Source organism: Marinobacter sp. R17, assembly GCF_003789045.1.
GTDB classification, from domain to species: Bacteria; Pseudomonadota; Gammaproteobacteria; order Pseudomonadales; family Oleiphilaceae; genus Marinobacter_A; species Marinobacter_A mangrovi.
In genome coordinates, this window is sequence record NZ_RHGZ01000007.1 from 56096 (window position 1) to 113277 (window position 57182).

Consider the following 57182-nt stretch of genomic DNA (forward strand, 5'->3'; position numbering starts at 1 on the left):
CTGTTGCGGGCCTGCGAGAAAATCGCCGAGCACTACGCGCACTCACATCAGCGTCCGGTTTAGGGAGCGCATGGGAGGCGTCTGGAGCCGTTCGGAACTCATCTGCATTTGTCTATTTATGTAACCGCCGCTTGCCGTGCTGAATGGGGATAATTAGAATCCCGATCAGTTCGTTGCAGTACTGTCATGTGTTGGTCACATTTCAACCATGACCATGCCTCAGCAGTTCGAACCGGAAAAGGGACAAGGAGTTGATTTGAAAGCCCTCATCCAGCGGGTGACTCACGCCAACGTGGACGTCGACGGCCAGACGGTCGGACGCATCGACGACGGCATCCTCCTGTTTCTCGGTGTTGAGCATGCAGACACTGACGAAACCGCCCGGCATCTCTGCCAGCGTGTCCTCAACTATCGCATCTTTTCCGACGACGCCGGTCGTATGAATCTCAGCCTCCAGGACCGCGGAGGCAGCCTTCTCGTTGTCCCCCAGTTCACCCTCGCCGCGGATACCCGTAAAGGCCAGCGCCCCAGTTTTTCGTCTGCGGCGCCACCGGAGCAGGGCGATGCACTGTTCAGTGCTTTTGTCTCAAGTGCGAAGGAACTCGTTGGAGAGGCTCGGCTGGCAACGGGAAAATTCGGCGCCGATATGGCGGTGTCGCTGGTCAATGACGGGCCCGTTACGTTCCTGCTGGAGGCGTGAGGCCAAGGTGATCCAGGCAATGGGCGGGAAGAGTTGTCACAAAACCGTCATGACGGCCATGATTCAATGCCGCCCGATGGTGGCCAAAAGTATCACTTGATTGACTGAATAGTTGTGCTACTTTCCGATGCTTCGGTGTCAGGTTCGATTACAGTGCAGTCAATCGTCGGTTGCTTCATCTTGGCGCAGCCTGAAACAGAACGACAAGGCGCCGAGTAGCATAACTGCATAAAAAGTTTAATGTTTTTCGAGTTGGCCTGAAAATTGTTGGTTGGATTCGGAAATCGGCGGAGCTAAACGCTTAAAAAATCGCCAAAAAAATTTGCAAAATAAGGTTGTCTGTATTAAAACCATGTCATCATGCAGCGCTTTAAGAAGTGACTGTAAGTGACTGACCTTGAAGGTGTAGCTGGGTCGAGACCGGCAGGAGCTGAGACGATTCAGGGCGCCCAAAAGGAAACGTATCACGCATGTCCCTGTTGTCGCTCAGGATTTTCTCCGAGGCGTAACAATAATGACATGTTTGATTCACATAATGGGCCCGTCAAAAGGCCCAACACTAAAAACGGGTAAAAACCCGCGGCTAAAACCTGAGTTAACTCAAGAAGGAAGACGCAACATGAAAAAGACTCTGATCGCATCAGCTGTAGCGGCGGCTACTTTTTCCGGCGCGGCGCTGGCGCAAGAAGCCAACCTGCCGACCGTATATGGCAACATCCAGCTGACCACCGTTTACACTGACTACGACGGCGCTGGCAACGAATTCAGCGGTATCGCTGACAACGGTTCCACTCTGGGCGTTAAGCACAGCCACGAAATCGCACCGGGCATCGAAGGCTTCTTCAAGGCCGAGCTTGAATTTGACGCAGACGACAAAGCCAGCAACGGTGGTCTGAACTCTTTCGACGAAGCCTACATCGGTGTTAAAGGCGACAGCTTCGGCCAGGTTTGGGTCGGCTCTGACGACTCTACTTTCGAGTCTGCTATCGACGAAATTGCTAACTACTACGAGTATGCTGGCCAGAACCTGGGTGGTGGTTACGACACCGGCGAAGGTGACCTGATCCAGTACAAGACTCCTTCTTTCAGCGGCCTGACTTTCGGCGGTGCTGTACAGGTTAACGGCGACAGCGATACAGGTGGCAAGTCTTACCCGTACCAGCTGGCTGCCATGTACGAGATGGGTGGCCTGGAGTTGGCCGTCGCTATGGATTCCAACGACGGTGGTCGTGCTTACAGCAGCGACTCTGCTAGCCTTGACAACGAAAACACCTACGGTGCTCGTGCCAGCTACAGCATGGACAACCTGCGTGTAACCGGTCTGGTCAAGACTCGTAAGGACGTTGGCGACATCTACGGCCTGTTCGGTTCTTACGCACTGGGCTCCAACACCTTCGCGGCTTCCTGGGAACACGGTTCTCCGGATGAAGGCGACGACGTTGATGTATTCTCCCTGCAGGCGCTGCACAACCTGTCTGACCACATGTACGTTTATGTTGAAGGCTACCTGGGCCAGTACGCGGATGACGCTTTCGGTCCTAACGCCAGCGATCAAACCGATCTGGCTATCGGTGGTACCTACTACTTCTGATTCAGCGCTTAGCTGACTCGAAGCAGTAACCCAAGAAACCGGCCCTTTTCAGGGCCGGTTTTTTTGTGCCTGAAGGATTGGCAACTTATCCTGATGCTCTCGAAGACAACCCGGGTGGAAAATGGCTGAAGAACTGGAAATCAAACTGACGCTGGGTAAAGGCGGCACCGACGCGGCGCGAGCCTGGCTGGATGAGAGGGCGTCTGAGGAAACAACGCAGAAGCATCTGGTCAATCGCTATTTCGATACGCCGGATCAGGCCCTCAACCACGAGCGGGCGGCCCTGAGGGTGCGGCAGGCAAATACCCACTACATTCAGACGCTCAAGACGCAGGGCGAGTTTGTGGATGGCGCGCACAAGCGGCAGGAGTGGGAATGGCCGCTGCCTGGTGCGGATCTGAATCTGGGGCTGCTGGCGGACACGCCGATTGCCGAAAACGTCAACCTTGCCGAGCTGGCGGTGATCTTCGAAACCAACTTCGACCGGGAAGCCCGTTTGCTGAGCCACGAAGGCGCCATGGTCGAGTGTGCGCTGGACCGCGGGGTGGTCCTCGCCGGTGATCGTCGGCGAGAGCTGGCGGAGCTGGAGCTGGAGCTGAAATCCGGTCCGGGTTCAGCCCTCTTATCGCTGGCTTCCCAATTGGTGTGGCGTGTGCCGGCCTTCCTGAACCTGGTCAGCAAAGCGGAACAGGGCTACGACCTGGCCGGCCTTGGCCGACCGGAGAGCCGGGCAGCCGGGGATCCTCCAGTGACTGCCTGGTTGCGGGCCGTCTCGGTTCACTGGCTGACAGGGAAGGCGGAAACGGCCTGTCGGGAGACGTTGGCGGCCCTCGAAGACCGAGCCGTCGATGCCGGTCTTGAGGACGAATGGCACTGGGCCTCAAGTCAGGATTTCACGTCGGTGGATTGGCTGTTCGATGCCCGGATGCTGCGCCTGCAGCTGGGGTTGCTAGTGCACTAGAGGCCTGAATCGCCGCTACTCCGATTTTGCGGTATCGCCGTCGCTGGCCGCGTGCAGGTTGTGCCAGCGTTCCAGAAATGCGCGATAGCGATCCAGCGCATCGATCAACTCTTCCACCGGCGGCGTCTCACTGGATTTGACCAGCACAATGAGCGCTTTGCCTTCCACTTCCTGGTTGGGATCCGGATGACAGACCACGTCGTCGTTCTCGTCGATGTAGGCCAGGGCCGTCCCGATGCCATGTCGGATCAGGGCGCTCACAATATCCGCCCAGTTCAAGTCGTCGAGCGGTAGCTCATAGCGGTGCGGATGGTCCTGCTGGTAATTGAACAGATCTTCCAGCACTTTCTCTGAGCCGGGTGAGATCACCGCACGCACCATGATTTCCGGGTAGGTGCGGACCGGCCGGATAACCGTGCGGATGCCCAGGTCCCGATAGCGGGGCCGGTCCTCATCCCGCACGCATTCCAGTGTGACCCGATGCCCCAGCTGCAGATCACTGAGCCGGGAGGCGATACTGAACGTTATGCTGTCGGAATCCGGATCCGCTTCGTCCGGTGCCAGCACGATGATGTAGCGGGCGTCGATCACGTTGACGGCCCGCAGGGCCTGCGGGTCATTGCCGGAGCCGTGGTAATGCACCAGTCCGGCGTCGCGCAGCTCCGTCGGCAGTCCTTCCGGATACTGCTGGGTGACGATCTGGATGGGGATGGTTTCGTAACCCGGAACGGCCCGAATCTGGCTCGACAGGCGCAGGAAGTAGGCGCTACCGCCGTGCATGGGCGTGTTGATGATGACGATGTGGTTTTTCATGTTGTATCTCCAGCGGCCGGTGATGATGCGCTCGCGCCGGTAGAACCGGTATTCAATATAGTCGCTGACGATCAGGGTGAGTACGGTAATGGAGAGAATATACATCACCGCCACCGTAATCAGCCGCCCCATGGCGGTTGTGGGTGACAGGTCGCCGTAGCCGACGGTGGCGAGGGTGGTGAACGTCAGCCAGAAGGCGTCGAGGAACGACAACTTCTCGAACACCATCATCGCGACCACATGGAAAGCGACCAGACCGACCAGGATCAGCATCAACCGCTTGAGGCGTTGGCGGATGACCCCTGACATGGGAAGATGCGTGAAGTGGTGCTCGGCGGTGACGGCGCGTCTGTCTTTGTTGAGCATCTGTGGTGTTCCGGGTTTAGAGTCAGGTTGTCGTCGAGTTCCAGTCTAGACGGATTACCTGGCAAGCCCAAGGAAGTTGCTGAGCTATAAGGTGATTTTTAGGTTATGACCGCAGCCCCCCATGCTGGACCCGCCATTCCCGATCTGCTCCGTGAGGACGCCGACGCGGTGACGCGTCTGCTGGATGAACGGTCCCCATTGCCCCGGGACAAGACAGTCACGCAGGCCCACTGGCAGCGCGCGCTGTTGGGCAGCTTCTTCCTTAGGGAGGTGGTTGAGCGCCACCCCGAGTGGCTGTTCGAGTGCCTGAAGCGTGAACCCCTGTCACGTCCCCTGGATCACGCCTTTCTCACGCTTCGCTGGCAGGCCTATCTGGAAGACGTCGCCGACGAAACGTCGTTGCACCGCTCATTGCGCCTGTTTCGTCGTGAGGTCATGTTCCGCATTATCTTTCGTGATTTCGTGCGCCTCGCGGATCTCAACGAAACCATGGGCGCGGCCAGTGCCATGGCCGATGTGGCGATTGATGGTGCGCTGGACTGGCTCTATCAGGATGCCTGCGCCCAGATGGGAACCCCATGGGGCATCGATCCCGCCACGGGCGAGGAAGCTCCGCAGCGGCTGGTGGTCCTGGGCATGGGCAAGCTCGGTGGCCATGAGCTGAACGTGTCGTCCGACATTGACCTGATTTTCGGCTTCCCGTCCAACGGCGAGACCCGGGGCGGCGCGCGCGCCATGGACAACCAGCAGTTCTTTATCCGACTGGGGCAGCGTCTGATCCAGGCGCTCGATCAGTTGACTGCCGACGGCTTTGTTTTCCGGGTGGATATGCGCCTGCGTCCATATGGCCAGAGTGGGGCGCTGGCACTCAGTTTCGGCGCCCTGGAATCCTACTATCAGGACCAGGGTCGGGATTGGGAGCGCTACGCCATGGTCAAGGCCCGCGTGGTCGCTGGCGACAAGAAGGCGGGGGACGTGTTGATGGCCACGCTACGCCCGTTCGTCTACCGCAAGTACATCGATTTCAGTGCCTTTGAATCCCTGCGCAGCATGAAGTCCATGATCAGTCGGGAAGTGCGTCGCAAGGGCATGGAGAACAACATCAAGCTGGGCAATGGCGGGATTCGCGAGATCGAATTCGTGGTGCAGGCCTTCCAGCTGATCCGGGGCGGACGCGATCGCGAACTTCAGCAACGGGAGCTGCTGCTGATCCTGCCGGAACTGGTGAATCTCGAGTTGTTACCGCAGGCCGTTGCCGATGAGCTGGCTGACGCCTACGTCTTCCTGCGCAATCTTGAACACGCCTTGCAGGGCATCGCCGACCAGCAGACCCAAGAGCTACCGGAAACCCCGGCGGCTCAGGCCCGGGTGGCCATGATCATGGGCTTCGACAGCTGGGACGACTGCCTGGCGGAACTCAATGGCCATCGCCAGCGCGTGGCCCGGCACTTTGCCGACATCATCGCTTCCGATGACGATGAGACGGAAGAAGAAGAGGCCAGTGCCCGCTGGCAGGAAATCTGGCTGGCGGAGCTGGAGCCAGAGGCGGCGGTGAAGCGACTGTCCAAGGCCGGTTTCGAGGCTCCGGAACAGAGTCTGGAGCAGCTGGTGACTCTGCGCAGCAGCCGCACCGCGCAGATGATGCAGACCGAAGGCCGGCGTCGCCTGAACCGCTTTGTCCCGGTATTGCTGGAAGCGCTGAGTCAGGTGGAACAGCCATCGGAGACCCTGTCCCGGGTGCTCCAACTGGTCGAGTCTGTCCTGCGCCGGACGGCCTATCTGCTGCTGTTGCTGGAAAACCCCGGCGCTTTGCGCGAGCTGGTGCGGCTGTGTAGTGAAAGCCCCTGGATTGCAAGGCAGCTTGCGGAAACCCCGCTGCTGCTGGATGAGCTCCTCAATACCGAAAGCCTCTATCATCCGCCCAGTCGCGAACAGTTGCAGGACGACCTGCGCCAGCAGCTGTTGCGTATTCCGCTGGAAGATCTGGAGGAACAGATGGAGGTCCTGCGCCACTTCAAGAAGGCGCACGTCCTGCGCGTTGCCGCGTCGGAGCTGCGCGGAACGCTGCCCCTGATGAAAGTCAGCGATTACCTCACCTGGATCGCTGAAGTGGTGCTGGATCACGTGGTGGATGTGGCCTTCTCCAATCTGGTGAGCCGGCATGGCTATCCGCATCACGGCGACGGTTCCGCCTGCGACAGCGATTTCGCGATTGTCGGCTACGGGAAGCTGGGCGGCATCGAGCTGGGCTATACCTCGGACCTGGATCTGGTTTTCATTCATACTGCTGATCCCAATGGTTCCACCAACGGCGACAAACCCATCGACAACGCCGTGTTCTACACGCGGCTGGGCCAACGCATCGTCCATATCCTGAGCACCCAGACGCCGTCGGGGCAGTTGTACGAGGTGGATATGCGCCTGCGACCGTCCGGCAACTCCGGACTGTTGGTCAGCAGTCTGTCCGCCTTCGAAAAGTACCAGCGCGAGGACGCCTGGACCTGGGAGCATCAGGCGCTGGCCCGCGCCCGGGGGGTGGCCGGCAGTCGTGAGGCGCTGGAAGCGTTCGAAACGCTTCGGCATGACATCCTGTGCCAGTCCCGCGATCGTGATGCGCTGCGCCAGGACGTCATGAATATGCGAGAGAAGATGCGTGCGAGCCTGGGTACGCCCACCAAGGAGGGCGAAACCCCGGAAGCCTTCCACATCAAGCACGACCGGGGCGGCATCGTCGATATGGAGTTCATGGTGCAGTACCTGATGCTGGCGTATTCCAGCGAGCATCCGGAGCTGACCCAATGGTCGGACAACATCCGGCAGATGGAGGCGCTGGGCAAGGCGGGCGTCCTGCCAGAAGAAGATGCGGAACAATTGCGTGAGGCCTACATTGCATTGCGCTCGACGATACACCGCCGGGCGCTGCAGAACCTGAACAGTCGCGTTGAGGCGGACGCCTTTCCGGAAGAGCGGGCTTATATCTGGTCGGTCTGGAACCGGGTGATGGGCGCATCGGGCGCGCCAGAGCGGTAAGCCCCTACTGCGTCGGTCGCGGGTTTCCTGCTAGAATAGCGGCTTTTCCGGGCCCGCTGGCGGGCTCTCCACAGCTTTATCAGGAGCAAAATGATGTCGATGGCGGATCGTGACGGCCTCATCTGGCTGGACGGAGAAATGGTGCCCTGGCGCGAAACCAAGGTGCACGTCCTCACCCATACGCTGCACTACGGCATGGGCTGTTTCGAAGGTGTGCGCGCCTACAACACCGAGAAGGGCCCGGCGATTTTCCGTTTGCAGGAGCACACGGACCGTCTGTTCCGCTCTGCCCACATCCTCAACATGAAAATGCCGTTCACCAAAGAACAGGTGAATGAAGCCCAGCGCCGCGCTGTGCGCGAGAACAATCTCGACGAAGCCTACATCCGCCCGATGGCCTTTCTGGGTTCTGAAGGCATGGGTCTGCGCGCCGATAATCTCAAGGTGCATTTGATGGTCGCTGCCTGGCACTGGCCGTCCTATATGGCGCCGGAAGCCCGCGAGCTGGGGATCAAGGTGCGCACGTCGTCCTACACTCGCCACCATGTGAACATCACCATGTGTAAGGCCAAGGCGAACGGCAACTACATGAACTCCATGCTGGCGCTGAACGAAGCGATTGCCAGTGGCTGTGAAGAGGCGCTGCTGCTCGATAACGAAGGCTACGTTGCGGAAGGGTCCGGCGAGAACGTCTTCATCCTGCGCGATGGCGTCCTGCATACTCCGGAGCTGACCTCTTGCCTGGAGGGGATCACCCGTCAGACGATCCTGGATTTCTGCAAGGAGCTGAACGTACCGGTGCGCGAGCGCCGTATTACCCGGGACGAGGTCTATATCGCCGATGAAGCCTTCTTCACCGGGACAGCCGCCGAAGTCCTGCCGATCCGCGAGCTGGATGGTCGGGTGATTGGCGCCGGCAAGCGTGGCCCGTTGACCGAGAAGCTGCAAACCATGTACTTCGATGCGGTCAAGGGCAAGCGTCCCGAGAATGCCAGCTGGCTGACCCTCGTTAACGATTGATCCGTGATGGCCGGCGCTGCCGGCCATGAACCCGTAACGCTAACCCACGAGTCTGCGGAAGAACACTATGGCCGATGTCATCACTGTACCCGTCTCCTTTGGCGAGGTGCTCGACAAGATCACGATCCTCGAAATCAAATCCGAGCGTATCGAGGACGCCGATAAGGTGCGCAACGTGCGCCTGGAGCTCGATGAGCTGAGCAAGACCTGGAACGAAGCCGTTCCGGATCAGTCCGCGATTGGCGAATTGCGTCAGCAGCTCAAGGCCGTCAACGAAGCGCTCTGGGAAATCGAGGACGATATCCGCGACCAGGAAGCCGCTCAGGACTTCGGGCCACGTTTCATCGAACTGGCTCGCGCGGTCTATGTCACCAATGACAAGCGTGCTGCAATAAAGAAAGAGGTGAACCTCGCGCTGGGTTCCCGTTTCGTCGAAGAGAAGTCCTATAAGGACTACACCGCCGGCCAGAAGTGATCGGCCACGGACTTACCCTGCACCATCAAAAACGCCGGCCTGTTAGCCGGCGTTTTTGATTTCTGCCCTGATTTCTTCTTATTCGTACAGGCTAAAACCGTTAGCCCGGTACCAGCGCTTGTTTTTCTCGCAGCGCCAGAGCTTCTTCAGGCGAGAGATGGACGCGTAGGCCTGGAAATAGTCAGCCAGCGTCGGTTTCGGGCGGGGCGATTCGGCCAGTTGATCCGCATAGCGGTCATACTCACCGGCCAGCGGATGGAAGCGCACCTTGCGCCAGGGTTTGTCCCAGCCAATGTAATGAATGATGCCGGGGTTCAGATTGGCCTCGCGGACTTCCTCCGGATCGAAGCCGGCAATCTGCTCACTGTGTCGATACAGGCCAGTCTGGTGATTCCAGCGCAGCGGCAGGTGTTTCCAGCGGGTGTGCAGGATGCCGTTGAGGGCGCACTGGTCGTTGGTGCTGATCCGGTGCGGGTTTTCCTGCTTGAAGCGAAGAACCTCGTTGGAGATGTCGTCCCGGCGCCACAGTTCCAGATTCAACAGCAGTACGCCGGAGTTGAAATACTCGTCCTGTGGAATGCCCAGCTGCTTGTAGGTGTGGCCAGACAGGTTTTCTACCGCGGCGACGTGGTAGTCGGAAATATCCGTCGCGGCCAGTTCCAGTATGTCGCCGAGGACAATGACGTCGCAGTCCAGGTAAACCACCTTCTTCACCGATTCATCGAATATCTCGGGGATGGCGATGCGGTAGTAGGCCGACGAGGTGATGTGTTTGATGGTCGGCAGATGTTCGAACCGGGATTTGTCGAAAGTGACAAAGTCGATGCCTTTACCCCCGGCCTTTTTCACCTCTTCTTCCATCACTGTCTTGGTGCTATCCGCAATCCCACCGTCAATGCAGTAGAGATAGACCCGTGCTGGATCCGAGCAGTTACGAATCAGTGAGGTGAACATTACCGTCAAGTGCATGGCGTAGTTCTGGTCGGAGCTTGCAACGACGGCAACGGCATCGGCCGGTAGAGATCGGGGTTGCTGGTTACTCATGTTCGAATCATTTCCCCTGGTAGTGCGCCGGGAGATGTCTGCGGCGTTTCAGGAATTTCCAGTGGCTACGGAGCGCAAAGAAATAGCGGCGCCGGGTGGCTGTATCGTCACCGACAAGAGGCTGGCCGGCCCACGGCGTCTCATTGAGAACCTTGCGATAGTAAGTCTTGAAGGGGTGGAAGCAGTAACGCTTCCAGGGTTTCTTCTCGCCCGTGAAGTGAACGATGGCTGGATGCAGCATGGCGTCATTCATATCGCTCCGACTGTAGGTGCAGCCCTCATGGTATTTCCGGACTACCTTGTAAACATCGGACTGAACATTCCACTTCAGCGGCAGTCGGACCCAGTCATTCTGCAATACCGCGTTCAGGCTGCACTGATCCACGAACTGAAGGGAGCTGGCATGTTCGCGGGCGTACTCGGTAACCTGCCGGTGCAGCTGGCGTTCTCTCCAGGCGGCCAGGTCCATGACGAGCAGGCCTGAGTTGAAATACTCGGTACGATCGACTTCGATGTCCTTGCAGGCTTTGGGCGACAGGTTCTCAACAGCGGCGGTGGAATTCCCCTCAAGATCCAGATTCCAGAGCGCAATCAGGCTTTGCAGAACGATGGTGTCTGCATCGATGTAGATGATGCGCCCAACATCGGCGGGGATGTATTCGGGTAGATTAATGCGCTGGTAGACTGCCGAACCGTAACGATGCGTCGGTAGCCCCTCATAGAGTCGGTCATCCGGGCTGTAAGTGGTTAACGTGCTGCCCAGTGCCTCCAGCATGCCGCTCAATCGTTCCAGGCTGGCGCCGGAAATGCCGCAGTTGATGAGGTGGAAATGAATAGGCGCTTCCGGGGTTGCCTTGACGGCCGAGCGCATCATCACGGCCGCATAGGCAATGTAGTTCTCGTCGCAACAGGCGGCCACTGCAATGGCGTCAGACATGGGGTTGGGCATCTTCAAGTCGACGGCGGAAATGGAATGAGTAGACGAACCCGACAATCACGGCGTTCAGATACTGGCCAGTCGGGTAGAGTATATAGGATTCAAACATGTTGATCACAATCCAGAAGGCCAGGAAGCACCAGGCAAAGACAAACACATCCCAGGGCATGTCGCCTCCGCGGAAGGCTCGAACGGTGGCGATGCCGATCCAGACGATCAGGGCGACCAGGATTGCTGTGCCGAGGAGGCCCTGAGCGACCAGGGTTTCCATGAAGGTATTGTGGAGATGGCCAAAATTCTGCTTAAACGACGCACCAAAGTAATCCGAGTGCTGAATCATTTCTTTTGTTGAGCCCGCGCCCCATCCCAGCAACGGACGTTCGCCAACCCAGCCCATCGCCACGCGCCAGGAATAGAGCCGCACCCCACTGCTTGTCTTCGGATCGACGTTTTCACTGGGCGCCTCCAGGATTTTGTCGATCTGGATATCGGTCGTTGAGAAGCGCTTTTCCACCGTCTGGGAGGAGTTCAGGGTGAGGCTGATGGTCACTACAAACGCGCCAGCAACCAAAGCCAGTAGCAGGCTGAGTTTGGGCTTTTCTCCTTGGGACTCTCGACTCGTCAATAAGCGGCCGATCAACAGGATGACCGCAACGAGAGCGGCCTGGAGCAATCCCAGCCACACGGCACGGGTCTGTGAAGCCAGGGTCCCTTCAATCGCCAACAGGAGGGCGGCAAGCAGGAGTGGAAGGACGGCCATGGATACCAACCAGCCACGGTGACAGCTCCAACGAATGAGCCGTGGAGACAGGCAAAGCAGACACAGCAGGTAAGTGCCGAAGAACATGCCCGTGTGTTCGGCGTTGTGTATGCCAAAGTCGACCCTGTAGCCTTTGAGTGCCCGGATCCATTCAGATGCTCTGAATTCGAGTCCCAGATAAACGTAGAGTCCCGCCAAAGTCAGGAGCAGGACAGGCCACGCCCTTGCGGGTCGAAGCATACTGACTCCCGCCGCGACCAGTAAAACCATGAGCGGTTTGAGGTAATGTCGGGTGACCTTGGAACTGGGGTCTACGTATTCCGGCAGCGATACGTGATACCAGAGTTGCACGACCAACAGGTACGCGAGCAGGATCAAACAGATCCGAAATATGGGGTCGGTCAAAATGACTCGTTTCAATGGGCTGCTGCTGCGACCCAGAGCCAATATGCCGACCAGCAACACGACCAGCAGGGTTTCCGCCGTCCGATAAGTGGAAAACCAGGGCAGGAAGCAAAAGACATAGGCGGCCAGCACCGTGAGGTAAGTTTTCCTCAACCCGTTCAAAGAGGTGCCGGCGATTTTGGTCCAGAAACGGTTGGCGATACCCGGAGAAACCTGATTCATGCCGTGGCCCTGTTAGCGATCCACTCATCAAACCTATGGCAGACCTCGTCGGCGGTGATCAGTTCCATCGCGCCTTCAAATTCCGCTTTCATGCCCCAGCGGGCTGTATCCACGGTTTTTCCGGTGAATTTTTCCAGTGCTTCCGGATAACGATCGACACACCACTGCAGTGAGTTGTAGGGGCCCGAGCGATTCGGATTGCTGGCCGCAAACAGGCCCAACACATCGGTGCCCATGGCGCTGGCGATGTGCGCGGGGCCCGTGTCCGGCGCGATCAGCAGGTCCGCCCCGTCAAGCAGGGCCGTCAGCTGTTTGAGTGTGTCCTGACCGCACAGGTTGAGCGCCGGTTGGGTCATGATCGAAGCGATGCGTTCGCAATATTCTCGCTCATAGGGGGCCGGACTGCCGACCAGAATCAGGCGAGCACCGTGCTGTGCGACGATATGGTCTGCCACGGCTGCATATCGGTCCGCACTCCAGTTGCGTAACGTGTGGCTGGCGCAGGGACTGATCACGATATTGGGCCGGTCGTTTGCCAGATGCTCACTGGCGAACGCATGATCCGATTCGCTCAGGGGGATCGTCCAGCGTGGCGGGGCAGCTTCCAGCCCCAGGGGCACCAGAAAGCTGGCCAGGCAGTCGCGAACGTGTTGTTTGGGGGCTGCCGGGATCCGACGATTGATAAACAGGCTGTGGAGATCCTTGCTGCGAGCCCGGTCGTAGCCGACCTTGATTTTGGCCGGTATCACCGCGGCGGCCAGGTTGGCCCGGAAAGCCACCTGCATGTGAAGCAGCGCATCGAACTGGCGCCCACGGAGTTGCTGTCGCAAATCACGGTAGCCCTGCAAGCCGCTTTTCTTGTCGAAAACGATAAACTCGACGCCGGGCAGATCGCCAACCAGCTTGGCTTCGACCTTGCCGATAATCCAGGTGATCTTAACGTCCGGGAGTTGTACCTGAAGGCTGAGCACCACAGGTATGACATGCGTGACATCGCCGATGGCCGACAGGCGCATGATGCAGATTGACTTGATCAAGGAAACATCCGTTAGTGCTGACAACACGGGCTATCTGGAGCCGCGATGGTGTTCGTTGTTAAACTCGGCGTATTCTAGCGCACTTGGAACCGGGCGTCTTTGCTGTCCGCCGGGCTGCGGGTTCGAGTCATGTCATAGGGAGAAGCGGTCAGCACCGTCATGATCATGCAGAAAGAAAAGTATGTTCCGGGGCATGGTGCAGCGCTGCTGGTCAATCCGGATTACGCTGAGGTGACGCCAGACTGGTTTCTGCCCGCTTTCTGGGGCGCCCGGGCAGCATCCGTCAGCAGTGGCGGACGAGGGAGCGCCTGGTTTATCGACGGGCCCAGAGGCGAAATGGTGCTGCGCCACTACCTCCGCGGCGGTTACGTTGCCAAAGTGTCCCGTGCGGCCTATCTCTACACGGGGGAGGAGCGGACGCGTTCCTTTGCCGAATTTCGATTGCTGAGTCAGCTGCGGGATCTGGATTTACCGGTTCCAGAGCCCGTGGCAGCCCACTACAGGCGAGTTAACGGTCTTTTCTATGAGGCGGCCATTCTCATTGGGCGCATTGAAGATGTCACTCCGCTTGGGGATTGCGCCGGTGATCTCAGCGAGGATGGCTGGCGTCGACTCGGTCAATTGCTGCGTCAATTCCATGATGCCGGAGTCAATCATCCCGACCTGAACTGCTTCAACATTCTACTCCAGCATCAAGCTTTCTATGTGATCGATTTTGACAAGGGCCGAATCGAATCCAATCGCGAGCCAACGGCGTCTTGGCGGAAGCGGAATCTGGAACGCCTGTATCGCTCACTGGCTAAGCTCGACGTCGATTCGTTCGATCTGAGGGCGCGCTGGAAGGCGCTGGAAGTTGGCTATGCCCGGGTTCCGGTGACTCAGCAATGACGGAGGTTATTATTAGCCGGGAAGTGATCGACCTCGATTTTGATGTCATGAATACCCCTAGTGGGCAATGATCGCAGGTCTGGGATTGACGACCGTTCGATGGCTCTCCACGACCATGTAGCCGAAGACAATACGGCAGAGACAGCGGCCAGCTTCAGAGCAAGCGTTACGACATCCTCTATGTATACATCCAGCAGGCCTTTCGTTTTGCCTTATCACTTTTTCAGCATGTCCATGCTGCCGTAGTTCCGTGTCTATGGAATCAAAGGTAATATCCTGATGAAAATTCTCGTGACAGGTGGGGCCGGTTTTATCGGATCCGCGGTTATTCGATACATTCTGACCCACACTGATGACAGTGTGGTCAATCTCGATAAATTGACTTATGCCGGCAATCTGGAGTCGTTGGCCAGTGTGAGTCACCATCCGCGATACGCCTTCGAGCAAGCCGATATTTGCGACCGGGCTGCTCTGGAAGAGGTCTTCGTAACGCATCGGCCGGATGCGGTCATGCATCTCGCTGCCGAAAGTCATGTCGATCGTTCTATCGACGGCCCATTGGCGTTTATTCAAACGAACGTTGTGGGGACTTACACACTGCTCGAGGTATCCAGGTCCTACTGGCAGGGCCTTGGGGCCATCGAAAAGGATCAATTCCGTTTTCATCACGTCAGCACGGACGAGGTTTTTGGCGATCTCGGGCAGTCAGCGGATCTGTTCACTGAAAACACCTGTTATTCGCCCAGTTCACCCTATTCGGCGAGTAAAGCGAGTTCCGATCACCTGGTTCGTGCCTGGTATCGAACCTATGGTTTTCCGGTGCTTGTTACCAATTGCTCCAATAACTACGGCCCCTATCACTTCCCCGAGAAGCTGATTCCGTTGATGATCCTGAATGCGCTGGAAGGTCGATCACTTCCGGTCTATGGAGAAGGCAATCAGATACGCGACTGGTTGTACGTGGAAGATCATGCGCGCGCGCTGTATCGAGTCATTCGCAAGGGGCGTCTCGGAGAGACATATAACATTGGCGGATTTAACGAAAAGACGAACATGGAAGTCGTTCGTGGAATATGTGATCTCTTAATGGAGTTGTCGCCGGAAAAACCGAAAGACATCTGTCATTATCGGGACCTGATTGTCCACGTTCCTGACCGACCGGGGCACGACCTGCGCTATGCCATCGACGCGACCAAGATAAAGAACGAGTTGGGCTGGTTGCCGGATGAAACTTTTGAAACCGGTCTGCGTAAAACCGTTGAGTGGTATTTGAACCATCTTGAGTGGTGTCGGCGGGTTCAGGATGGCAGCTATCGACGTGAGCGTCTTGGCATTGGCTGACATGACTCATACGTCGGTATTGTAGTGAGGGGGCTGCAATGGTTGGGACGAAGATTCGAAGAATTCAAGGATAACGAATGAAAGGCATCATACTGGCCGGGGGCACGGGCAGCCGGTTATTTCCGATCACACTGGGTATGTCCAAACAACTGCTTCCGATCTACGACAAGCCGATGATTTACTATCCGTTGTCGGTCTTGATGCTGGCAGGCATCCGTGACGTCTTAGTCATCACGACCCCCGAAGATCAAGCGGCTTTTCGTCGGTTGCTTGGAGACGGTAGCCAATTCGGTATCAGGCTGGAGTACGCCGTACAATCTCAGCCTGCGGGTTTGGCTGAAGCCTTCACCATTGGCGAATCGTTTATCGGCAACGATCCCGTCTGTTTGGTCTTGGGCGACAACATCTATTACGGGCAGGGATTTACTCCAAAACTCAAAGAAACGGTCAAGCGTGTGGAATCGGACGGAGGTGCGGTCGTATTCGGCTATCCAGTCAAGGATCCGCATCGGTTTGGGGTCGTTGAATTTGATGCCGACATGAAGGCTCTGTCTATTGAGGAGAAGCCTCAGGATCCCAAATCTCACTGGGCTGTCACCGGACTCTATTTCTACGATAATCGGGTCATCGATTTTGCCAAACAGACAAGGCCCTCGGCTCGAGGCGAGCTGGAGATTACGTCGATCAATCAGGATTATCTCTCGCTGGGCGAACTTCACGTTGAGATGCTGGGGCGAGGCTTTGCATGGTTGGACACCGGAACTCATGAAAGCCTGCTCGAAGCCGCCCAGTTTGTAGAAACGATTGAAAAGCGACAAGGCTACAAAGTGGCTTGCCTGGAAGAAATCGCCTGGCGCAACGAATGGCTGACGGATCAACAGATGCTGAAAGCCGCCGCTTACTATGAAAAAAGTGGTTATGGCCGATACATTGAGGATCTTGTTCGGGAGCAGTCCTTGATTAGATCGGGAGAGACGGGTGCGTAAGAAAGTTCTCCATATCTGCCGAATGGAGAAATTTATCCCTCCATTCATCCAGTTGGTGGAATCAGAATTTGGCTTGAGTGATCATCGCTTTGTCCTGTTCGGTGATCATGTTCGTTATCCGGTTGCCAGTCGAAACGGCATTGACAAGGTTGAAAGGAATCCACTGGCAAAGTTGGGTTCGCGTTTTCGCCTAATAATCGCGATGCATCAAGCCGACAAGATTATCCTGCATGGTCTATTTAACCGTTCCGTTACGCGGCTACTGTGGCTGATGCCATGGCTGCTCAAGAAATGTTACTGGGTGATGTGGGGCGATGACCTGTACCGCTATCAATCCATCGCCGCAAAAGGGAAATGGACGTTCAAAGAGTCCGTTCGATGTCGTGTTATCCGTCGCATGGGGCACCTCGTGACACACATCCCGGGGGACGTCGAGCTCGCGCGTCAATGGTATGGCGCGACCGGTCAGTTTCATCCCTGCCTGATGTATCCGAGTAACGTCTTCAGGGATGTTGATATGTCCCCAAGAGAGGATCGGCGAATCAATATACAGGTAGGTAATTCGGCCGATCCAGGCAACAATCACTTTGAGATACTGGATAAACTCGCACCTTACAAAAATGAAGAGATTGCGATCTACGTGCCGTTATCCTACGGAAGCTCCGAACATGCCAAAGCAGTAGTGGATTACGGTGAGAAACTCTTTGGGGACAAATTCAGGCCGATCCTGGATTTCCTGCCTTATGACAAATACCTGGAGTTTCTGTCCGATATTGACATTGCCATCTTTAATCATCGACGCCAGCAGGCCATGGGTAACACCATTAACTTATTGGGATTGGGGAAGAAGGTGTACATCCGGGATGACGTGACACCCTGGTCGGTCTTTCAATCGCTGGGGATCCGGATATTCGATGTGAATTCACTCAACCTTGGGCGTTTGGACGCTGAAGATGCTTCGTACAACCGAAAGGCAATCAAATCTGCATTTTCGGAAGAAACACTGGTAAACCAGTTACACGCCATTTTTGAGAGCTGACTATGGCCTATTACACCGATGAGCAATTGCGCCAAATGAATTTCAAGCGGCTCGGGCGCAACGTGAAAATCAGTGATAAAGCCAGTCTCTATGACACAGCCGAGATGGAGATCGGTGATTTTTCTCGGATTGATGATTATTGCATCGTGTCCGGCCGGATCATCATTGGAGCCTATTGCCACGTAACACCCATGTGCCTGTTGGCCGGTGGTGCTCCCGGCATTACATTGTCGGACTACAGCACATTGGCCTACGGCGTAAAAATCTTTGCGCAAAGCGATGACTACAGCGGCGCGACTATGGTGAACTCACTAATCCCCAAGAAGTTCAAAAACGAGTACATGGCCCCGGTTTTTCTCGGGCGGCATGTGATCGTTGGTACAAATGCGGTTGTGTTCCCGGGTGTCACGATTGAAGAGGGCTGTTCGATCGGCGCAATGACGCTGGTTAACAAAACGACCGATGCTTGGGGCATATACGTGGGCAGCCCGGCCAGGCGGATCAGAGAGAGAAAGCAGGACTTGCTGGCACTGGAAGCCCAATTCAGGGACGAGGTCCGCAATGATCCCCTTTAACAAGCCCCCCCATACCGGTCTCGAAGAGAAATACGTGCTTGAGGCTATGGGTAGCGAGAAAATTTCCGGCGACGGGCCCTTCAGCCGGCGCTGCCAGTCCTGGTTCGAGTCCTCCCTGGGGTGTCCGAAAACGCTGTTAACGCCTTCCTGTACCCATGCCCTGGAAATGGCGGCACTGCTGATCGATGTCCAGCCGGGAGACGAGATCATCATGCCCAGCTATACGTTTGTCAGCACGGCAAACGCCTTTGTTCTGAGGGGCGCCCGGATTGTGTTTGTCGATATCCGGCCCGACACCATGAACATCGACGAGCGGCAGGTGGAAGCCGCCATTACGCCTCGAACCCGAGCCATTGTGGTCGTACATTATGCCGGTGTTGCCTGCGAAATGGATACAATAATGGCGGTGGCCAGTCAGTACCAACTGGCGGTCATTGAAGATGCCGCTCAAGGTATGATGGCGACATACAAAGGGCGACCGCTCGGGACCATTGGCCATATTGGAACCTATAGCTTTCACGAAACCAAAAACTACACGAGCGGTGGCGAGGGCGGTCTCTTACTGATCAACGATACGCAGTACATCGCCCGATCGGAGATTATCCGGGAGAAAGGCACCAATCGCAGTCAGTTTTTCAGGGGCGTGGTCGACAAATACAGTTGGGTCGATTTGGGCAGCAGCTATTTGCCCAGCGAGATACAGGCGGCCTATCTTTGGGGGCAGCTGGAGTGCGCGCGCGAGATTCACGAGAATCGGCTGCAGAGTTGGCAGGCTTATTGGGAGGGATTGCGTTTTCTGGCGGATACCGGGCACCTGACGCTCCCGACGATTCCGTCAGGTTGCGAGCACAACGCTCATATGTTCTATCTCAAACTGTCCTCTGCGGATGAGCGTGACGCATTGTTGGCACATTTAAAGGCAGACGGCGTCATGGCGGTTTTCCATTACGTGCCTTTGCACAGTGCTGAGGCGGGTCGTCAGTTCAGCACTTTTCGGGGTGAAGACCATTATACGACGCAGGAAAGTGAACGCTTGATTCGCTTGCCCCTTTGGTATGGGCTTGAATCCCGGGATATTGCGCACATCATTCAATCTGTAAAACAGTTTTTCGACAACGCCTGAAGTGCATCGCTGACCCAGCGGCTCGATAAGTTGAGGGTTGAGTGAAGGTTTGGGCCTTGCACTGTCCAGAGGACGTTACTCTACTTGTAGGCTGTCTGTCTGACTGGCGGATGGCTTCAGCAGCTATTGATCATTAGAGGAGCATGCTGCAGCTTATGCGCGGCATGGCAGGGAATGGGGCGTTTTTGCGCGAGGGAGTCTTCGGGCAGACGCCCTTCGCCGGTCGTCTTTGGCCGGGCCAGCGGCTAAACTAGTGCCACTTCTGACTGATACCACTTTCACAAGGAAACCCGGTTTGACTGGAACCTCCGATGCCCCGCTTCGCGTCCTTTGCTTGACGGACTCCTGCGATCGCCCGGAATCTGAACTGTTCATCGGCCTGAAGGCGGCGGGCGTTGATGTTGACGTCATGTGCAATCCCAAAGGTCGAAACTATCAGCGGCTTGTGGAACAGGATCTGGTCGTCGCTCCCCTGGCGCTCCAGGGGCGGTTTGACAAGGAAGGCACGGCGGCCATCCGGCGTCAGCTCCAAAGCAAGCCGTATGATGTGATCCATGCCTACAATCCGCGCGCGCTGGCGTGCGGGTTGAGAGCGTCTAAGGGGATGGATGTCCGGGTTGTGGCCTATCGCGGCGTTATCGGCAATGTGGGGGCTATGCATCCCGAGTCCTGGATTACCTTCCTGCACCCGCGGGTCGACAAGATCGTCTGCGTCGCCGACGCCATTCGCGATCATCTTGAGGGGCTTGGCTTCCCCTGGTCGCGCCTGACGGCCGACCGGCTGCAGAGGATCTACAAGGGGCACGACCTTTCCTGGTATCAGGCGGAGCCGGCGGATTTGCGGCCGCTGGGTGTGCCGGAAGGCGCCTTCGTGGTGTGTTGTACGGGCAGGGGTGTGCCACGAAAAGGGTTCGATGACCTGGTGCGGACGGCCCTCTATTTGCCGGAGGACGTTGAGGTTCACTACTTGTTGGTCGGCGATGTGGATCGCAACGAGACCATCCGCAAGGAAGTGGCCGCCTTGCCGCATCCGGAACGCGTACACTTTGCCGGTTATCGCAACGACGCGCCCCAGCTTGCTGCAGCAAGTGACGTGATCGTGTTGCCCTCCAAAGAGCAGGAAGGTCTGCCCCGGGCGGTTATTGAAGCCATGGCCTATGCGATACCGGCCATTGTGACCCGGGTGGGGGGTATGCCCGAGCTGGTTGAGGATGGTGTGACGGGACTGGTGGTTCCGCCATGCGACGAAAAATCGTTGGCGGAAGCGATCGTCAAGCTCTACCGGCTCTCGCCGGAAGAGCGGCAGGCGATGGGAGCGGCGGGGCGCAAGCGGATCAAGGAGCATTTCCATACGTCCCAGACCGTCCGCGAAACCGCTGCGATGTACCAGTCCCTTGTCGACGGCAAACGTCGCTCACGCTGAATCTGAACTGACGAGTGTGGAATGCCTAAACGTTACCTGTTTTTTGTAAACCAGCCGTATTCATATTCGATTTTGCGGCCTCTCCAGGAAGAAATTCGACGTCGGGGCGACCAGGCAGCCTGGTTCGTCGCCGGATGTTCCACGGCTCCACTGAAAGAGGGGGAGCTCCATTTGAAAAGCGTTCGGGAGGTCATGGCGTATCAGGCGGATGCGACGTTCGTTCCGGGTGACTGGGTTCCCTACTTTTTCCCTGGCATCAAGGTGGAAGTCTTTCATGGGATGGCCAGGAACAAACGGGGACACAGCAGTGAAGACGAGAGTGACCATTACCGCATTCGGGGGTGGTTCGACCTGTACTGTACTCATGCCGAGAAAGATACTGCCAAGTTTAAGGCGTTAGCCTCTGAGTTGGGGCACTTTGCCGTTTCACACACCGGTTGGCCAAAGCTCGATCCCTTGTTTGCTCAAGGTGTACCTGGCAGAAGGTCTCGGCAGCCGGATGAACCACCGGTGGTTTTTTTTGCCTCGACATTCAGTCGTTCTGTCACGGCAGCCCCGGCACTGCTCAGGAAAATCGGAGAATTGGCCGGTAGCGGTCGTTGGAAATTTATTGTGACACTCCATCCGAAAATGGATCCGGCCATTGTGTCGGAGTATCGGCAATTGGCCGGTGAAAACCTGCGCTTTGTTGAAAGCGATGAGGACCTCATGCCGATTCTGCCTCGGGCCGATGTGATGCTCTGTGACACCTCATCCATCATGTTCGAGTTTATGTTCCTTGAACGGCCCGTAGTGACGTTTCGAACGAAGATGCCCGGCCCCTACCTTATTGATGTGGAAGAGGTTGAAGAGGTTGAATCGGCTCTCCAGAAGGCAGTCACATACCCGGCGGAATTGATGGCGCAAACTCGGCGGTTGTGCCAGGAACTACACAGCTTTAATGATGGTGCTTCCAGCCAAAGAGTCCTTGACGCCGTAGAACATTTCCTGAGTCATGAGCAGGGTCGCTTGAAGAGAAAGCCGCTGAATCTGCTACGTAAACTCAAGGTTCGTCGTCGTCTGAAGCGAGAGTTGCTCAGGATGGTCTGACTCAGTCACGCCCCAGGGTCCAAAGCCCGGCATATTTGTTGAAGGTCACCTGCGCATAGGTCACGGCTGTCAGGTAACCTACCGCGCCATCCAGAAAACCGAGTCGAATGAAGTAAACCTGAATGAATGTCATCAGGCCACGTAGCGTTGGATAAAGCATCGTCCGGGTTTTCTTGCCTCGGCGGTGCTTTTCCAGGGCGCCCAGCCAAGCATATTTGGCGCTTTTTTCCAGCGAATGGCCGAAATCCCGATGAGTGAAATGCGTCATCCGTCCGCGCAGGGTCTTGGTCGTTCGGCCTTCGGGGATAAGGATGCGTTCGTGGACGAGCGCATCGGAAAAGCTGACGCCTTCCCGCCGGAATAGTCGTAAGGGCGCGCGACCGCTACGGCCGAAGTCCAGTTGCGTCCCGTAAATCGTCACGGCCCAGGGCAGCTTGTAGGCGTCGGCATCCGGGGCCGAGAGGCGGTCGTTGATTTCCCGGGCCAGGGCCGGGGTAATACGCTCATCCGCATCGATGGACAGGACCCAGTCCCCCGTCGCTTTCTCCAGCGCCCGTTGCTTCTGGATGCCGAATCCCGGCCAGTCGGTAATCTCGACGATGTCCGCCAGGGCGCGGGCCCGCTCCACCGTATCGTCGGTACTGCCGCTGTCCAGTACGATGATTTCGTCCGCCACTGCGCGCACCGAGCGCAGGCAGTCTTCGATGTTGTCGGCCTCGTTCCGGGTGATGATGGTGGCAGAGACCCGTACCGCCCGGGCCCGGTGATCGCCCCGATCGAGTTCAACGAACAGGGACGCCATGATCGGCGCCATCAGCAACAGGTTGAGCAGCAGTGCGGTGGTGCCGGCCTGCTTGCTGAGGATGGCGGTCACGAGCAGTGCACTGGTGATCAGCGCAGCCACGGCCACGGCGCGTGCGGCCGAGTGCCTCGATGTGGCGAAAGACAGGCCGACAGACACCGGAATGGAAACCAGCAGGAGCCAGCCCAGAATCTGGAGAACGCCGGTCTCACCCAGCGAGGCGGCCGTCCAGACATGATCCATAGCCGTCTCGGCCGGACTCAGGATCAACCCGATCGACGCCGCACCGGCGAGCACACCTGCGACACACGCCAAAGCGCGCTTCATCCGGCCCTGCCGGAATAACGTCCAGGCGCCCCAGGAACCCAGGGTGGCGATGAGGATTGGGATCTGCGCCGCTTCCCGGGGAACGGTGATCGTCAGGCTGGCAGCAAGCGTCAACAGGCCCGCCGCGGCGACGGCCGTGAACAGGTCTGCCGCGACCAGGCGGATGGCACTCATGCCGGTGGTCAACGGCCAGAACAGCAACAGCAAGACAAGTGGCCAGGCCCTGCCGGCCGCGGAGGCGGGCGATGGCGCAATGGCCGTCGCCACACCGACGATGATGACGAAACCCCAGAAGGCAAAGTGCACCAGCCGCAATTCCCGGGGGATGTCCCAGCCGCCTGCCCGGCGACGTGCCGCCAGTCCGGCGACCGCCATGGCGATGATAGCCAGTTCGAGGATGGCCGGGTGAATCAGGGCGCCCGCCAGGCCAATGGCCAATAGGCCCAGCATCAGTGGCCGTAAACGCTCGGCGGAAAGGCTGGTCACAGGAAAAATCCTTCTGGGTTGTCGATAGGGCTATGCATCGTGTCAGTGTAGTGAATTCCGGCGTATGCCGGTTACTTAGCTTTATAGGGATTGGGCAGTCCCGGCGGCCGATGGCGCATGCGCTTGTATTCCCACTGGTATTGCGCCGGGATCTGGCGGACGCAGCGCTCAACCGACGCATTGAGGGCGCGGGTGGCAACCACCGGATCGGCATCGTCCAGTCCGGGTTCGCACTCCCGGATCACGATGCGGAAGCCCTCGGCATCCGGCAGCCGCTCGGCATAGGTGATCAGCACCGCTGCGCCGGATTTCTGGAGCAGTTTCGCCACCAGCGTCATGGTCCGCACTTCCATGCCGAAAAAGGGCGCATAGGCATTGCCTTTGCCCCGTGGGCTCTGATCCGGCAGGATGCCGGCGACGCCGCCTTCCCGCAGCAGTCCGATGAGCCGGGCAAGGCCGCGACGGTCGCCCCGGACCAGTTCCGAGCCCAGGCGGCCACGGACCTGAATCATGTAATCCTCGAATTCCGGCAGGTGGGGCGGGCTGTACAGAGCCGCCATCTTATAGCGCGATGAAAAATACAGACCGGCGAGTTCCCAGTTACCCAGGTGGGGGGCCAGCAGAATCAAACCGCGGCCATCGGCCCGATATTGCTCCAGCAGTTCCTCGCCTTCGATCTCGCGAATCAGGTCCAGGCAGCGTTCGACCGGCCATTCCCACATGAGCGGGATTTCCAGCATGGTCCGGCCCGTCTGCTTCATGCTTTCCCGGCCCAGGGCCTTGCGATCGGCGTCGGGCATGTCGGGAAAACAGATATCCAGGTTAACCCGGGTAACCCGCCGCGATTCCGTCGGTAGCTTCCAGCCGAGCAGGCCCAGGATGGCCCCCACATTCTGGGCCGAGCGCAGTGAGAGTTTGCCGGCCAGTTTCAGCAGGCCAGTCAGCAGCGAGATTCTAGACAGGGCCATGGTCCCGTTGATTTCCAGGTCGATAGAGTCAGGGCAGGAAACTACATCATCCGGTGCGACAGTGCCACTCCGCGGATAACTCGGGTCTGCTACAGTTTTTCAGCCCGGGCCCAGCTCCCTGGCCGGCCATGCACTTCCCAGTCGATGCGCTGTTGGAACCGTGCCAGCTTGCGATCTATGTAACGCCACCGATAAGCCGGGACTGCCGCCAGTTGCGTCGGGACGGCGGGCGCGCCCAGTCCATCGACCAGATAAAGCGTGAGCTGTTGGTCGCGACGGGCCACGACAAGGTTGTGGGGCAGCAGGTTACGGGTCAACAGGCCGATCTGTCGCAGCCAGTCGGTGAATCGGGCGATGGCCCGTTCAATGTCCGGTGTCCGACCGTTGGTTTCCAGATAGCGCTCCAGGGTGATGCCGGGGCGGCCGTCGGCCTCGGTGATCAGTTCGCTGACATTGGCCGGTCCGAGTGTGGTGTCGACGCTGCCATGGAATCGGGGCAGGTGAAGCCAGGCCTGTTCCGGATTGGGTAGCCCTTTGATCTGGCGATGCGCGATGATTTCCTGTCGATTATCATTGATGCGATCCCGGCCCAGCAGTTTCTTGTACCAGGGTTGTCGCGCAAACCGGGCCTCAATATTTTCCGGTCGCAACACCTTGAGGCACAGCCTGTGATCATCCGGGTGAATGTAGCAGGTCCGGTTATATCCCGCTGCGAATGGCGGCTGATGGGTCAGGTCAATCATGATGCGAGCCGGGCTGGATGGTTGCTTTGAGCGTAATTTAGCACGTTCCAGCGGCCGCAGAAGAGAGCGGGAGCGAGACCTTATGGTGGTGAAAGGCTGTATTGCGTACGGCGACTGCAACACGGAGGGGATTGCCGGTTTCACCGGTCAGCTCTGGCCTGATCGGGTGGCCCATATCTTGGGGCTGCCGCTGGTTAACTGTGGCCACACCATGAGTACCACCCGGGAGCTGCGCCGCTATGCGCGAGCGTTTCCGCCCTCGGATTACCGGTTCGCGTTTATCCAGTACGGGCTGGTGGATTCCTGGCTGACCTTCCGGGGAGCGCCCTACGTGCTCTATTACCCGGATAACCCGCTGCGCAAATTGGCGCGCAAATGGGTAAAGACGCTCAAGAAGCGAGCTCGCCGCTGGCACCTGCAGGACCGGTTGGGTGCGGTTGAACAGGTGCCTTTGGAGGAATATCTCAGTCATCTGCGTGCGGTGATCACGTCGGCGCCGGCCACTCAGTTCGTGCTCGTTGGCACGGCTCCCAACCTGGATGAGCCCCGCAATCCCCGCATCCAGCGCTATAACCGGGCGCTCGCCGAGCTGGCGGAGCGGCTGGACAATGCCGTCTATGCCGATGCCTACGCCGCATTGTGGGTCGGTCGAGAGCGCACGTTGATGAACGATGGCACCCATTTGACCGATGAAGGCCATCGCATTCTGGCGGATGCGGTGCTCGATGTTATTCGTCGACGTGTTGCGGCGTGAGTTCCGCATAGACGGCGAGCGTCTTATCTGTCATGGCCTCCAGCGTGAGCGTCTGTCGGGCCAGTTCGAAGCTGGCGTGCTGGCACCGTTGCAGCGTCGAAGCATTCGCCAGGTTCTTCTGGAGCAGCGAGGCAAGATCTCCCGTTGCCGTTGACGCGGCGATGCAGCTACCGGGTAGGAAATGCGCCACCCCGCTGACTGGCGTGGCCAACACCGGGCAACGATTCAACAGGGCCTCGACCATGATGTAGGGGAAGCCCTCTCGCTCAGAACTGATGACGCAGGCGTCGGCCCGGGCGAGCCAGCCGGCGACGTTGGATTCATAGCCCGGCAGGTGAATGGTGCCGGTTTGGCCGGAATCGAGGATCAACGCTTCCAGGCGGGGCCGCTCGCGACCTTCACCCAGTATCACCAGTTGGGCACTTCCGCTGTGAACGGTGGACCAGGCCCCGATCAGTCGGTTGAAGCCCTTGACGGGTTCCAGGCGCCCGGCGGCCACAACCAGAGGCGAGGCGTCCGGAATGGGAAGTCCTGTCTCTTCCTGCAGCGGTTGCGGATCAATGCCGTTGAAGATGACCCGAACCCGCGAGTGCACCAGGTCGGCGGCCAGTTCGTCGCTGACGGCGATGACGCCGTCAAGACGTTCCAGCCCGCGGTGGGCGGACTTGGTGCCATGGACCGTGCCGACGTAACAGGCCTCGCGGTTCTCCTGACGCCGTTTGACGCCAGCCAGCAGTTGGATCGCCTTGTTGCCCTGGGCGTGGCAGATGTCCGGCTGCAGGCGCGCCAGAATCCGTCGCAGTCGCAGCCCCAGCCAGGGATGCCGGCGGCTGAAGTGAACGGGTATTGGGTGAAAATGGGCGAACGGGATGAAGCGGTCGTGGTAGCGGGCATCGGCCAGCACATGGACTTCGTGGCCCCGCTGGGCCAGGCTGCGGGCCAAATCCAGGGTGTGTGTTTCCATGCCGCCCCAGGTGGTACCCGGAGTGGCCAGGATCAGCGCAATCCGCAGCGGCCCATTCACGTGACGGTCCTGCCGTGGCGCGCCAATAGCTCGCGGTAGACTGAGAGGGTGGCCTCGGTTTGGGCGGCGAGGTGAAACCGCTCGGGAATCTCGATGGCCGGTCCGGGCTGCCTCAACAAGGTTTGGGCGGTTTGCACAAACGCGCGGGTGTCATCGGGGGCCACCAGGCCGGCCGGGAAACAGGCGCGCAGGGTTTCCGCCGCACCGCCACGCTCGAAAGCAACCACCGGCGTGCCCGACGCCAACGCCTCGGTCAGAGTACGTCCAAAGGGTTCGGGCTTGGTGGACAGATGGCACACCAGATCCGCGAACAGGTAGAGCTCGTGCATGTCGCTGCGCTGGCCGAGAAACGTGATGTGGTCGTGCAACCCTAGCTCGTCGATCCGTTTATCCAGTTCGTCCTGGTAGCGCTGTTTGCCGCCTTCGAGCCCACCGACGATAACGCCATGCACCTTGTCATCCTCCCGGACCAATTGGGCGATCACCTCGAGAAACGTCCGTTGGCCTTTCCAGCGCGACAGGCGTCCCGGCATCAACAGGATGCGGCGGTCGCGCAGTTGCGGGTAGTTCGCCAGCAATTGAGTGCGCCATGCCGGATCCAGCGGTGACTCGCAGAACTGACGGGTGTCGACGCCGCGCTGGATCACCGTGATCCGGTCGTCGGGCACCCTGTAGTTCTCGAGAACATAGCGGCGCACGCAGTCCGACACGGCGATCAGGTGTTCGGCCTTGGCCATGATGGCGCTGTAGGGATTGACCGAATACATGCCGTGAAAGGTGCTGACCAGCACCGGGCGTTCTTCGGCGGGGAGCCCCTTCCAGGCCAGGTAGATCACCCAGGCGGGCATGCGCGACCGGACGTGGATCATATCGGGTTTTAACGATTGCAGGAGTTGGCGGACCGGCCGTACCTGCCCCAGTGTGGTCAGGGACTTGCGGTGAATCGGCCGGGTGATATGTCGGGAGCCCGCGGCTTCAAGCGGCGCGACCATAGGGCCACCGGCGGAAAGCACCGTTGAGGTGTGCCCGCGCTTCACCAGTTCGGCGGCAAACTCCACGGTGCCCCGTTCAACGCCGCCGCTCTTCAGCGCCGGAAGGACCTGCAGAATCTTCATGACGAGACGCCCCGGCAACGTTCCAGCAGCCATTGGGCGGCACGATCCGCTTCCCACAGGGGCGGGGAAACAGGCGCGGTCGCGGCCATCACCGATGACGCCTCCGACAGGGTATGAACCTGGCGACTTTCCAGCAGCGCTTCCGCGCCATCCGCCACCCGGCTTCCCGAAACCGGGGGCAGACTGAACAGGCCCGTGGGAATGCCGGCGGTGAGGCTTTCGTACACCATCGAGGCGCTGTCGGGCGTGATCCAGGCGGCGCGGCTGGCGGCCAGCGTGTGCGCCAGCCATTGATCGTGGGTGTCCCGATGATCGCGAAAACGGACGTGAGGACTTTCGCGCTTCTGCAGGGCGCTGATCAGCTCGGCCGGTGTGCGCCGGCTGGACGTGACCGTCCAGTGCCAGTCGGGATACTCCCGAAGCAACTGATCGAGCTGTCGCAGGATCGTTTCGTCGTCCCAGCGATAATGTCTGGATGGGCCGCCGATCAGAACAGCGCCGTGCTTTCGCTCGGTCAACTTCGCCATGGGTGTCAGGGTGTTCAGGACGCCGGTGGTGATCAGGGTATCGGGAAGCGGAGTGGGGTGATCGTGTTGCGGGATAACCCGGCAGTCGATCCAGCGCTGGGGGAAAGACGGGCGCATGAGCAGTGCGGTCAATGCCCCCGGGGTGCGGCGCAGTGCCAACAGCAATCGGTGAGTGCCGGTACCGGCCGCGACGATCAGGGCCGGTCGGCGCAGGTTGTCCGGGACGTCTAAGGTCGGTCCCACGCCCAGTAAGGCGCGCCAGGACGGCACCGTCAAGGCGCCGGCGTCGAGCCAGTGACAGCGCGCATCGGCGCGGGCCTTGAGACGATTGGCCAGGCCCCGGAGCTGGTTGCGGTGACCGGGTTTGTCGTCGTGGATCAGCCAGACCACCGGGGGCTCGACGCCGTCGGTCATGGCCGCTTCCTGCGGTAGAACCCCGGATCGTCCCGGGACGGGCGCGTTTTGAAGCGTCGGTGCATCCACAGATACTGATCCGGATGTTTGCGCACTTCGCGTTCGATGGTCGCGTTCACCCGGGTGGCGTCCACTTCGTCGTCGCCGGACGGAAAATCCTCCAGTGGCGGATGGAAGTAGATGTCGTAACCGATCTCGTTGTCGCGCCGGAAGTGGCTGAAGGGAATCACGACACACTCGCTGCGCTCGGCAATGCGGGCCGTGGCAGTGATGCTGGCGGCTTCCACACCGAAAAACGGCGCGAACACGATGCCTTTGCGGCCGTAGTCCTGGTCGGCCGCGTACCAGACGATGCGATTGGCTCGCAGGCGCTTGAACAGGCCCCGCAGATCCTTGCTGTTCAGCGCGACGCCATACCGTTTTTCCCGCGAGCGGGTCATCACGGCGTTCATCAGCGGGTTGTTGTGGTCGCGCTGCATGACGTCGGCATCGATAAAGAGGGACACCAGGCTGCCGCCCAGGTCGAGGGTGCTGTAGTGACCGCCGAGCAACAGGATGCCTTTGCCTTTCTCCAGCGCATCGTTCACGTAGTCAAGGCCATGGACCTGGGTCAGGTGGCGTAGGGATTCCGGATCCCGGAACCAGGCCAGGCTGATTTCCATGATGCCAATGCCGTTGGAGTGAAAGGTTTTCCGGACCAACGCCTCCCGCTCGGCATCGCTCAACTCCGGGAAGCACAGGTCGATGTTCACCCGGCAGATGTGGCGCCGGCTGGACAGGGTCCGGTAGGCCAGTTCGCCGATCAGGCGGCCCACGCGCCACTGCACGCCCAGGGGCAGACGGGCCAGCAGCCAGATCAGGCCAATGGTGATCCAGGTCGGCCACCAGCGAGGGTGTCGGTAGTGGGCGAAATTGGTATCGCGGACGCGTTTGCGTTTCTTTGACTTCGATTGACTCACGGTTCGTCCAGATCTCGGGGTGGAATCGTCCCTGTTTGAGGGCAAGTTTATCAGCTATTGATGCGTTGATAAGGCCAGCCCGGATGCCAGGGGCATTTTCGGCGACGATCCGATGCCTCTTTGGTTGTGAATGTGAACTATGCTCAGACCTGGAGGAAGGCCCGGGACGCAACCTGGTGCGCATTTCGGTAGAATCCCGGCAACTTCTGATCCCGCACTGGAGTGCTGATGCTGCGTTTCATCTATTCGACCCTCTTTCGTCTCATCCTGCCGTTTGTCCTGATCCGGTTATGGTGGCAGGGGCGGACGTCGCCGGAAGCGGTGGCACACTGGCGAGATCGTATCGGCCTGATCCCGCGCAGCGAGAAGCCGGTGATCTGGGTGCATGCGGTGTCGGTGGGCGAGACCATCGCGGCGGCTCCGTTGGTCCGTGCCCTCCTTGAGCGACGCCCCGATGCCAGCATCCTGATGAGCGCCATGACGGCAACGGGCCGGGCACGCGCCAACGCGCTGTTCGGGGATCGTGTGCGCTACGCCTATTCGCCCTACGATACGCCGGGCTCGGTACGTCGTTTCCTGCGGCGGGCCCGGCCACAGGCCCTGGTCATTATGGAAACGGAACTCTGGCCGAACATGATCTACCAGACCGCCGCCGCCGGCACGCCGGTCTATCTGATCAATGCGCGGCTTTCCGAGCGCTCCGCCCGCAGTTACCAGCGCTTGCCTGGGGCCAGCCGACAGCTCCTGCGGCAGATCGACTGGATTGCCGCCCAGGCAGACGGCGACGCCCAGCGTTTCGTCGAAACCGGCGCAAGAGCGGATTCGGTCTCCATTACCGGAAGCGTCAAATTCGATGTGGAGGTCACCGATGCCTTGCGGCAGGCGGCCGCGACTCTGCGGTCACAGCTGGGCGGGGAGCGACCGGTCTGGATCGCTGCCAGCACCCATGAAGGTGAGGATGAGCAGATTCTGGACGCGCACCAGCAGGTGCTGGCTGGCACCCATGACGCGCTGCTGGTACTGGTGCCCCGACACCCGGAGCGATTCGACGACGTAGCGGCTCTGGTCCGTCAGCGGAATCTGGGCTTGGTGCGCCGCTCCGAGGGCGGCGATGCGTCGGATTGCCAGGTGTATCTGGCCAACACCATGGGGGAGCTCATGATGCTCTACGGCGCGGCGGATGTGGCTTTCGTCGGTGGCTCGCTGATCGAGCGGGGCGGGCACAATCCGCTGGAGCCGGCGGCCTGGGGCATGCCGGTTGTGACCGGGCCTCATGTGTTCAATTTCGATGACATCTACGAGCGCCTGGAAAGCGGGGCGGGGCTGGTCCGTGTTCAGGATTCACGTGAGCTGGCGGATGCGCTCGGCCGCGGTTTCGCGGATTCAGATTATCGCCAACAGCTGGGAACCAACGCGCTGGCCGTCGTCGATGCCAATCGCGGGGCGTTGAAGCGCGTGGTGGACGGGATCGTCGAAAAGCTGGGGTAGGGGATGCTGGCGCCCGGACATAGAGCGCCAGCGAGTCACAGTTTAGGGCGATTTGGTCGGGTCGACGGTCTTGGTGTCGTTGGCGATGGCACCGATGCTCGGCGCCGAACTGCTCAGCCAGCGGTTGAGATCCACCAGATCCTGCGGGCTCAGGGTGCCGGCCACCAGTTTCAGGTTCAGCGTGTTCACCACGTAGTCGTAGCGGGCGTTGGCGTAATCACGCAGAGACTCGTAGTAGTTCCGCTCGGCATCCAGCACTTCCACGATGTTGCGTGTGCCCACCTCGTAACCGGCGCGGGTCGCATCCAGCGCACTGCGGCGGGACACGATGCTTTGCTCCTGGGAGTTGACCGTCTCGATGTTGGAGTTGACCGTACGGTAGAAACTGCGCGCATTCACGCTGACATCACGGCGCACCGTCTTGAGATTCTGGTCGGAGGCTTCCAGCTGCGCGCGCTGCTGACGGATACTGGCTTCGGTGCCGTTACCTTCATACAGCGGAACGTTCAGTTGCAGGGCCAGCACGCCTTCGGTTGTCGTACCATCGACGGTGCTCTGGTTGGGCGAGACCTGGCCAACGCCGTCCAACTCGGTGTTGCCGTATTTGGCGCTCAGATCGAGGGTCGGATAGTGCCCGGCTTTGGCCACATCCAGCAGCGACCGATTGGCCTGCAGCGTGTAGGCGGCTGACTGCACGCGCCAGTTCTGTTGCAGGGCGATTTTTTCCCAGGCGGCCGGGTCGGTTGGTTGCGGGCGGGAGAGCGGGAAGTCCTGCTGCAGGTTTTCCAGGTCACCGGCGTTTTCGCCGATCAGTCGGCTGAGCTGTTCGCGCGCGATATCCAGGTCGCTTTCGGCGGAAATCCGCTCGCTCTTGCTGGCATCATAGCTGGCGCGGGATTCATACACTTCGGTGATGGCGATCAGGCCCACGTCGAAGCGCTCCTGGGCCTGGTCGTACTGGCGCGCGAAGGCCGCTTCAGCGGCGCGCACCGTGGTCAGGTTGTCCTCGGCGCGCAGCACGTTGAAGTAGGCGGTGGCCACGTCCAGGATCAACTGCTGCTGGGCCAGGCTGTAATCGGCCCGGGCGCTTTCGCTCTGGAACTGGCTGGCGTCGTAGTTGAACCAGTTCTCGGCCCGGAACAGCGGCTGGGTCAGTTCCACCCCGTAGCCAAAGGACTTGTAGGAATCGTCGGTCCGCGGGCCGTCGGAGTCGATGTGCTGGGCGTTACCGTAGGCATCGATCTTGGGCAGGAGCTGGCTTCGGGTGACATCGACGTTCGCCTGCTGGGCTTCGTAGGAGGCCCGGGCGGACGCAATGCCGGAATCATAGGCCAGTGCCTTCTCATAAGCATCGATGAGGTCGGTTGCCATGGCCGGCTGGACAACCAGCAGTCCGACCAGGCCGGTGAGCACGGATTTCTTCATGGATTCTCCTGCCTACGCATTGTTGGGGCGAGCCTCGTCCCTGAGTGTGGGGCCGCGAACCCTGCGGGTCGGGCTGGACAGAAGTCGGGAGGCTCAAGGAAGCGGTCCTCATTATGGACAAAAATCCATCTGATCTCTACACTTGCGGAAATCACCTTTAAGGGCCTGCACGCACTGTTCGGTGCGGTTTGTAAGCCCTTGGGTTGATCACTCAAATGCGTCTTGACGGGGTGCCGGTAAAACCGGCTGAGATTGCCCAGGGCAAAACCCGCGAACCTGATCCGGTTAATACCGGCGTAGGAATCTAAGACAAGCTGTCCAGTGCAATCCAGGCTTTACGCCTGTGTTGTGCCCGGATCCTTCCTCGTCAAACGCGCCCCGTCCACCCAGGACACTTTGCCGTCGATCCACCGGATCGGCCCCGACAAGAGGGACGCCATGATGACTACCGAGAGCATCGAATTCCTGAAGGATGCCGCCGCCGTTGATGAGGCTGCGGTTCAGCCGCTGCCCTGTTCCCGTAAAATCTACGTAACCGGAAGTCGCCCGGACCTGCGGGTGCCGATGCGGGAAATCAGTCTGAGTGACAGCGTGACCGACAGCGGAAGGCACGCCAACGAGCCGCTGGTGGTTTACGACACCTCCGGGCCCTACACCGATCCGCAGGCCCTAATTGATCTGAGGCAGGGTCTGGCGCCGGTTCGCCAGTCGTGGATCGACGAGCGTGACGACACGGAAACCTTGTCGGGCTATTCCTCCCAGTACACCTTGCGGCGTCTGAAAGATCCGACGCTGGACGTGCTGCGGTTTGAAGAGCGGCGCAAGCCGTTGCGGGCGAAGCCGGGCCGTAACGTCAGCCAGATGCACTATGCCCGCCGGGGCATCATCACGCCGGAGATGGAATTCGTCGCCATCCGCGAGAACATGAAACTGCAGGAAGCCCGGGCCAAGGGCTGGCTCGACAGCCAGCATCCGGGACAGTCCCACGGGGCGGCCATGCCGGCCGAGATCACTCCGGAATTTGTGCGGGAGGAAATCGCCCGCGGTCGCGCGATCATTCCCGCTAACATCAACCACCCGGAGCTGGAGCCGATGATCATCGGCCGCAACTTCCTGGTGAAGATCAACGGCAACATCGGGAATTCGGCGGTCAGTTCGTCGATCGAGGAAGAGGTGGAGAAGCTCACCTGGGGCATCCGCTGGGGCGCCGATACCGTGATGGATCTGTCCACCGGCAAGAACATCCACGAAACCCGCGAGTGGATCATCCGCAACTCGCCCGTCCCGATCGGCACCGTGCCGATTTATCAGGCACTGGAAAAAGTGAACGGCGTGGCCGAAGACCTGACCTGGGAGATCTTCCGCGACACCCTGATTGAGCAGGCGGAGCAGGGCATCGACTACTTCACCATCCACGCCGGTGTGCGGTTGCACCACGTCCCGCTGACGGCGAAACGGGTCACCGGCATTGTGTCCCGAGGCGGCTCGATCATGGCCAAGTGGTGCCTGGCGCATCATCAGGAAAGTTTCCTGTATACGCATTTCGAAGAGATCTGCGAGATCATGAAGGCCTACGATGTCTCCTTCAGTCTGGGTGACGGACTGCGGCCCGGCTGCATCGCTGACGCCAACGACGAGTCCCAGTTCGGCGAGCTGGAGACCCTGGGCGAGTTGACCAAAATCGCCTGGAAGCACGACGTCCAGGTGATGATCGAGGGGCCTGGACACGTCCCCATGCACCTGATCAAGGAAAACATGGACAAGCAGCTCGATTGCTGCGACGAAGCCCCGTTCTACACCCTGGGCCCGCTGGTGACCGACATTGCGCCGGGGTACGACCATATCACCTCCGGCATCGGCGCCGCCATGATCGGCTGGTACGGCTGCGCCATGTTGTGTTACGTGACGCCCAAGGAACACCTGGGGCTGCCCAACAAGGACGATGTGAAGACCGGCATCATCACCTACAAGATCGCCGCCCACGCCGCCGATCTGGCCAAGGGGCATCCGGGGGCGCAGGTGCGGGACGATGCTCTGTCCCGGGCCCGGTTCGAGTTCCGCTGGGAAGACCAGTTCAACCTCGGCTTCGACCCGGACACGGCGCGCGCCTATCACGACGAAACCCTGCCCAAGGATTCGGCCAAGGTGGCGCACTTCTGCTCCATGTGCGGGCCCAAGTTCTGTTCCATGAAGATCACCCAGGAAGTGCGTGACTACGCGAAAGAGCAGGGACTGGAAACCCGGGATGCCATCGAACAGGGCATGCGGGACAAGTCCCGGCAATTCGTGGACGGCGGCGCGAAGATCTACAACAAGGTCTGACGGCGCCACCCTGGGCCCTGTCCGGTCGGGCAGGGCCTGTCGCCTGCCAGGGGACTTGCCAATCCGGGCGCCGGCCTTCTATTGTTCGGCTTCACTCTCCCAAACAGGTGATTCATGTCAGAGCAAAAGGTTGCTCCGTTCCAGTTCGGTGCTGAAGACGTCGAAATCGAAAGCCGGGAAACCCTGTTCAAGGGCTTCTTCGGCATGGAGCGGTTGCGCCTGCGCCACGCCCGCTTTGGCGGTGGTTACACCGAAGCCTTCGATCGGGAGATTTTTCAGCGTGGGGACGCCACCTGTGTGTTGCCCTATGATCCGGTTCGCGACGAAGTCGTATTGTTGGAACAGTTCCGCCCCGGTGCCCTGGGGCGGAACCAGTCGCCCTGGCTGCTGGAACTGGTGGCCGGCATGGACGAGCCCGGTGAAACACCGGAAGACGTGGCCAACCGGGAAGCGGAGGAAGAAGCCGGGCTGACTTTCAAACGACTGGAGAAAATCTGCCACTACCTGGTGTCGCCGGGTGGCACCACCGAGATGGTGTCGCTGTTCTGTGGTCAGGTGGACGCGTCCGGCGCAGGCGGGCTGTACGGAATTGAGGCAGAGCATGAAGATATTCGTGCGCATGTAATGGCGGCGGATGAGGCTTTGCGTATGATAGCGGATGGGCGGATCAATAACGCCGCCGCCATTATCGCCCTGCAGTGGCTGGCCATGCAGCGGCAGAGATTGAAGCAAGAGTGGTCCTGATGTCTGAGAACGCGGAAATGCCCCTGCGGCGCAAGAAAGCCTATGTGCCCGACCTCCGGCGCTTCGGCGCGCTGTGTGAGGGGAACTATGGCCGGATCCGGAGGCTGCGCCTGCTGGCGGAGTCGCAGCCCGACGTGGCGGAGTTCGAATTGCGCGACGGTGACGCCTACTTCGGCCGGGTCCGCATTGAGCAATTGCAGCAGTCCCGATTCACCGAAACGCTGCTGTTGGAACAGATCCACAACGCCGGGCGCTGGCTCAACGATCCGCACCTGACCGTCCGCGTCTACCACGACGCCGGCATGGCGGAAGTGATCAGCTGCTACCGTTACAACCGCATTGAAGCGATTAACGACTACCCCAACCGGTTCATGCACCACCCGGACGAGAAAACCCAGGTCAACGCCTTCCTGGCGGACTGGCTGGATTTCTGCCTGCGTTTTGGCCATGTGCCCGCCGACCGCATTGCCTGGCCTTTGACCGACTGAACCGCCGGCCGTTGATGCGGCGGCGACGTCGAATGTGACAGTCCTTCAGGAAATTGTGCAAACTATCCGCTAGTATCTCGGTCAATACCGTTGTTAATGGATATCATTCATCCTGGAGTCGCGGCCCATTCATGCCTTCCCCTGTTCTGTCTGACAAGCCATCGTCCGCTCCGCTGCGGATCCTGCAGATCACCGATCCCCACCTCATGGCGGATCCCGACGGCGTACTGTTGGGCATGAATACCCGGGAAAGCCTTGAAGCGGTACTGGCGCTGGCGGCGGAGGCCGAAGACGGCGCCCCGGATCTGGTGCTGGCCAGTGGGGATATCTCACAGGACGGTTCCGAGGCCGCTTACCGGCTGTTCCAGCGGCTCATGTCCGGTTTCACATGTCCGGTGATCTGGTTTCCCGGAAACCACGACGATGCCGCAGCCATGCGCAAGGTCATCGCGGGGACCGGAGCCGACGAACGCCGGGTGCTGGCGGGCGGTTGGCAGGTGATCTGCCTCGACTCTTCGGTCCCCGGGCAGGTACACGGGCAACTGGCGGACAGCGAGCTGGATTTCCTGCGCGATTGTCTCGCCGAATACCCGGACACGCCCACCCTCGTAACCTTCCATCATCATCCAGTGGACATCGATTGCAGCTGGATGGCCGATATCGGGCTGGTCAACCGCGACGCCCTCTACCGCGTCTTGGCCGGGCAGCCACAGGTGCGCGGATTGCTCTGGGGCCACATCCACCAGGCCTGGGATGACGATCGTGACGGCCTGCGCCTGATGGCAACACCGTCGACCTGCATCCAGTTTGCGCCCGGTTCGACGGATTTCTCCCTGGACGACAAGGCCCCCGGTTACCGCTGGCTGGCGCTGTACCCCGATGGCTCGCTGGCCTCGCACGTGCGTCGCGCGGAGGATTACGCGTACACTGTGGACCTCAACAGCCACGGTTATTGATCGCTATGCCCGAACAACCCCGCCTGATTTATCTGCATGGATTCAGAAGTTCGCCCCAATCCCAGAAAGTCACCGAACTGAGAGAATGGCTGGCCGACAGCGGCCTGCCCGTGGAACTGGTGGTGCCCGAGCTTGGCTTTTCGCCGGACGAGGCGGTGGCCCATGTCGAGCAGGCGGTGGCGGAAGCCGGCGATCGCCCCTGCGGTCTGATGGGAAGCTCACTCGGCGGCTACTACGCCACCGTTGTAGCGGCCCGCCACGGTTTGCGGGCGGTCCTGATCAACCCGGCGGTGGCGCCCTACAATTTGCTGCGGCCCTACCTGGGCGTGCAGGAAAACCTGTACACCGGCGAGCGCTTCGAAGTGACGGAGGCGCACATGCACCAGTTGCAGGCCATGGACCCGGGACCACTGGTGAACCCCGAGCACTTCATGGTGATGCTGCAGACGGCCGATGAGACCCTGGATTTCCGCGAAGCGGTCGCCCGCTACGTTGGTGCGCCCACGTGGTTGCAGCCAGGCGGCGATCACCGTTTCCAGGATTTCCCGCGGGTCCTGCCAGCTGCGCTGGCGTTCCTCGGCATGGCGGCGGTCTGACGCGACGGCTATTCAGTGCCGGCCCGCAATTGCGGTAAACTCCCGGAAAAATGCAAACAAGGACATTCCATCATGAGTCAGATCCCTACGGACCTGAAGTACATCGAAACGCATCAGTGGGTTCGTGTGGCCGGTGACGGCACCGCGACGGTCGGGATCACCGACTTCGCCCAGGACCAGCTCGGTGACGTGGTTTTCGTCGAGCTGCCGGAAGTGGGCGCCACCGTCAACGGCGGCGAGGAAGCCGGTGTGGCCGAATCGGTCAAATCCGCCTCCGACGTCTTCAGCCCGGTCAGCGGCGAGGTGATCGAGGTGAACGAAAGCCTCGAAGAGGAGCCGGAAAAGCTCAATGAAGACCCCTATGGCGAAGGCTGGTTGTTCAAGGTGCGCCTGAGCGACAGCGGTGAGCTGGATGGCCTGATGGAGGCCGACGCCTACGCCGACCTGGTTGCCGATACCGAGTAACCTCCTCTGAATGACTGCCCGGGGAAATCCCGACTGTCCCCGGGCAGCCTGCCTCCGTATAATTCCGCCACTTTCCCATCTTTGGTTGTGGTCTGCCTATGTTCTCCCAGCTTTTTCTGCGCAAGGGCGCAGAGCGGCGTATTCGCGCCGGACACCTCTGGATATACAGCAATGAGGTCGATACCAAGCGTTCGCCGCTGACCGCGTTTCAGCCCGGTGATCAGGCGACTCTGATAGCCGCCAATGGCAAGCCCCTGGGGACGCTGTTCGTGAACCCCCATGCCTTGATCTGCGGGCGACTGATCAGTCGCAACCCGGAGCAGGGCATGACGCCGCAGCGTCTCAGCGAGCGGCTGGAAACGGCGCTGCACCTGCGCGAACGCCTCTTCGAGCGTCCCTTCTACCGCTGGGTGTTTGGGGATGCCGATGGGTTGTCCGGACTGGTGATCGATCGTTTTGACGATGTCGTGGTGGTCCAGATATCCACCGCGGGAATGGAGACGCTGAGCGAATCCCTGGTGCGTGTGATCCAGAAGCTGGTGCACCCGCGTTCCATCGTCTTCAAGAACGACGGCAAGATGCGTGAGGTGGAAGGGCTGGACAGCTATGTGTCCGCCGCGCTGGGCGACTTGCCGGAACACCTGGCCGTGGAGGAAAACGGCGTGCTGTTCAGGGCGCCGCTGGCGACCGGCCAGAAAACCGGCTGGTTCTACGATCACCGCATGAATCGCCGGCGCCTGCAGGCCTATGCGCCGGGCAAGCGGGTGCTCGATGTGTTCAGTTATATCGGGGGCTGGGGCATTCAGGCCGCGGCGGCCGGTGCGGGTCAGGTCACCTGCGTCGACAGCTCCGCGCAGGCCCTGGAGAGCGTCGGCGAGAACGCCCGGCTGAACGGGCTCGACAACGTGGACACGCTGGAAGGCGATGCCTTCGCCGTGCTCAAGGACCTGTGCGACCAGAAAGAAAAGTACGACATCGTGGTGCTGGACCCGCCGGCCCTGATCCCACGCCGGCGTGACCAGAAAGCCGGGGAGCAGGCCTATGCGCGGCTCAACCAACTCGGGTTGCGGCTATTGGAGCGAGACGGTCTGTTAGTCTCGGCTTCCTGCTCCATGCACCTGTCCACGGATCGTCTGGTGGACATCATCCGCGGCAGTGGCCGGCGCATCGATCGTTTCGTGCAACTGCTGGAGCAGGGGCATCAGGCCCCGGATCACCCGGTGATTCCGGGCATCCCGGAAACCGACTACATCAAGAGCTGCTTCGTCCGCTCACTCACCGGCTTCCTCTGAGGCTACCGGCGCCTTCAGGCTGATCCTGGCCAGCGTCTCGCGGACCTGAGCCAGGGCCTGCTGCGCTGCTTCCAGGGCATCGGTATGAATCGGTGCCAGGGTCATATCGATCGCCTCCAGTTGCGTCGCTAAAGCCTGCATTTGCTGATTGAGCGTGCTCACTGCATCCGTCCCGTCCAGCAGGACATCGGTCCACTTCGCAGACAGGTGGCGCACAAGCGCGGCCAATTCGCGGAAATCCGTCGCCGCTTCAGGGCTGTGGGCCACCGGCATGCCGTTATGGTCTTCGCCGTCGGGTGACTGACTCCAGGCGGTAAGTGGCTGGCCAATCGTGGCACCCAAGCGCTTGTCGAGCGCCGCAGCCGCGCGGCCGGGGTGGTTGTCGAACGCCGCCAGGCCGGTCACGAGATACGCCGTGTTTTGCGCATTGCACAGGGTCTTGACGTCCCGGTCCAGCACATTGGCGATCAGGCGTAGCAGGTCGTGGCGTCGCTCGGGCGCATTGACCGTTTCCTCCGGCGTCGTTTTCGGCAGCCGGTAACGCTGGATCGTCTCGTCAATGCCGTCCGTGCCGGCCGGCCAGAGCAGGCTTTCCAGCGGATGGAAACCCAGGGTCAGGTAATAGAAGTCCGTGGACTGGTGTTCCTTGCGCAGGTAATCCGGCGTCAGTGGAACCTCCGAGTAGGTGAGTCCACTGTGGGGGTAGCCGGGCACCTGGTCCAGATAGCCGGGAAGCAGGGGATGGGCGTCGATCGGATCCCGGTCGTTATGCTGCTGGGGCATGGACTGTCCGGCCAGCGCGTGAAGAAAGGCCAGCTGGCGGTAATCGCTGTGGGCCTCGCGCCAGGCTTGCCGGGCGGTTTCCAGGTTGTCGTCGTTCGGCGCGTCGAGAAACCCGGTAATGGCGTTATTCAGGGTGTCTGCCGCCTTGCAGGCGGAGGTGGTCGTTTGCTCGACGCCGTCCTGCAGCGGCTGGGGGATTCGGGCGGCCGGCGCCGCCGCTTCGTTTTTTGCAGCGTCCTTGTCGGCGGGCGTCTTGTCGGAGCAGCCGGCGATCAGCATGCCGGCACCGAGCAAAACAACGAGCCCGCGGTTTGCCATCCTTGCCATACCGTTCAATCCCTGAGGGTAATAATGGGCCAGTCCCGCTCCCGGGCGAGATCTGCCAGTTTCGGGTCCGGGTCGACAACGACCGGATGGGCCACCTGTTCCAGCAACGGCACGTCGTTGTGCGAATCGCTGTAGAACCAGGCATCACCGGCGGTGCGTTTGTGCTGCTCCAGCCAAGCGCTGAGGCGGGTGACTTTGCCGGCCTGGAAGCTGGGGACTCCGGCAACCTGCCCGGTATAGCGGCCATCCTGCCATTCCGGCTCCGTGGCGATCAGATCGTCCACGCCCAGCAGGTCGGCGATCGGCTGGGTGACGAAGCGGTTGGTCGCGGTGATGATCAGCAGGTAGTGTCCCTGGCGCCGGTGTTGCTCCAGCAGTTTGAAGGCCTTTTCCAGCAGCATCGGGCGCACCCGTTCCTCGACGAAACGTTGGCGCAGCTGGTGCAGGACGTCCGGTTCGTGTCGGGTCAGGGGCTCGAGGGCAAACGACAGGTAGCGGTAGATGTCCAGATCGCCGTTCAGGTAATCCTGGTAGAAGCGATTGTTGGCTGCCTCGTATTCCGCGGCATCGACAATGCCTTCCGAGACGAGAAAGTCGCCCCAGGCGTGGTCGCTGTCACCGTTGATGAGTGTGTTGTCCAGATCAAAGATCGCAAGCGTCAAGCTGAGTGTCCCCTCAAATCACAGTGTTCGGAGTGGCCTGCCAGTTCGCCCGGAGACGTTCTGAAAGGGGCTGAATTCTAGCATGTTGCAGGGCAACAGGCGCAGTTTGCCCGCCGGTACGCTTTCTGCAAGAATGAAGGCAACTTAGGCAAATTGCGGGCCTTTATCTTCAATACGGCGACGGCGGATAGCTCGAGACGTCATCCGATCCGGTCAGCCTGAGAGTAGGGCCGCTGCTGAAAAATTCAGATAGGTATATAACGGTGATCGACTCCGACGGTTTCAGACCCAACGTCGGAATCATTCTGGCCAATGATCGGGGAGAAGTTCTCTGGGCAAGACGCATCGGACAGGACGCATGGCAGTTTCCCCAGGGGGGGATCGACAACAATGAATCCCCTGAGGAAGCACTCTATCGCGAGCTGGGCGAAGAAGTCGGGCTGGGGCAGCGGGATGTGGAAATCATCAGCTGTACCCGCGGCTGGCTGAGGTATCGTCTGCCCCGGCGAATGGTTCGTCATCATTCGCACCCGGTATGCATCGGGCAAAAACAGAAATGGTTCCTGCTGAGGTTGTTATCTCCCGACGCCAGTGTCTGCGTCGACAGGACGGATTCTCCGGAATTCGACGGCTGGCAATGGGTCAGCTACTGGTATCCGCTGGGGCAGGTGGTGTCGTTCAAGCGGGAGGTTTACCGGCGGGCCCTGCGCGAGCTGGCCCCGCGATTATTCCACAATATGGAGCGGTGGCAGGGATCGCCGCCGTTCTCGGACAGGATGGATTAACGGTCTATGTTGAGCACGCTGCGAAGTATCGTTCAGGAAGTCAATGGTGCCCGGGACTTGCAGGAAGCCCTGGAAATCATTGTCTCCGGTGTGCAGCGTGCCATGGGAACCGAAGTCTGTTCCGTCTACCTGCTGGATCCTGACTCCAATCGCTACATCCTTATGGCCACCGAGGGTCTTTATAAGGAGGCCGTCGGTCGGGTCAGCATGGCGCATTCCGAGGGCCTGATCGGCCTGGTGGGTTCCCGGGAGGAGCCCATCAATCTGGAAGACGCCACTGCCCATCCCCGTTACCGCTATTTCCCGGAGACCGGTGAGGAGCGTTTCCGCTCGTTTCTCGGGGTTCCCATCATTCACCATCGCCGGGTGCTGGGGGTGCTTGTCGTCCAGCAGCGGGAAAGTTCGCGTTGCTTCGACGAGGGCGAAGAGGCCTTTCTGGTGACGATTTCTGCCCAGTTGGCGGGGGTCATCGCCCATAGTGAAGCCACCGGGGCCATCAGCGGTCTGTCCCTGACCGGTCAGGAAGCGCATGACATCAGCTTCAAGGGCGTGGCTGGTGCTCCTGGCGTGGCAATTGGTCAGGGCGTGGTGGTGTATCCACCGGCGGATCTGGACGCGGTGCCGGACAAGGCCGTTGACGATCCGGACGCTGAGCGGGAGCTGTTCCTGCAGGCGGTTGGCGCGGTGCGAGAGGGCATACAACTGGTCGCGGAACGGCTGGCGCCGCAGCTGCGACCGGAAGAACAGGCCCTGTTTGAAGTCTATCTGCGCATGCTGGACGACAACGCGCTGCCGGCCGAGGTCATGAACCGTATTGCCGACGGCCAGTGGGCCCAGGGTGCCCTCAAGCAGGTCGTGCAGCAGTACGTGCGGCACTTTGAAATGATGGGTGACCTGTACCTGCGTGAACGGGCGGTGGACATCCGGGACCTGGGGCGCCGACTGCTGTCGCACCTGCAGGAGGGCGATCACCAGGCACTGAACTACCCCGAGAAGACCGTGCTGGTCAGCGATGAGCTGACACCGGCCATGCTGGGCGAAGTGCCCCGGGGCCAGCTGGTGGGCCTGGTTTCGGTGCGTGGCTCCAGCAACTCCCACGTGGCGATCCTGGCCCGGGCGATGGGAGTGCCGACCGTGATGGGCATGATCGATATGCCCGTTAATCAGCTGGACGGCCGGGAATTGATCGTGGACGGCTTCGAGGGGCAAATCTACGCCTCGCCGTCCGCGGACCTGCGCTCGTTCTACCAGGAAATCTGTGAAGAGGAAGCGGCGCTGTTCCGCGGCCTCGAAGAGCTGCGTGACAAGCCCTGTGTAACCACCGATGGCGTACGCGTCTCACTGCTGGTCAATACCGGTCTGATGACCGATGTGGTGCGCTCACTGAGCCACGGGGCGGAAGGCATTGGCCTGTACCGCACCGAAGTGCCGTTCATGATCAACGAGCGCTTCCCGTCGGAACAGGAGCAGCGGGAGTATTACCGCGAACAGCTGGAAGCCTTCGCCCCCAACGACGTCACCATGCGCACGCTGGACATCGGCGGCGACAAGGCGCTGACTTATTTCCCGATCAGCGAGGAAAACCCGTTCCTGGGCTGGCGGGGGATCCGCGTCACCCTGGACCATCCGGAAATTTTCCTGGTGCAGGTGCGGGCGATGCTCAAGGCCAGCGAAGGGCTCAACAACCTGCGCATCATGCTGCCGATGATCAGTAACGTGTCCGAAGTCGAGGAGTCACTGCACCTGATTTATCGGGTCTACCACGAGGTCCGTGAGGAAGGCTACGACATTCACATGCCCAAGGTGGGGGTGATGATCGAGATTCCGGCGGCGGTTTACCAGATTCGCGAGCTGTCCAACCGGGTCGATTTCCTGTCCGTGGGTTCCAACGACCTGACCCAGTACCTGCTGGCGGTGGATCGCAACAACCCGCGGGTGGCGTCCCTGTATCATTCGTTCCATCCGGCGGTCCTGCATGCGTTGGTCAAGATTGTTGACGATGCCCACGCCGTCGGTACGCCCGTCAGCATTTGTGGCGAACTGGCGGGAGACCCCGGCGGTGCGGTGCTGCTGATGGCCATGGGTTACGACGCGTTGTCCATGAATGCGGCCAACCTGCCAAAGGTCAAATCCGTGATCCGCAGTATCGATTCGATGTGGGCCCGCAAGCTGCTGGACGATGTACTGGATCTGGATTCGCCCCATGTCATCCGCAGCTGTGTGGATCTGGCGCTCCGGAGCGCGGGGTTCGGCCGCTATCTGCGCCCGGGTCGCTCGGCCAGTAGCTGACTTGCGGCGGCCGATCGCGAGCGGTCTGCCGTTATAGTGTGTTTATTCTAGATTCGGGTGCTAACGTCCAAGGCATCTATTGGATGGCATCGCACCCCGCGGAATTGGCGCGGACATTGACGATCGCGGCGCCTGAATGGCGCTGCGTCAGGCAAGAGCAAACATGGCTGTAAACAAGACGGACATTAAGGACAAACCCCGCATCGGCCTCGCCCTCGGTGGTGGTGGCCCATTGGGGGGAATCTATGAGATCGGAGCCATGCGGGCGCTGGACGAGGCGCTGGACGGCATCGATTTCAACGACCTTGATGTGTATGTCGGGGTGAACGCCGGCTCGTTTGTGGCCGCCAATTTGGCCAATCAGATGACGACCGCCCAGCTGTGCCGGATCTTCGTCAAGAACGAAGCGGAAGTGCATCCGTTTCACCCGGAAGTCTTCTACCGGCCGGCGTTCCGCGAGATCGGGCGCCGCCTGATGGCGGTGCCAGGGCTCCTGGCCAGCGCCATGGGCCGCTTCGTCAACAATCCCTACGACCAGAGCTTCCTGGAAGCGTTGACCATCCTGGCTCAGGCGGCACCATCCGGGTTGTTCGACAACGAAGGGCTGAACGATTATCTGGCCCGAACCTTCAGCATGCTGGGCCGAACCAACGATTTCCGCCAATTACGGCGCAGTCTCTATATCGTGGCGGCGGATGTCGAGAGCACGGAAGCGGTCTGTTTCGGGGCGCCCGGCTTCGATCACGTTCCGATTTCACGGGCGATCCAGGCCAGTACGGCCTCTCCGGGGCTCTACGTGCCGGTGCAGATCGATGGTCGTTATTACGTGGATGGCACCCTGCGCAAGGGGCTGCACGCTTCGGTGGCGTTTGAGGACGGCGCGGATCTGGTGCTCGCGGTCAATCCCCAAGTGCCGATCGACGCCAGCGCCGCCGTAAGGGCCGGTTCCATGACGCCGGGTGCGTTGACCCAGGCGGGCATGCCCAACGTGTTGGCCCAGACCTACCGCACCATGGTCTATTCGCGGATGCAGTCGGGCATTGCCCAGTACGGTCGGGATTATCCGGACAAGGATATCCTGCTGTTTGAACCGACCCGGGACGACGCCAAACTCTTCTTCTCCAACGTCTTCAGCTTCCAGTCGCGGCGGATGGTTTGCGAGCATGCCTATCAGATGACGCGCCGTGATCTGCTGGCCCGGGCCGACCAATTGGAATCCAAGCTGGCGCCGTACGGCATCCGGTTGCGTCGCGATCGCCTGGAAGACGACCAGCGCACCATCAGTACGAGTCTTTACGGGGAAATGCTGCCATTGTATGTGGCGAAAGGTCGCCGCTCAGCGCGTGACCGCCTGAGTTCAGGCATCGACAACGTGACGGATATTCTGCAGAAGGCCCTGTAGTTTTTCGTGGGCCCTGGCTCAGTGGTATCGGACGCTACCGTCCCGTGAACCCCCTTCCTTGTCCAACCGGTCCAGATAGTCCTGCCAATAACGGGACTTCTCCCTTCCCAGTTCCTGCAGATAGGCCCAGGTGAACAGACCGGAATCGTGGCCGTCGCTGAAACTCAATTTGATCGCGTAGTTGCCAACCATTTCGGCACCGGTCACCAGTACATCCCGTTTGCCGGTCTGCAACGTGCCGGGACCGGCTCCATGACCGCGAACTTCAGCTGACGGAGAATAGACCCGCAGGAGTTCGAAGGGCAGTTCTAGTACTTCTCCATTCTCATAACTGAGCACGAGCAGGCGGCTCTGTTTGCGGATGCGGATATCACTGGGGCGTTGGGCTTCGGTGGACATGGGGTTGGCATCGACCGGTGACTGGGGGAGTGGGAGGTGAATGACTCGCCTCCCACAGGTTTTACAGGATATATCGGCTCAGGTCTTCGTCTTCGGACAGGTCGCCGAGTTTTTCGTCAACGTAGGCGGCCGTGACCTGGAATTCGCCGGTGGATGAATCGCCCGCATCAAACGAGATGGTCTCCAGCAGGCGCTCCATCACGGTGTGCAGTCGACGGGCACCGATATTTTCGGTGGTCTCGTTCACCTTCCAGGACACCTGGGCGATCCGCTCGATGGCGTCGGCGGTGAAGTTCAGCTGCAGACCTTCGGTGTTCATCAGGGCTTCGTACTGCTGCACCAGGGACGCATCCGGCTCGGTGAGGATTCGCTTGAAGTCCTCCGGCGTCAGCGCTTGCAGCTCGACGCGAATCGGCAGGCGCCCCTGCAGTTCGGGAATCAGGTCCGATGGCTTGGACAGGTGAAACGCGCCCGACGCGATAAACAGGATGTGATCGGTGCGCACCATACCGAACTTGGTGCTCACGGTGCTGCCCTCGATCAGCGGCAACAGGTCGCGCTGCACGCCTTCCCGGGACACGTCCGCGGAGCCGTTTTCGGAGCGCTTGGCCACCTTGTCGATTTCATCGATGAAGACAATGCCGTTCTGCTCCACCACCTGGATCGCCTTCTGCTTGATCTCTTCCTCATTGACCAGCTTGGCGGCTTCTTCCTCGCGTACCGCGACCAGAGCATCCGCGACTTTCATCTTGCGGGTCTTCTTTTTGTCGCGGGACATACTGGAGAATATGTTCTGCAGCTGGCTGGTCATTTCTTCCATGCCCGGTGGCGCCATGATCTCGACGCCGGCGCCGGAGCTGCTCAGGCCCACTTCGATTTCCTTGTCGTCCAGCTCACCTTCCCGCAGCTTCTTGCGGAACAGCTGCCGGGTGGACGAGTCGCCGGAGGAGCGCTGGCTGTCTTCCTCGAAGCTGCGGGCCGGTGGGAGCAGGGCGTCCAGGATGCGATCCTCGGCGGCGTCTTCGGCACGATGCTCGTTACGCTTGATCTCTTTCTCGCGCAGCATCTTCACGGCCATATCCGCCAGGTCGCGCACGATGGACTCGACATCGCGGCCCACGTAACCCACCTCGGTAAACTTGGTGGCTTCCACTTTCAGGAAGGGTGCGTCCGCCAGTTTGGCCAGGCGACGGGCGATCTCGGTCTTGCCCACACCGGTGGGGCCGATCATCAGGATGTTCTTGGGCGTGATTTCGTCCCGCAGCGCCGGTTCCAGCTGCATGCGACGCCAGCGGTTGCGCAGGGCAACGGCAACGGCCCGCTTGGCCTCTTCCTGGCCGACGATGTGTTTATTGAGTTCATGAACGATTTCACGAGGGGTCATTGCAGACATGATGGCTCCGTCACTCTTTGCCGGACAGCACTTCGAGCGTGCGGTTATGGTTCGTGTAAATGCAGATGTCAGCGGCGATGTCGAGACCCTTCTCGACGATCTCGTCCGCCTTGAGCTCTGTGTTTTCCAGCAGTGCCCGTGAGGCGGCCTGGGCAAAAGGCCCGCCGCTGCCAATGGCAATGAGGCTGTCTTCGGGTTCGATGACGTCCCCGTTACCGGTGATGATCAGCGAGGCGGTGTGATCGGCCACCGCCAGCAAGGCTTCGAGTCGTCGCAGGGCCCTGTCCGTTCGCCAATCCTTGGCCAGTTCCACGGCGGCCCGGGTCAGGTTGCCCTGATGCTTCTCCAGCTGCGCTTCGAAGCGCTCGAACAGGGTGAAGGCGTCGGCCGTGCCGCCGGCGAATCCGGCCAGGACCTGGTTGTTGTACAGGCGGCGCACTTTTCTGGCATTGCCTTTCATCACGGTGTTGCCCAGGGAAACCTGACCGTCACCGCCCATGGCCACCGTGTCGCCGCGTCGTACAGAAAGAATCGTTGTCATGTGAGCTCCAAGTGCTAATGAGCCTGTTGGGAAGGTGCCTCTGAATACGTCCCGAACAGCGGGGCAGGATCAGGGCTTATTCAGAGGCCCCTCGAGATTCCTTAGATATGGCTATGACAGGGTGATTTTCAAGGGGATAGACGGGATGGCCCATCGTGACAATTCAGCAATCATACGATGGGGGTGGGTAGCCGGGTCACGTTGCCCGGCCGTGCCACGACCGGGCTCAGAGAATCAGCCTTCCTTGGGGACCTTGCGGACCAAAGGCTCGATATTGATGCTGACCAGCTTGTCGACGACGCTGTTCATCTTGCTGCGGGAGTCGAACGGGCCGATGTTGACCCGGTACCAGATGACGCCGCTGTCCAGCTTGATCTGCTCGATGGAGGCGTGCAGCCCCTGGAAGGCCACCTGGGCGCGTTGGCGCTCGGCATCGCTGCGGCCTTTGAACGAGCCGGTCTGAATCATGTACTGGTACTTGCGTTCGGCCGGGGCTGGTCCCGGGTCGTAGGCTTCCACCTTGGGTGGTACCACTTCCGATTCCGGCAGCATGTCGTAGAACTGGAAAGATTCCTTTTTCTCTTTCTGGGCCGGTGCCGTCTTGGGGGTGGTTTTGGCCGTCTGTGCCGGCTGACTGCCCCGGGGTGAACCCGCCGGACCGTTGCCCGGCGCGGGCAGCGAGTTCAGGTAGGTAATGAAGCCAATGAACCCGCCCACCAGGGCGAGAGACAGTATCCAGCGCAGGGACAGGCCGCCGGACTGCTTCCGGGGGCTGGCCTTCTTGCTGCGTTCCGGCTTTTGGGTGCCTTTGGCCCGTCGCGGCGCAGGCCGGCTGGTGCTGGTGGCTGCTGCGCCCTGGGGGCGGGACTTCTTGGCGTAATCACGGGACATCGGTGATGGGCCTCGCGCTGGACTGCTGTCCTGTGGGTTACATCTCTTCCGGTGCGCCGACGCCGATCAGCGACAGGCCGTTGACCAGCACCTGCTGGACCGCCAGGCAAAGGGCGATTCGTGCATCGCGGATGGTTTCGTCGTCCACCAGGACCTTGTGAGCGTTGTAATACGTGTGGAACTGCCCGGCCAGGTCGCGCAGGTAATGGGTGACGTGGTGCGGTTCGCGCGTGGCGGCCGCATTGGCGATCAGTTCCGGATACTGGGCCAGGCGATTGGCCAGATCCCGTTCCTCTTCCAGTCCCAGGCCGTCCAGGCGCTCCACCAGCGCCCGGCGGTCGGCCTGGATACCTTCTGTGGCCAGCTTGCGCAGCACGCTGCAGATCCGGGCATGAGCATACTGGATGTAATAGACCGGGTTTTCATTGGTCTGGGAGCGGGCCAGGTCAATATCGAAGGTCAACTGGGAATCGACCCGACGCGCCGCCAGGAAGAATCGCGTGGCATCACGGCCGACTTCGTCGATCAGATCGCGCAGAGTGACGTAGCTGCCGGCGCGTTTGGACAGTTTCACTTCCTCGCCGGAACGGGTGACCAACACCATCTGGTGCAGGACGTAATCCGGCCACCCCTGTGGAATGCCGGTTTTCAGGGCCTGGAGGCCGGCGCGCACCCGCGTGACCGTAGAGTGGTGGTCAGCCCCCTGCTCGTTGATCACGGTGGTGTAGCCACGGCGCCACTTGTCCAGGTGATAGGCGACGTCCGGCAGGAAGTAGGTGTAGCCGCCGTCGGTCTTGCGCATGACCCGGTCCTTGTCGTCGCCGAACTCGGTGGTGCGCAGCCAGGTGGCGCCTTCCTTTTCATAGGTGTAGCCGTTGTCCGTCAGCATGCGGACGGTTTCTTCCACCTTGCCATCGCTATACAGGGACGACTCCAGGAAATAGACGTCGAACTCGACGCCGAAAGCCTTGAGGTCCAGATCCTGCTCGCGGCGCAGGTAGGCCACGGCAAAGGCTTTGATCGCGTCCAGGTCGTTCGCATCCGCCTTGGCGGTCACTTCCCGATCGTCGGCCGTCACTGTCTCGCCGGCCTGGTAGGCCTTGGCCACATCGACTATGTAGTCGCCGCGATAGCCGTCAGCGGGCCAGCCCTCGTCCTCAGGAGTCTTGCCCTGGGCGCGGGCCTGCACGGACAGCGCCAGGTTGTCGATCTGGGCGCCGGCGTCGTTGTAGTAGAACTCGCGGGAAACCTGATAGCCGTTGGCTTCCAGCAGTCGCGCCAGGCAATCGCCAATCGCCGCACCGCGACCGTGACCGACATGCAGCGGACCGGTCGGGTTGGCTGAGACGAACTCGATCTGTACGGATTCGCCCTGGCCGCTGTTGTTGCGGCCGTAGGTTTCACCGGACTCAATGATCGTGCGCACAATGTCGAAGCTGCTGGCGTCACTCATGAAAAAGTTGATAAAGCCCGGGCCGGCAATATCGACTTTCTGGACGGCCGGGCTGTCCGGCAGCTTGTCGATCAAGGCTTCGGCCAGTTGTCGCGGTGGTTTTCCAGCAGCCTTGGCGGTGGCCAGGGCGATGTTTGTAGCGAAATCGCCGTGGGCCTTGTCGCGGGTGTTGTCGACATTCGGCGTGAACGTCTGGTCGGCCGGCAAAACGCCGTCGGCCTGGAGCGCCGCAATGGCGGCTTCAAGTAGCTGGGTTACCGTGTCTTTCATGCTGGCAGATGACTCTGTCGGATCGGAGCATTGAATGGGCTGAAAGAGTCTCTGATGAACCCCGTAACGGCCTCGGCATGCTGTGTCAGCCGGAGGCGGGTCAGTCACTCATCAGAGGCCCCGGAACGAGCCCTCTCGAGGATCGCGTATTATCGCGGAAAGCCCGGCCTTTCTCAATGTGGCGGACCACTATCGGGTGGCCCGAGCTACCCGGTTTCCAGGGGATCGATATCCACCTGCCATTTCAGTGTGGCCGGCTTCTTTTCATTCTCAAGGAAATAACACAGGTTCGCCAATGTCGCCTGCATGGGCCCGCGACGATCGCTGAGGAAGATCAGCTGTGCCCGGTGGCGGTCGGCGCGTCGGGCAATCAGCGCCGGCAAAGGCCCCCAGGTTTCGATGCGATTGTCCCGGATCTGTGCCTTGGCGGCATCGAGCAGGGACAGGCTTTCCTCCATGGAGGCGGCTTCTGCCCGAAGCAGGGCCATGGCCCGGAAGGGCGGCAGGCTGAGCGCCTCGCGTTCTGCCAGTATGTGCTCGGCAAGCGCGGGATAGTGGCCGTCGCAGAGCTGGTTGAGAAGTGGGTGCTCACTGTGGCAGGTCTGGATCAGGACGGTGCCGGGGATGACGCCCCGGCCGGCGCGACCGCTGACTTGCAACAGCGTCTGTACCAGCTGTTCCGGCGCCCGGAAGTCCACGCTGAACAAGCCGCCGTCGGCATTGACCACCACCACCAGTGAGACGTTGGGAAAGTCGTGACCCTTTGCCAGCATCTGGGTGCCCACCAGGATACAAGGCTCACCGGTATTCACGCGTTCGAGGATGCGATCAATACTGCCGCGATTGCGCGTGCTGTCCCGGTCCACCCGAATCACCGGGGTGTCGGGAAAAGCCGACTGGAGCACGTCTTCGGTGCGTTCGGTGCCCTGACCGATGGGTTTGTAGGCGTCGCTGTCGCAACTCGGGCAGGTGAGCGGCGCGGCGGTTTGGTAATCGCAGTGGTGGCAGCGCAGGGCCCGGTCGCGGCGGTGGAAGGTGAGCCGGGAGTCGCAGCGAGGGCATTCGCTGGTGTGCCCGCAGTCAAAACACATCATCACCGGGGCGAAACCACGGCGGTTGACGAAGACCAGTACCTGCTGCTGGCGCTCGATCCGTTCGCGGACCGCCTGCAGGGCGCGTGGCGATAGACCTCCCTCCAGCGGTCGGCTGCGGATGTCGAGCAGCCGCATGGTGGGTGGCCGGGCCTCGCCGGCCCTTTCCTCCAGTCGAATCAGGCGGTACTTTCCGGACGTGGCGTTGTGCCAGGATTCGATCGACGGCGTGGCTGATCCCAGTATGACCGGGCACTGGTTCAGGTGGGCCCGGTACACAGCGAGATCACGGCCGGAATAGCGAAAACCTTCGCCCTGTTTGAAGGACGTGTCGTGCTCCTCGTCGACGATCAGGGCCCCCAGTCTCATAAAGGGCAGGGTGACCGCCGAGCGGGTGCCGATGACAATGACCGGGTCGCCCTGTCGGATGCGCAGCCACGTGTGCAGGCGTTCGCCGTCGTTCAGGGCTGAATGCCAGACGGCAATGCGGTCGCCGAAGTAGCGGGTGAAGCGTCGCACAGTCTGGGGGGTGAGGTTGATTTCCGGGACCAGCACCAGGGCCTGCTGATCGTCGGAGAGATACCGCTCTATATAATGAAGATAGAGTTCGGTCTTGCCGCTGCCCGTGATGCCATAGAGTAGCGAGGCGGTAAATCCCTCATCCGGGCAGGGGAGTTGTCCGAAGGCCTCGTTCTGGGCGGGGGTTAGCTCCGGCAGGATGTCGACAGGCGTGGGCTTGCGGGAGCTGAGCTGCTCTTTGGCGTTGGCTTCACGGATCAGATCGCGGTCCGCCAGGGCTTTCAGTTGGGCGCGGGAGAAACCGGCCGCCAGGATGTCCTTTTGCCCCATCGGCTCGCCGAGATCCGACAGCCAGTCGAGCAGGGCCTGCTGGCGCTTTGCCTGGGCCGGCAATGGCGCGGTACTGGCGCCGGGGACAATGGTCCATGCTTGCTCGGCGGGTTGCGACGCGGGTCGCCCCCGGCGAAGTGCCGGAGGCAGTCCCATAAAAAGACACTCGCCGAGCGGATGTTGGTAGTAACTGGCGGCCCACTGCAACAGGGTACGAGTCTCATCGGGCAAGGCTGGCCAGTCTTCGAGAACGGCGCTGATGGGTTTGAGCTTGATACCTTCTGGCGGCTGAACGCCGGTGTCCACGACAAGGCCAACCAGCGACTGGCGGCCGAACGGAATACGGACTCGCTGGCCTGGTTGCACAACCATGCCGTCGGGGATCCTGTAGTCGAACAGTCGTCGCAGGGGGCGTGACAGCGCAATGCGTGCCGTCTGGGTCACAGCGTCTCCGTCGTCGGAAAGAGAAAGGCGCAGTATAAGGGAACACTGCTACAGGCTCATCTATTGCGAACCAAGAGAATTCTGATATGATTCGCCGTCTGATTTTGGCGGTATTTTGACCGTCAAGTCCATTTTACCCCATGCGGTGCCTGGCGGATGATCAGGTGGCGGCATAAGCAGAGAGGGTTTCCCCATGAAAGAAGGCATCCACCCGAAGTACGAAGAGATTACGGCAACCTGCAGCTGCGGTAATGTCATCAAGACCCGTTCCACCATCGCCCGTGACATGCAGCTGGACGTTTGCTCCCAGTGCCACCCGTTCTATACGGGTAAGCAGAAGGTCATGGACACCGCGGGTCGTATCGACCGGTTCCAGAAGCGTTTCGGCGGCCGTATCAAGAAAGGCAGCTGATCCGCGGATCAATTCCCCGATGTCATGTCGGTGGAACGAGCAAAAAAGGCGCCAAATGGCGCCTTTTTTGCTTATGTGAGGCATGAAAAAATTCATGGTTACGGCTGGTCAGTATTTGCGCAGTCGCCCTTGTTTGAGCTGGGTAGTCACGCCATAATGTCGCGCTCGCGCCAGCGCTGGCGGAGAACTATAAAGTGAGAGTGGGGCCGGGGTCATGCCGTTCATTCGGGCATTGTCCGTGTCGATCGTTGACCGGATCGTTCACCTTCGGCCCATATAATGACGCTCCACCCGATTAACGTGACAAACGGAACAGTGGCAATGTCTCAAGATCTGAAAGCAGCGGCCCTCGATTATCACGCCAACCCCCGCCCGGGTAAGCTGAGCGTTGAAATCACCAAGCCGACGCGGACATCCCGCGATCTTTCCCTGGCCTACAGCCCGGGCGTGGCTGAACCGGTCCGCGAGATCGCGAAAGACCCCGAGAATGCGTACAAATATACCGGCAAGGGTAACCTGGTTGCTGTCATTTCGGATGGTACTGCCATTCTCGGGTTGGGCAACCTGGGTCCTCTGGCGAGCAAACCGGTTATGGAAGGCAAGGGCGTTCTGTTCAAGCGCTTTGCCGGCATCGATGTCTTTGATATTGAAGTCAATTCCGAAAGTCCGCAGGCGTTTATTGAGACGGTGGCCCGGATTGCCGATACCTTTGGCGGCATCAACCTGGAAGACATCAAGGCCCCTGAGTGCTTTGAGGTTGAGCGTGCGCTGAAAGAGCAGTGCAACGTGCCCGTGTTTCACGATGATCAGCATGGTACGGCCATCGTGACGGCGGCCGGCATGCTCAATGCGCTGGAGCTGCAGGGCAAGAAGCCGGACGAAGCCCGGGTGGTTTGCCTGGGTGCCGGTGCGGCCGCGATTGCCTGCATGAAGCTGCTGATCAGCTGTGGCATGAAGTCTGAGAATATCTTCATGCTGGACCGAAAGGGCGTGATCCATGCCGGTCGTGACGACCTGAACCAGTACAAGGCCATGTTCGCGACGGAAACCGAGTTCCGCACCCTGGATGACGCGATCGACGGCGCGGATGTCTTCGTGGGTGTATCCGGTCCGGACCTGCTGTCGGCTGAGCAACTGAAGAAAATGGCGCCGAACCCCATCGTCTTTGCCTGCTCCAACCCGGATCCCGAGATCAGTCCCGAAGTGGCGCTGGCCGCCCGCGACGATCTGATCATGGCGACCGGCCGCTCCGACTACCCGAACCAGGTCAACAATGTCCTGGGCTTCCCGTTCATCTTCCGTGGTGCGCTGGACGTTCGTGCAACGGCCATTAACGAAGAGATGAAAGTGGCCGCGGTTCACGCCATCCGTGACCTGGCGAAAGAACCGGTGCCCAAGGAAATCTGCGAAGCCTACGGTGTGGAGAGCTTTGAGTTCGGCAAGGAGTACATCATTCCCAAGCCGATGGATGTGCGTTTGCTCGAGTTCGTGCCGGCGGCGGTTGCCCGTGCGGCGGTCGATTCCGGCGTCGCGCGTCATGCCTACCCGGCACACTACCCGTTGAAGTCGATCGACGACATTCGGTAAGTCGCCGAGGATACAAAAAAACCGCCTTTCGGCGGTTTTTTTGTGCCCGGAATACCGGTTGAGGTAAGCGTTGGGGCGCTAGAACAGTTCCTGGGGCATGACCGCGTCGCCGCTGTCCTGGTTGCGAATGGTGTCGGCTGACTGCTGGGCCGGCACGTTTTCTTCCCGGAACAGTTCAAAGATGGCATCGGGGTTGCCCGGCGCTGCGCGCTCGCCGGTTTCCGGATCGATCTTCACGGTCACGATGCCATTGGGGCGGGGCATATACGACGACGGCGCATCCTTCAGGGCGACTTTCATGTAATCCAGCCATACCGGCAGTGCGGCAACAGCGCCGTACTCGCCGCGCCCCATCGGTCGAGGGGTATCGAAGCCCACCCAGGCCGTCGTGGCCAGGTCGTGATTGAAGCCGGAGAACCAGGCATCCCGCTGCTCATTGGTGGTCCCGGTTTTGCCGGCGACGTCCTTGCGGTTCAGGGCGAGGGCGCGGCGGCCGGTCCCTTTTTCGATCACGTCGCGCAATATCGAGTGCATGATGTAAACCGCGCGCTTGTCCGCCAGACGGGGTGCCGTCCGGATGGCCGGGAAGCCGGCATCCGGTGTGGGTGATCGGGTCGCCAGGTCGGCGCAGTCGTCGTCGCACTGAATGACACTGGGAGCCGCGTAAAGGATATTGCCGCGGCTGTCTTCGATGCGGTCGATCAGATAGGGCGTGACGTCATAGCCGCCATTGGCAATGACCGCAAAGCCGCGGGCTACTTCCATCGGGGACAGGGTGCCACTGCCGAGAGCGAGCGTCAGGTTGTGCGGCATGCCCGACGTGTCGATTTTCAGCTGTTGAAGGTAATCGAGGGTGTAGTCGATGCCGATCGAGCGTAGCAGCCGGATAGAGACCAGGTTGCGGGACTGGTAAAGCGCCTTGCGCAGGCGGGTCGGCCCGGCAAAGCGGCTGCCCGAGTTTTCCGGACGCCAGACCGATTCCTGGTCGGCATCATCCAGGACGATCGGGGCGTCGTTAATGACCGTGGCCGCAGTCTTTCCCTTCTCCAGGGCGGACAGGTAAAGGAACGGTTTAAAGTTGGACCCCGGCTGACGTTTTGCCTGAATGGCGCGGTTGTACTTGGATTCCTCAAAGCTGTAGCCGCCAGTCAGGGCCTGAATGCCGCCGGTTTTTGCATCCAGCGAGATCAGCGCGCCTTCGACCTGGGGCAGTTGTTCGAGAGCCATGGACGGTTTGGCGACCGTTTCGGGTAATTCGTCATCCGACGCAGAGGAGCTGGGGGGCGGTGATTGCGGGCGGGCGTACACCACATCCCCGACCTTGAGAACGTCCGCCGGTTTCGTCGGCTCGGATCCACGCCGGTTCTCATTACGGTACTCGCGCGCCCATTTCATGGTGTCGAGCGGCATGGTGGTTTCACCGGTCGGCTGGCTGTATACGGTGGCTGAATCATCGCTCAAGTTGGTGACAACGACCGGTATCAGGCCGGGATAGGCCGGGTAGCTGCCCAGCGCCTTGTCGAGTTCACCGGCTTTTAGCGTCTCTTCGTCCAGGTGGCCCAGCGGGCCACGGAAACCATGGCGATGGTCGTAGGCTTCGAGGCCGGCCTGAAGCGCGTCGTTGGCGGCTTTCTGCTTCTCGCTGTCGACCGTGAGGTACACCTTGTACCCGTCGGTGTAGGCATCGTCGCCGTAGCGCCGGACCATTTCCGCGCGGGCCATCTCCGCCACATAGGCGGCATCGAGCTCATATTCGGCGCCATGATAGGTGGCGGTAATCGGCGCACGAGATGCCAGGTCGTAGGCGGTGTCCGAGATATAGCCCAGCTCGCGCATGCGCTGCAGGATCCAGTTGCGGCGGGACAGGGCGCGCTGGGGGTCGGC

Annotated in this window: 51 protein-coding genes and 1 riboswitch (2 of these 52 running past the window's edge); of the genes, 29 read left to right on the forward strand and 22 right to left on the reverse strand. The window is 60.3% G+C overall.

All coding sequences use genetic code 11. The annotated features are described in order from the left end of the window. The 4 genes from pip to EB809_RS07175 form a co-directional block, all read left to right on the forward strand. Positions 1-63 carry the final stretch of a prolyl aminopeptidase gene (gene pip / locus EB809_RS07160; protein ID WP_123634130.1) on the forward strand. 909 nt of this gene lie to the left of the window's left edge, so 63 of the gene's 972 nt are visible here — the last part of the coding sequence; its start codon lies off the left edge, out of view; its stop codon occupies positions 61-63. A gap of 193 nt (positions 64-256) precedes the next feature. Continuing rightward, positions 257-700: a D-aminoacyl-tRNA deacylase gene (gene dtd, locus EB809_RS07165; RefSeq protein ID WP_123634131.1), complete on the forward strand. Its 444-nt coding sequence runs from the start codon at positions 257-259 to the stop codon at positions 698-700. Between the two features lie 619 nt (positions 701-1319). Then, complete coding sequence (locus tag EB809_RS07170) at positions 1320-2291, forward strand: porin (RefSeq protein ID WP_123634132.1); 972 nt, start codon at positions 1320-1322, stop codon at positions 2289-2291. Positions 2292-2412: 121 nt separating this feature from the next. Beyond that, positions 2413-3252 carry a CYTH domain-containing protein gene (locus tag EB809_RS07175; RefSeq protein WP_123634133.1) on the forward strand — a complete coding sequence of 280 codons (840 nt, stop codon included), beginning with the start codon at positions 2413-2415 and terminating at the stop codon, positions 3250-3252. A gap of 15 nt (positions 3253-3267) precedes the next feature. Here EB809_RS07175 and EB809_RS07180 read toward each other — a convergent pair whose 3' ends face one another. Beyond that, positions 3268-4431, reverse strand: a complete 1164-nt coding sequence (locus EB809_RS07180) for a potassium channel protein (protein ID WP_123634134.1) — start codon at positions 4429-4431, stop codon at positions 3268-3270. 105 nt (positions 4432-4536) lie between these two features. On the opposite strand from EB809_RS07180, the gene glnE reads away from it, so the two are divergent. The 3 genes from glnE (at position 4537) to EB809_RS07195 (ending at position 8956) form a co-directional block, all read left to right on the forward strand. Continuing rightward, a complete protein-coding gene (gene glnE / locus EB809_RS07185; RefSeq protein WP_123634135.1) occupies positions 4537-7461 on the forward strand; it encodes a bifunctional [glutamate--ammonia ligase]-adenylyl-L-tyrosine phosphorylase/[glutamate--ammonia-ligase] adenylyltransferase in 2925 nt (974 codons plus the stop codon). Between the two features lie 93 nt (positions 7462-7554). Continuing rightward, positions 7555-8481, forward strand: coding sequence for a branched-chain amino acid transaminase (locus tag EB809_RS07190; RefSeq protein WP_123634226.1), 927 nt, complete (start codon positions 7555-7557; stop codon positions 8479-8481). A 67-nt stretch (positions 8482-8548) separates the two neighbouring features. After that, positions 8549-8956, forward strand: coding sequence for a DUF6165 family protein (locus EB809_RS07195; RefSeq protein ID WP_123634136.1), 408 nt, complete (start codon positions 8549-8551; stop codon positions 8954-8956). Between the two features lie 78 nt (positions 8957-9034). Here EB809_RS07195 and EB809_RS07200 read toward each other — a convergent pair whose 3' ends face one another. Genes EB809_RS07200 through EB809_RS07215 form a run of 4 tightly spaced genes read right to left on the reverse strand, consistent with a single transcriptional unit; the run spans position 9035 to position 13358 of the window. Then, on the reverse strand, positions 9035-10000 hold the full coding sequence (locus EB809_RS07200; protein ID WP_123634137.1) for a glycosyltransferase family 8 protein: 966 nt from the start codon (positions 9998-10000) through the stop codon (positions 9035-9037). A 7-nt stretch (positions 10001-10007) separates the two neighbouring features. Next, a complete protein-coding gene (locus tag EB809_RS07205; RefSeq protein ID WP_123634138.1) occupies positions 10008-10937 on the reverse strand; it encodes a glycosyltransferase family 8 protein in 930 nt (309 codons plus the stop codon). Further along, positions 10930-12324, reverse strand: coding sequence for an O-antigen ligase family protein (locus EB809_RS07210; protein WP_123634139.1), 1395 nt, complete (start codon positions 12322-12324; stop codon positions 10930-10932). The genes EB809_RS07205 and EB809_RS07210 overlap by 8 nt, the downstream gene beginning before the upstream one ends. Then, the gene (locus EB809_RS07215; protein WP_123634227.1) at positions 12321-13358 is read right to left on the reverse strand and encodes a glycosyltransferase family 9 protein; all 1038 of its coding nucleotides are present in this window, start codon (positions 13356-13358) and stop codon (positions 12321-12323) included. The genes EB809_RS07210 and EB809_RS07215 overlap by 4 nt, the downstream gene beginning before the upstream one ends. A gap of 162 nt (positions 13359-13520) precedes the next feature. Between EB809_RS07215 and EB809_RS07220 the strand changes: the two genes are divergently transcribed. From EB809_RS07220 to EB809_RS07255, 8 genes are all read left to right on the forward strand, one after another. Next, positions 13521-14249, forward strand: coding sequence for a 3-deoxy-D-manno-octulosonic acid kinase (locus EB809_RS07220; RefSeq protein ID WP_223807857.1), 729 nt, complete (start codon positions 13521-13523; stop codon positions 14247-14249). A 279-nt stretch (positions 14250-14528) separates the two neighbouring features. Further along, a complete protein-coding gene (gene rfbB, locus EB809_RS07225) occupies positions 14529-15590 on the forward strand; it encodes a dTDP-glucose 4,6-dehydratase (RefSeq protein WP_123634140.1) in 1062 nt (353 codons plus the stop codon). A 77-nt stretch (positions 15591-15667) separates the two neighbouring features. Beyond that, on the forward strand, positions 15668-16576 hold the full coding sequence (gene rfbA, locus EB809_RS07230; RefSeq protein WP_123634141.1) for a glucose-1-phosphate thymidylyltransferase RfbA: 909 nt from the start codon (positions 15668-15670) through the stop codon (positions 16574-16576). Continuing rightward, entirely contained in the window at positions 16569-17615 is a 1047-nt protein-coding gene (locus EB809_RS07235) for a TDP-N-acetylfucosamine:lipid II N-acetylfucosaminyltransferase (protein ID WP_123634142.1), read from the forward strand. The genes rfbA and EB809_RS07235 overlap by 8 nt, the downstream gene beginning before the upstream one ends. 2 nt (positions 17616-17617) lie before the next feature. Continuing rightward, the gene (locus tag EB809_RS07240) at positions 17618-18190 is read left to right on the forward strand and encodes an acyltransferase (protein WP_123634143.1); all 573 of its coding nucleotides are present in this window, start codon (positions 17618-17620) and stop codon (positions 18188-18190) included. After that, positions 18177-19313, forward strand: coding sequence for a dTDP-4-amino-4,6-dideoxygalactose transaminase (gene rffA / locus EB809_RS07245; RefSeq protein WP_123634144.1), 1137 nt, complete (start codon positions 18177-18179; stop codon positions 19311-19313). The genes EB809_RS07240 and rffA overlap by 14 nt, the downstream gene beginning before the upstream one ends. 295 nt (positions 19314-19608) lie before the next feature. Continuing rightward, entirely contained in the window at positions 19609-20736 is a 1128-nt protein-coding gene (locus tag EB809_RS07250) for a glycosyltransferase family 4 protein (RefSeq protein WP_123634145.1), read from the forward strand. Positions 20737-20757: 21 nt separating this feature from the next. Continuing rightward, entirely contained in the window at positions 20758-21825 is a 1068-nt protein-coding gene (locus EB809_RS07255) for a CDP-glycerol glycerophosphotransferase family protein (RefSeq protein WP_123634146.1), read from the forward strand. 1 nt (position 21826) lies between these two features. Here EB809_RS07255 and EB809_RS07260 read toward each other — a convergent pair whose 3' ends face one another. The 3 genes from EB809_RS07260 to EB809_RS07270 form a co-directional block, all read right to left on the reverse strand. After that, on the reverse strand, positions 21827-23440 hold the full coding sequence (locus tag EB809_RS07260; protein WP_223807858.1) for a glycosyltransferase family 2 protein: 1614 nt from the start codon (positions 23438-23440) through the stop codon (positions 21827-21829). Positions 23441-23511: 71 nt separating this feature from the next. Then, positions 23512-24408, reverse strand: coding sequence for a lysophospholipid acyltransferase family protein (locus tag EB809_RS07265; protein WP_123634147.1), 897 nt, complete (start codon positions 24406-24408; stop codon positions 23512-23514). A gap of 89 nt (positions 24409-24497) precedes the next feature. Then, positions 24498-25151, reverse strand: a complete 654-nt coding sequence (locus EB809_RS07270; protein ID WP_123634148.1) for a YrbL family protein — start codon at positions 25149-25151, stop codon at positions 24498-24500. A gap of 82 nt (positions 25152-25233) precedes the next feature. Between EB809_RS07270 and EB809_RS07275 the strand changes: the two genes are divergently transcribed. Further along, positions 25234-25905: an SGNH/GDSL hydrolase family protein gene (locus EB809_RS07275; RefSeq protein WP_123634149.1), complete on the forward strand. Its 672-nt coding sequence runs from the start codon at positions 25234-25236 to the stop codon at positions 25903-25905. Here the strand turns inward: EB809_RS07275 and EB809_RS07280 are convergent. The 4 genes from EB809_RS07280 to lpxL are packed head-to-tail and all read right to left on the reverse strand — an operon-like array spanning position 25880 to position 29944. After that, the gene (locus tag EB809_RS07280; protein WP_123634150.1) at positions 25880-26929 is read right to left on the reverse strand and encodes a glycosyltransferase family 4 protein; all 1050 of its coding nucleotides are present in this window, start codon (positions 26927-26929) and stop codon (positions 25880-25882) included. The two genes, EB809_RS07275 and EB809_RS07280, sit on opposite strands and share 26 nt — an antisense overlap. Further along, the gene (locus EB809_RS07285) at positions 26926-28044 is read right to left on the reverse strand and encodes a glycosyltransferase family 4 protein (RefSeq protein WP_123634151.1); all 1119 of its coding nucleotides are present in this window, start codon (positions 28042-28044) and stop codon (positions 26926-26928) included. The genes EB809_RS07280 and EB809_RS07285 overlap by 4 nt, the downstream gene beginning before the upstream one ends. Continuing rightward, positions 28041-28985, reverse strand: coding sequence for a mitochondrial fission ELM1 family protein (locus EB809_RS07290; RefSeq protein ID WP_123634152.1), 945 nt, complete (start codon positions 28983-28985; stop codon positions 28041-28043). The genes EB809_RS07285 and EB809_RS07290 overlap by 4 nt, the downstream gene beginning before the upstream one ends. Continuing rightward, a complete protein-coding gene (gene lpxL / locus EB809_RS07295) occupies positions 28982-29944 on the reverse strand; it encodes an LpxL/LpxP family Kdo(2)-lipid IV(A) lauroyl/palmitoleoyl acyltransferase (RefSeq protein WP_123634153.1) in 963 nt (320 codons plus the stop codon). The genes EB809_RS07290 and lpxL overlap by 4 nt, the downstream gene beginning before the upstream one ends. A 228-nt stretch (positions 29945-30172) precedes the next feature. On the opposite strand from lpxL, the gene waaA reads away from it, so the two are divergent. Next, positions 30173-31432: a lipid IV(A) 3-deoxy-D-manno-octulosonic acid transferase gene (gene waaA / locus EB809_RS07300; protein WP_123634154.1), complete on the forward strand. Its 1260-nt coding sequence runs from the start codon at positions 30173-30175 to the stop codon at positions 31430-31432. A 42-nt stretch (positions 31433-31474) separates the two neighbouring features. On the opposite strand, the gene EB809_RS07305 is transcribed toward waaA, so the two are convergent. Next, the gene (locus EB809_RS07305; RefSeq protein ID WP_123634155.1) at positions 31475-32857 is read right to left on the reverse strand and encodes a TolC family outer membrane protein; all 1383 of its coding nucleotides are present in this window, start codon (positions 32855-32857) and stop codon (positions 31475-31477) included. 216 nt (positions 32858-33073) lie between these two features. Further along, a riboswitch (TPP riboswitch) is annotated at positions 33074-33178 on the forward strand. Positions 33179-33298: 120 nt separating this feature from the next. On the opposite strand from EB809_RS07305, the gene thiC reads away from it, so the two are divergent. The 7 genes from thiC to EB809_RS07340 all read left to right on the forward strand — a co-directional run bounded on the left by thiC (position 33299) and on the right by EB809_RS07340 (position 39720). Further along, entirely contained in the window at positions 33299-35179 is a 1881-nt protein-coding gene (gene thiC, locus EB809_RS07310) for a phosphomethylpyrimidine synthase ThiC (RefSeq protein WP_123634230.1), read from the forward strand. Positions 35180-35293: 114 nt separating this feature from the next. After that, complete coding sequence (nudF, locus tag EB809_RS07315) at positions 35294-35923, forward strand: ADP-ribose diphosphatase (RefSeq protein ID WP_123634156.1); 630 nt, start codon at positions 35294-35296, stop codon at positions 35921-35923. Continuing rightward, complete coding sequence (locus EB809_RS07320) at positions 35923-36411, forward strand: DUF1249 domain-containing protein (RefSeq protein WP_190294846.1); 489 nt, start codon at positions 35923-35925, stop codon at positions 36409-36411. The genes nudF and EB809_RS07320 overlap by 1 nt, the downstream gene beginning before the upstream one ends. A gap of 131 nt (positions 36412-36542) precedes the next feature. Beyond that, a complete protein-coding gene (gene cpdA, locus EB809_RS07325; RefSeq protein ID WP_190294847.1) occupies positions 36543-37367 on the forward strand; it encodes a 3',5'-cyclic-AMP phosphodiesterase in 825 nt (274 codons plus the stop codon). 5 nt (positions 37368-37372) lie between these two features. After that, a complete protein-coding gene (locus EB809_RS07330) occupies positions 37373-37963 on the forward strand; it encodes a YqiA/YcfP family alpha/beta fold hydrolase (RefSeq protein ID WP_123634157.1) in 591 nt (196 codons plus the stop codon). Between the two features lie 72 nt (positions 37964-38035). Next, positions 38036-38428: a glycine cleavage system protein GcvH gene (gcvH, locus tag EB809_RS07335; protein WP_123634158.1), complete on the forward strand. Its 393-nt coding sequence runs from the start codon at positions 38036-38038 to the stop codon at positions 38426-38428. 98 nt (positions 38429-38526) lie between these two features. Then, positions 38527-39720, forward strand: a complete 1194-nt coding sequence (locus tag EB809_RS07340) for a class I SAM-dependent rRNA methyltransferase (protein WP_123634159.1) — start codon at positions 38527-38529, stop codon at positions 39718-39720. On the opposite strand, the gene EB809_RS07345 is transcribed toward EB809_RS07340, so the two are convergent. Next, positions 39700-40830: an imelysin family protein gene (locus EB809_RS07345; protein ID WP_123634160.1), complete on the reverse strand. Its 1131-nt coding sequence runs from the start codon at positions 40828-40830 to the stop codon at positions 39700-39702. The genes EB809_RS07340 and EB809_RS07345 overlap by 21 nt on opposite strands. 5 nt (positions 40831-40835) lie before the next feature. Then, entirely contained in the window at positions 40836-41492 is a 657-nt protein-coding gene (locus EB809_RS07350) for an HAD family hydrolase (RefSeq protein WP_123634161.1), read from the reverse strand. A gap of 263 nt (positions 41493-41755) precedes the next feature. Between EB809_RS07350 and EB809_RS07355 the strand changes: the two genes are divergently transcribed. The 3 genes from EB809_RS07355 (at position 41756) to EB809_RS07365 (ending at position 45968) form a co-directional block, all read left to right on the forward strand. Continuing rightward, the gene (locus EB809_RS07355; protein WP_123634162.1) at positions 41756-42277 is read left to right on the forward strand and encodes an RNA pyrophosphohydrolase; all 522 of its coding nucleotides are present in this window, start codon (positions 41756-41758) and stop codon (positions 42275-42277) included. Positions 42278-42283: 6 nt separating this feature from the next. Beyond that, positions 42284-44566 (forward strand): phosphoenolpyruvate--protein phosphotransferase, encoded by a 2283-nt coding sequence (ptsP, locus tag EB809_RS07360; RefSeq protein ID WP_123634163.1) that lies wholly within the window; start codon positions 42284-42286, stop codon positions 44564-44566. Between the two features lie 163 nt (positions 44567-44729). After that, on the forward strand, positions 44730-45968 hold the full coding sequence (locus tag EB809_RS07365; RefSeq protein ID WP_123634164.1) for a patatin-like phospholipase family protein: 1239 nt from the start codon (positions 44730-44732) through the stop codon (positions 45966-45968). An 18-nt stretch (positions 45969-45986) separates the two neighbouring features. Here the strand turns inward: EB809_RS07365 and EB809_RS07370 are convergent, their stop codons facing one another. The 6 genes from EB809_RS07370 to EB809_RS07395 form a co-directional block, all read right to left on the reverse strand. Continuing rightward, positions 45987-46367, reverse strand: coding sequence for a gamma-butyrobetaine hydroxylase-like domain-containing protein (locus EB809_RS07370; protein WP_123634165.1), 381 nt, complete (start codon positions 46365-46367; stop codon positions 45987-45989). Between the two features lie 61 nt (positions 46368-46428). Further along, positions 46429-47760, reverse strand: coding sequence for an ATP-dependent protease ATPase subunit HslU (gene hslU, locus EB809_RS07375; RefSeq protein WP_123634166.1), 1332 nt, complete (start codon positions 47758-47760; stop codon positions 46429-46431). Positions 47761-47770: 10 nt separating this feature from the next. Further along, the gene (hslV, locus tag EB809_RS07380; RefSeq protein WP_123634167.1) at positions 47771-48301 is read right to left on the reverse strand and encodes an ATP-dependent protease subunit HslV; all 531 of its coding nucleotides are present in this window, start codon (positions 48299-48301) and stop codon (positions 47771-47773) included. 234 nt (positions 48302-48535) lie between these two features. Beyond that, a complete protein-coding gene (locus EB809_RS07385; protein ID WP_123634168.1) occupies positions 48536-49192 on the reverse strand; it encodes an SPOR domain-containing protein in 657 nt (218 codons plus the stop codon). A gap of 37 nt (positions 49193-49229) precedes the next feature. Continuing rightward, complete coding sequence (argS, locus tag EB809_RS07390) at positions 49230-50915, reverse strand: arginine--tRNA ligase (protein WP_123634169.1); 1686 nt, start codon at positions 50913-50915, stop codon at positions 49230-49232. A 206-nt stretch (positions 50916-51121) separates the two neighbouring features. Continuing rightward, a complete protein-coding gene (locus EB809_RS07395; protein WP_123634170.1) occupies positions 51122-53299 on the reverse strand; it encodes a primosomal protein N' in 2178 nt (725 codons plus the stop codon). A gap of 193 nt (positions 53300-53492) precedes the next feature. Here EB809_RS07395 and rpmE point away from each other — a divergent pair, with 193 nt between their 5' ends. Together rpmE and EB809_RS07405 are read left to right on the forward strand one after the other, a co-directional pair. Further along, positions 53493-53711 carry a 50S ribosomal protein L31 gene (gene rpmE / locus EB809_RS07400; protein WP_123634171.1) on the forward strand — a complete coding sequence of 73 codons (219 nt, stop codon included), beginning with the start codon at positions 53493-53495 and terminating at the stop codon, positions 53709-53711. Positions 53712-54032: 321 nt separating this feature from the next. Further along, positions 54033-55298: a malic enzyme-like NAD(P)-binding protein gene (locus EB809_RS07405; protein ID WP_123634172.1), complete on the forward strand. Its 1266-nt coding sequence runs from the start codon at positions 54033-54035 to the stop codon at positions 55296-55298. Between the two features lie 78 nt (positions 55299-55376). Here the strand turns inward: EB809_RS07405 and EB809_RS07410 are convergent, their stop codons facing one another. Further along, on the reverse strand, positions 55377-57182 hold the 3' portion of the coding sequence (locus EB809_RS07410) for a penicillin-binding protein 1A (RefSeq protein ID WP_123634173.1). The gene runs 648 nt beyond the window's last position; 1806 of the gene's 2454 nt are visible here — the last part of the coding sequence; its start codon lies beyond the right edge, outside the window; it ends in the stop codon at positions 55377-55379.

What these genes read in the sequence shown, in the direction of transcription:
- nudF (WP_123634156.1), top strand. Translation starts at nt 35,294, where the DNA reads ATGTCAGAGCAAAAGGTTGCTCCGTTCCAGTTCGGTGCTGAAGACGTC.
- argS (WP_123634169.1), bottom strand. Translation starts at nt 50,915, where the DNA reads ATGAAAGACACGGTAACCCAGCTACTTGAAGCCGCCATTGCGGCGCTC.
- EB809_RS07190 (WP_123634226.1), top strand. Translation starts at nt 7,555, where the DNA reads ATGTCGATGGCGGATCGTGACGGCCTCATCTGGCTGGACGGAGAAATG.
- EB809_RS07180 (WP_123634134.1), bottom strand. Translation starts at nt 4,431, where the DNA reads ATGCTCAACAAAGACAGACGCGCCGTCACCGCCGAGCACCACTTCACG.
- hslU (WP_123634166.1), bottom strand. Translation starts at nt 47,760, where the DNA reads ATGTCTGCAATGACCCCTCGTGAAATCGTTCATGAACTCAATAAACAC.
- EB809_RS07270 (WP_123634148.1), bottom strand. Translation starts at nt 25,151, where the DNA reads ATGATTGACCTGACCCATCAGCCGCCATTCGCAGCGGGATATAACCGG.
- EB809_RS07210 (WP_123634139.1), bottom strand. Translation starts at nt 12,324, where the DNA reads ATGAATCAGGTTTCTCCGGGTATCGCCAACCGTTTCTGGACCAAAATC.
- EB809_RS07170 (WP_123634132.1), top strand. Translation starts at nt 1,320, where the DNA reads ATGAAAAAGACTCTGATCGCATCAGCTGTAGCGGCGGCTACTTTTTCC.
- EB809_RS07365 (WP_123634164.1), top strand. Translation starts at nt 44,730, where the DNA reads ATGGCTGTAAACAAGACGGACATTAAGGACAAACCCCGCATCGGCCTC.
- EB809_RS07345 (WP_123634160.1), bottom strand. Translation starts at nt 40,830, where the DNA reads ATGGCAAGGATGGCAAACCGCGGGCTCGTTGTTTTGCTCGGTGCCGGC.
- EB809_RS07175 (WP_123634133.1), top strand. Translation starts at nt 2,413, where the DNA reads ATGGCTGAAGAACTGGAAATCAAACTGACGCTGGGTAAAGGCGGCACC.
- rffA (WP_123634144.1), top strand. Translation starts at nt 18,177, where the DNA reads ATGATCCCCTTTAACAAGCCCCCCCATACCGGTCTCGAAGAGAAATAC.
- thiC (WP_123634230.1), top strand. Translation starts at nt 33,299, where the DNA reads ATGACTACCGAGAGCATCGAATTCCTGAAGGATGCCGCCGCCGTTGAT.
- EB809_RS07340 (WP_123634159.1), top strand. Translation starts at nt 38,527, where the DNA reads ATGTTCTCCCAGCTTTTTCTGCGCAAGGGCGCAGAGCGGCGTATTCGC.
- waaA (WP_123634154.1), top strand. Translation starts at nt 30,173, where the DNA reads ATGCTGCGTTTCATCTATTCGACCCTCTTTCGTCTCATCCTGCCGTTT.
- hslV (WP_123634167.1), bottom strand. Translation starts at nt 48,301, where the DNA reads ATGACAACGATTCTTTCTGTACGACGCGGCGACACGGTGGCCATGGGC.
- EB809_RS07265 (WP_123634147.1), bottom strand. Translation starts at nt 24,408, where the DNA reads ATGGCCCTGTCTAGAATCTCGCTGCTGACTGGCCTGCTGAAACTGGCC.
- EB809_RS07305 (WP_123634155.1), bottom strand. Translation starts at nt 32,857, where the DNA reads ATGAAGAAATCCGTGCTCACCGGCCTGGTCGGACTGCTGGTTGTCCAG.
- EB809_RS07275 (WP_123634149.1), top strand. Translation starts at nt 25,234, where the DNA reads ATGGTGGTGAAAGGCTGTATTGCGTACGGCGACTGCAACACGGAGGGG.
- cpdA (WP_190294847.1), top strand. Translation starts at nt 36,543, where the DNA reads ATGCCTTCCCCTGTTCTGTCTGACAAGCCATCGTCCGCTCCGCTGCGG.
- EB809_RS07285 (WP_123634151.1), bottom strand. Translation starts at nt 28,044, where the DNA reads ATGAAGATTCTGCAGGTCCTTCCGGCGCTGAAGAGCGGCGGCGTTGAA.
- EB809_RS07255 (WP_123634146.1), top strand. Translation starts at nt 20,758, where the DNA reads ATGCCTAAACGTTACCTGTTTTTTGTAAACCAGCCGTATTCATATTCG.
- EB809_RS07220 (WP_223807857.1), top strand. Translation starts at nt 13,521, where the DNA reads ATGATCATGCAGAAAGAAAAGTATGTTCCGGGGCATGGTGCAGCGCTG.
- EB809_RS07370 (WP_123634165.1), bottom strand. Translation starts at nt 46,367, where the DNA reads ATGTCCACCGAAGCCCAACGCCCCAGTGATATCCGCATCCGCAAACAG.
- gcvH (WP_123634158.1), top strand. Translation starts at nt 38,036, where the DNA reads ATGAGTCAGATCCCTACGGACCTGAAGTACATCGAAACGCATCAGTGG.
- EB809_RS07385 (WP_123634168.1), bottom strand. Translation starts at nt 49,192, where the DNA reads ATGTCCCGTGATTACGCCAAGAAGTCCCGCCCCCAGGGCGCAGCAGCC.
- EB809_RS07320 (WP_190294846.1), top strand. Translation starts at nt 35,923, where the DNA reads ATGTCTGAGAACGCGGAAATGCCCCTGCGGCGCAAGAAAGCCTATGTG.
- rfbA (WP_123634141.1), top strand. Translation starts at nt 15,668, where the DNA reads ATGAAAGGCATCATACTGGCCGGGGGCACGGGCAGCCGGTTATTTCCG.
- EB809_RS07195 (WP_123634136.1), top strand. Translation starts at nt 8,549, where the DNA reads ATGGCCGATGTCATCACTGTACCCGTCTCCTTTGGCGAGGTGCTCGAC.
- EB809_RS07240 (WP_123634143.1), top strand. Translation starts at nt 17,618, where the DNA reads ATGGCCTATTACACCGATGAGCAATTGCGCCAAATGAATTTCAAGCGG.
- EB809_RS07205 (WP_123634138.1), bottom strand. Translation starts at nt 10,937, where the DNA reads ATGTCTGACGCCATTGCAGTGGCCGCCTGTTGCGACGAGAACTACATT.
- EB809_RS07290 (WP_123634152.1), bottom strand. Translation starts at nt 28,985, where the DNA reads ATGACCGACGGCGTCGAGCCCCCGGTGGTCTGGCTGATCCACGACGAC.
- ptsP (WP_123634163.1), top strand. Translation starts at nt 42,284, where the DNA reads ATGTTGAGCACGCTGCGAAGTATCGTTCAGGAAGTCAATGGTGCCCGG.
- rfbB (WP_123634140.1), top strand. Translation starts at nt 14,529, where the DNA reads ATGAAAATTCTCGTGACAGGTGGGGCCGGTTTTATCGGATCCGCGGTT.
- EB809_RS07330 (WP_123634157.1), top strand. Translation starts at nt 37,373, where the DNA reads ATGCCCGAACAACCCCGCCTGATTTATCTGCATGGATTCAGAAGTTCG.
- glnE (WP_123634135.1), top strand. Translation starts at nt 4,537, where the DNA reads ATGACCGCAGCCCCCCATGCTGGACCCGCCATTCCCGATCTGCTCCGT.
- EB809_RS07200 (WP_123634137.1), bottom strand. Translation starts at nt 10,000, where the DNA reads ATGAGTAACCAGCAACCCCGATCTCTACCGGCCGATGCCGTTGCCGTC.
- rpmE (WP_123634171.1), top strand. Translation starts at nt 53,493, where the DNA reads ATGAAAGAAGGCATCCACCCGAAGTACGAAGAGATTACGGCAACCTGC.
- EB809_RS07405 (WP_123634172.1), top strand. Translation starts at nt 54,033, where the DNA reads ATGTCTCAAGATCTGAAAGCAGCGGCCCTCGATTATCACGCCAACCCC.